Source organism: Sphingobacterium siyangense, assembly GCF_023277505.1.
Classification (GTDB): Bacteria; Bacteroidota; Bacteroidia; order Sphingobacteriales; family Sphingobacteriaceae; genus Sphingobacterium; species Sphingobacterium siyangense.
Map to the genome: position 1 here is coordinate 1,095,575 of NZ_CP080574.1, position 57,671 is coordinate 1,153,245.

33 protein-coding genes (2 of these 33 running past the window's edge) are annotated in these 57,671 nt (G+C 39.6%); 2 read left to right on the forward strand and 31 right to left on the reverse strand.

Annotated elements, in window-relative coordinates; translation table 11 throughout:
• The 9 genes from rpiB to K2F45_RS04570 form a co-directional block, all read right to left on the reverse strand.
• Positions 1-332, reverse strand: the 5' portion of a protein-coding gene (gene rpiB / locus K2F45_RS04530) for a ribose 5-phosphate isomerase B (protein WP_075991142.1). The gene continues 115 nt to the left of window position 1, outside the view; the window shows 332 of its 447 coding nt (coding positions 1-332); its start codon is at positions 330-332; its stop codon lies beyond the left edge, outside the window.
• A gap of 13 nt (positions 333-345) precedes the next feature.
• A complete protein-coding gene (gene tatC, locus K2F45_RS04535; protein ID WP_088160308.1) occupies positions 346-1,206 on the reverse strand; it encodes a twin-arginine translocase subunit TatC in 861 nt (286 codons plus the stop codon).
• A 76-nt stretch (positions 1,207-1,282) separates the two neighbouring features.
• Positions 1,283-2,638, reverse strand: a complete 1,356-nt coding sequence (accC, locus tag K2F45_RS04540) for an acetyl-CoA carboxylase biotin carboxylase subunit (protein WP_075991144.1) — start codon at positions 2,636-2,638, stop codon at positions 1,283-1,285.
• Between the two features lie 73 nt (positions 2,639-2,711).
• Positions 2,712-3,191 (reverse strand): acetyl-CoA carboxylase biotin carboxyl carrier protein, encoded by a 480-nt coding sequence (gene accB / locus K2F45_RS04545; RefSeq protein WP_075991145.1) that lies wholly within the window; start codon positions 3,189-3,191, stop codon positions 2,712-2,714.
• Positions 3,192-3,265: 74 nt separating this feature from the next.
• On the reverse strand, positions 3,266-4,255 hold the full coding sequence (locus tag K2F45_RS04550; protein WP_046672271.1) for a beta-ketoacyl-ACP synthase III: 990 nt from the start codon (positions 4,253-4,255) through the stop codon (positions 3,266-3,268).
• Positions 4,256-4,262: 7 nt separating this feature from the next.
• On the reverse strand, positions 4,263-5,201 hold the full coding sequence (gene plsX / locus K2F45_RS04555; protein ID WP_075991146.1) for a phosphate acyltransferase PlsX: 939 nt from the start codon (positions 5,199-5,201) through the stop codon (positions 4,263-4,265).
• Between the two features lie 106 nt (positions 5,202-5,307).
• Positions 5,308-5,499, reverse strand: coding sequence for a 50S ribosomal protein L32 (gene rpmF, locus K2F45_RS04560; RefSeq protein ID WP_046672269.1), 192 nt, complete (start codon positions 5,497-5,499; stop codon positions 5,308-5,310).
• 14 nt (positions 5,500-5,513) lie between these two features.
• Positions 5,514-6,050, reverse strand: a complete 537-nt coding sequence (locus K2F45_RS04565; protein ID WP_046672268.1) for a YceD family protein — start codon at positions 6,048-6,050, stop codon at positions 5,514-5,516.
• Positions 6,051-6,152: 102 nt separating this feature from the next.
• The gene (locus K2F45_RS04570; RefSeq protein ID WP_075991147.1) at positions 6,153-6,803 is read right to left on the reverse strand and encodes an epoxyqueuosine reductase QueH; all 651 of its coding nucleotides are present in this window, start codon (positions 6,801-6,803) and stop codon (positions 6,153-6,155) included.
• Between the two features lie 179 nt (positions 6,804-6,982).
• On the opposite strand from K2F45_RS04570, the gene K2F45_RS04575 reads away from it, so the two are divergent.
• Positions 6,983-8,152 (forward strand): hypothetical protein, encoded by a 1,170-nt coding sequence (locus tag K2F45_RS04575; protein ID WP_075991148.1) that lies wholly within the window; start codon positions 6,983-6,985, stop codon positions 8,150-8,152.
• An 8-nt stretch (positions 8,153-8,160) separates the two neighbouring features.
• Here the strand turns inward: K2F45_RS04575 and K2F45_RS04580 are convergent, their stop codons facing one another.
• The 6 genes from K2F45_RS04580 to K2F45_RS04605 form a co-directional block, all read right to left on the reverse strand.
• On the reverse strand, positions 8,161-9,012 hold the full coding sequence (locus K2F45_RS04580) for a transglutaminase-like domain-containing protein (RefSeq protein WP_312352434.1): 852 nt from the start codon (positions 9,010-9,012) through the stop codon (positions 8,161-8,163).
• Between the two features lie 97 nt (positions 9,013-9,109).
• Positions 9,110-9,769, reverse strand: a complete 660-nt coding sequence (locus tag K2F45_RS04585; protein WP_046672265.1) for an ABC transporter ATP-binding protein — start codon at positions 9,767-9,769, stop codon at positions 9,110-9,112.
• A gap of 101 nt (positions 9,770-9,870) precedes the next feature.
• Positions 9,871-12,264, reverse strand: a complete 2,394-nt coding sequence (locus K2F45_RS04590) for an ABC transporter permease (protein WP_075991149.1) — start codon at positions 12,262-12,264, stop codon at positions 9,871-9,873.
• Between the two features lie 252 nt (positions 12,265-12,516).
• Positions 12,517-14,964, reverse strand: a complete 2,448-nt coding sequence (locus K2F45_RS04595) for an ABC transporter permease (RefSeq protein ID WP_075991150.1) — start codon at positions 14,962-14,964, stop codon at positions 12,517-12,519.
• A 26-nt stretch (positions 14,965-14,990) separates the two neighbouring features.
• Positions 14,991-17,432 carry an ABC transporter permease gene (locus K2F45_RS04600; protein ID WP_075991151.1) on the reverse strand — a complete coding sequence of 814 codons (2,442 nt, stop codon included), beginning with the start codon at positions 17,430-17,432 and terminating at the stop codon, positions 14,991-14,993.
• A 204-nt stretch (positions 17,433-17,636) separates the two neighbouring features.
• Positions 17,637-17,861, reverse strand: coding sequence for a helix-turn-helix domain-containing protein (locus K2F45_RS04605; RefSeq protein ID WP_070566237.1), 225 nt, complete (start codon positions 17,859-17,861; stop codon positions 17,637-17,639).
• A 196-nt stretch (positions 17,862-18,057) separates the two neighbouring features.
• Here K2F45_RS04605 and K2F45_RS04610 point away from each other — a divergent pair, with 196 nt between their 5' ends.
• Positions 18,058-18,681 (forward strand): hypothetical protein, encoded by a 624-nt coding sequence (locus K2F45_RS04610; protein ID WP_157625898.1) that lies wholly within the window; start codon positions 18,058-18,060, stop codon positions 18,679-18,681.
• Between the two features lie 143 nt (positions 18,682-18,824).
• Here K2F45_RS04610 and K2F45_RS04615 read toward each other — a convergent pair whose 3' ends face one another.
• The 16 genes from K2F45_RS04615 to K2F45_RS04690 form a co-directional block, all read right to left on the reverse strand.
• Positions 18,825-21,221: an ABC transporter permease gene (locus K2F45_RS04615; RefSeq protein WP_248933033.1), complete on the reverse strand. Its 2,397-nt coding sequence runs from the start codon at positions 21,219-21,221 to the stop codon at positions 18,825-18,827.
• 27 nt (positions 21,222-21,248) lie between these two features.
• Positions 21,249-23,654, reverse strand: coding sequence for an ABC transporter permease (locus K2F45_RS04620; protein WP_075991154.1), 2,406 nt, complete (start codon positions 23,652-23,654; stop codon positions 21,249-21,251).
• Positions 23,655-23,900: 246 nt separating this feature from the next.
• Complete coding sequence (locus K2F45_RS04625) at positions 23,901-26,225, reverse strand: ABC transporter permease (RefSeq protein WP_172840647.1); 2,325 nt, start codon at positions 26,223-26,225, stop codon at positions 23,901-23,903.
• Between the two features lie 97 nt (positions 26,226-26,322).
• Positions 26,323-28,728, reverse strand: coding sequence for an ABC transporter permease (locus tag K2F45_RS04630; protein WP_248933034.1), 2,406 nt, complete (start codon positions 28,726-28,728; stop codon positions 26,323-26,325).
• A gap of 33 nt (positions 28,729-28,761) precedes the next feature.
• The gene (locus K2F45_RS04635; RefSeq protein ID WP_075991156.1) at positions 28,762-31,152 is read right to left on the reverse strand and encodes an ABC transporter permease; all 2,391 of its coding nucleotides are present in this window, start codon (positions 31,150-31,152) and stop codon (positions 28,762-28,764) included.
• 51 nt (positions 31,153-31,203) lie between these two features.
• A complete protein-coding gene (locus tag K2F45_RS04640; protein ID WP_075991157.1) occupies positions 31,204-33,597 on the reverse strand; it encodes an ABC transporter permease in 2,394 nt (797 codons plus the stop codon).
• Between the two features lie 39 nt (positions 33,598-33,636).
• Entirely contained in the window at positions 33,637-36,021 is a 2,385-nt protein-coding gene (locus K2F45_RS04645) for an ABC transporter permease (protein ID WP_248933036.1), read from the reverse strand.
• Positions 36,022-36,111: 90 nt separating this feature from the next.
• Positions 36,112-38,472 carry an ABC transporter permease gene (locus tag K2F45_RS04650; protein WP_075991159.1) on the reverse strand — a complete coding sequence of 787 codons (2,361 nt, stop codon included), beginning with the start codon at positions 38,470-38,472 and terminating at the stop codon, positions 36,112-36,114.
• Positions 38,473-38,572: 100 nt separating this feature from the next.
• Positions 38,573-40,963, reverse strand: coding sequence for an ABC transporter permease (locus tag K2F45_RS04655; protein ID WP_075991160.1), 2,391 nt, complete (start codon positions 40,961-40,963; stop codon positions 38,573-38,575).
• Between the two features lie 215 nt (positions 40,964-41,178).
• Positions 41,179-43,542, reverse strand: coding sequence for an FtsX-like permease family protein (locus K2F45_RS04660; RefSeq protein ID WP_248933037.1), 2,364 nt, complete (start codon positions 43,540-43,542; stop codon positions 41,179-41,181).
• A 32-nt stretch (positions 43,543-43,574) separates the two neighbouring features.
• The gene (locus K2F45_RS04665; RefSeq protein ID WP_075991162.1) at positions 43,575-45,956 is read right to left on the reverse strand and encodes an ABC transporter permease; all 2,382 of its coding nucleotides are present in this window, start codon (positions 45,954-45,956) and stop codon (positions 43,575-43,577) included.
• Positions 45,957-46,025: 69 nt separating this feature from the next.
• Entirely contained in the window at positions 46,026-48,434 is a 2,409-nt protein-coding gene (locus K2F45_RS04670) for an ABC transporter permease (protein WP_075991163.1), read from the reverse strand.
• A 47-nt stretch (positions 48,435-48,481) separates the two neighbouring features.
• The gene (locus K2F45_RS04675) at positions 48,482-50,953 is read right to left on the reverse strand and encodes an ABC transporter permease (RefSeq protein ID WP_075991164.1); all 2,472 of its coding nucleotides are present in this window, start codon (positions 50,951-50,953) and stop codon (positions 48,482-48,484) included.
• A gap of 34 nt (positions 50,954-50,987) precedes the next feature.
• Positions 50,988-53,408 (reverse strand): ABC transporter permease, encoded by a 2,421-nt coding sequence (locus K2F45_RS04680; RefSeq protein WP_075991165.1) that lies wholly within the window; start codon positions 53,406-53,408, stop codon positions 50,988-50,990.
• A 62-nt stretch (positions 53,409-53,470) separates the two neighbouring features.
• Positions 53,471-55,846: an ABC transporter permease gene (locus tag K2F45_RS04685; RefSeq protein ID WP_075991166.1), complete on the reverse strand. Its 2,376-nt coding sequence runs from the start codon at positions 55,844-55,846 to the stop codon at positions 53,471-53,473.
• Between the two features lie 133 nt (positions 55,847-55,979).
• Positions 55,980-57,671, reverse strand: the 3' portion of a protein-coding gene (locus K2F45_RS04690) for an ABC transporter permease (RefSeq protein ID WP_083663489.1). Its footprint extends 714 nt past the window's final position; only the last 1,692 of its 2,406 coding nucleotides appear in the window; its start codon lies off the right edge, out of view; it ends in the stop codon at positions 55,980-55,982.

Genomic DNA, 57,671 nt, shown 5'->3' on the forward strand with positions numbered 1-57,671 from the left:
GGTATACATACGACGTTCGCATCATTATGCTGACGGGCTAAAGCCGAAATTTCCTCCAGCCAACAGATAGCAGCACGAATATTTTGGTGTTTATTCGCTGTGATAGCAACACCATTTGCACTTCCACAAATCAAGACTCCGGCATCAGCTTCTTTATTTTCTACTGCTGATGCAACTGGGTGTGCGAAATCTGGATAATCAACTGAATCTGGAGAGTTTGTTCCAAAGTCTGTTACTTCATAACCCAGTTCATTCAAAAAGCTTACCAAAGCTGTTTTGTATTCAAAACCAGCATGGTCACTTCCAATCGCAATTTTCTTTACGCTGCTCATTTTTATTGTTATTTTATTTTTCTTGTGCTAATTTTTTTCTTTTGACATCCGCAGAAACCATAATACTGATCTCATATAATAAGAACATTGGTGCTGCAACGGTCAACATGGTGATCACATCTGCAGAAGGTGTAATGATCGCTGCTATCACTAAAATAATTACAGTTGCATAACGACGGCTGGCTCGCATAAATTCAGGGGTCATAATGCCTATTTTCGAGAGAATAAACACCAGTATCGGCAGTAGGAAAACAATTCCACAGCCCAATGTTAATGTTGCTATCGTAGAAAGGTAGTTATCGATGGTAATCTGGTTGACGATTTCATCACTTAGGGATACATTTGCCAGAAAGTTGATGGATAAGGGTACAACGATGTAGTATCCGAAGAGTGCTCCTAAAATAAACAATAAAGAAGAGTAAAAAACAAAACCACGTGCAGACCGTCTTTCCACATCGGTCAATGCTGGTTTTACAAATAACCAGATTTCAAAAAGAAGGTAAGGGAAGCCCATCATCAAAGCCATCAATAAACAGGAGTTTATCTGAAGCATAAATTGACCTGCTAGTTCGGTATTGATGATATTAAAAGGAATTTTCTTGACACAGAAGTCCGCTAAATTGAAAGCATCTGCGGCTTTACACATCATGCGATAGGTCCAAAAATTTAAATTCTTTGGCCCCATGATGATATCGTTGAATACGAAATCGTAAAATGTAAAGGCAATACCTGCAAAGATACAGATCGCAATTGCTGAACGGACCAAATGCCATCTCAAAACCTCAAGGTGGTCAAAAAAAGACATTTCTGCTTCTATATTCTTCCCTTTATCTTTAATAGCTTGTATTAGATCTTTCGAATTAGGTGTACTCATAAAAATTGTTTGGAAACAAAAATACCATTCTTATTGTAAAGAATGGTATTTTTTATGTATGTAAAGATAATTTTATTTAATCTTCTGCTGGATATTCCGTTAGGTCGAAAGTTTCCATAAACTTTGTCGTGAAATTGCCGGCTCTAAAGTTAGGGTCGCGCATCAATCTCAAATGTAAAGGAATGGTTGTTTTGATCCCTTCAATGACGAATTCGCTTAACGCACGTTCCATGGTACAGATTGCTTCCTCACGTGTTTGTGCAACAGTGATCAATTTAGCAATCATAGAATCATAGTTCGGCGGAATGGAATAACCAGAGTAAACGTGTGTATCTACACGTACACCATGTCCACCTGGTGAGTGGAAGTTGGTGATTTTACCTGGTGAAGGGCGGAAATTGTTAAAAGGGTCCTCCGCATTGATACGACATTCAATTGCATGCATTCCTGGTTCATAGTTTTTACCAGAGATCGGAATTCCTGCGGCCACTTTTATCTGTTCTTTGATCAAGTCAAAGTTGATTACCTCTTCCGTTACAGGGTGTTCTACTTGGATACGAGTGTTCATTTCCATAAAGTAGAAGTTGCGGTGTTTGTCAACCAAGAATTCGATTGTACCAGCACCTTCATAGTTTACAGCTTTAGCACCTTTGACAGCAGCCTCTCCCATTTCAGCTCTCAATTCGGGAGTCATAAAAGGTGATGGAGATTCTTCGATCAATTTTTGGTGACGACGTTGTATCGAACAGTCACGTTCAGATAGGTGACATACTGTACCGAACTGATCGCCCACAATTTGGAATTCGATGTGACGCGGTTCTTCTACATATTTTTCAAGGTAGATGCCATCGTTACCGAAAGCCGCAGCAGATTCAACACGTGCAGAATCCCAAGCTGGTTCGAACTCTTCATCTTTCCAAATGATACGCATACCACGACCACCACCACCGGCAGTTGCTTTGATGATTACTGGGTAGCCGATTTCATTCGCTAATATAATACCTTCTTTTACGTTTGAGATCAAACCATCCGATCCTGGAACGGTTGGAACACCAGCTTTTTTCATGGTATCCTTAGCACGGGATTTATCACCCATTTTTTCGATCTGTTCTGCAGTAGCACCAATAAATTTGATGCCATATTCTGCACAGATTGCTGAAAAGCGTGCGTTTTCCGATAAGAAACCGTATCCTGGATGAATCGCATCTGCATTTGTCAATTCAGCTGCAGAAATAATATTTGGAATGTTTAAGTAAGAGTCTCTACTCGGTGGAGGACCAATACAAACTGCTTCATCCGCAAATCTTACGTGTAAGCTGTCTCTATCAGCAGTCGAATATACTGCAACACTTTTAATACCCATTTCACGACAGGTACGGATAATGCGCAGGGCAATCTCGCCTCTATTTGCAATTAATATTTTTTTGAACATTGTCTTGAATTATGAAGTTTGCAAAAAATGTAGCCCTTTGGAGGCTACATATATTCATTTACGTAATTGTAAATTACTTAGGCTCAACTAAGAATAATGGTTGGTCGAACTCAACAGGTTGAGCGTCTTCTACCAAAATCTTAACGATTTTACCTGAAACTTCAGATTCAATTTCGTTGAATAATTTCATAGCTTCAACGATACATAATACAGAACCGGTATTGATATCATCACCGATATTAACGAAAGATGGTTTACCTGGTCCAGCCGAACGGTAGAATGTACCGATCATTGGTGATTTGATTGTTATCAAGTTTGCGTCAGCGTTTACCGCTGGTGCTGCAGGGCTAGCCACAGGAGCTGGCGCCGCTGCTTGTGCAACTTGAGGAGCAGCAATTGGAGCAACAGCAGGAACAGTAGCTGTCACGTACGTAGGCTCTTGATTTGTCTTTATTGTAATTTTAAAATCTTGCTCTTCAATTGAGACTTCATTCACACCTGATTTTGAAACGAATTTAATCAAGTCCTGAATTTGTTTGATATCCATACCCATAGTATTCTAGGTTTTGTTTGTTTCTAAAAAATTCTAACTGTCAAAAGTAATAAATTATACCATAAAATGGACAATTAATACGCCCATTTTAAATAGATGGATCCCCAAGTGAAACCACCGCCGAAAGCTGCAAGGATAAGATTATCTCCTTTTTTCAATTGAGATTCCCATTCCCATAGGCATAAAGGAATAGTACCACTGGTGGTATTTCCATATTTTTGAATGTTCACCATCACTTTTTCTTCCGGAAGACCCACACGTTCTGCAGTTGCATCAATAATACGTTTGTTGGCCTGATGAGGTACCAACCAAGCAATATCTTCTGACTTTAAGTTATTTTTGACCATAACTTCATGTGCTACATCAGCCATATTGGTTACTGCAAATTTAAACACCGTACGACCTTCTTGGTAAGCATAATGTAATCCTGCATCTACAGTTGCATGCGACGCCGGATTCAGTGAACCTCCACCTTTGATATTCAAAAACTGTCCTCCGGAACCATCGGTTTTTAAAATAGCATCCTGTATACCCATTCCTTCTTCATTTGGCTCCAACAATACACAACCACAGCCATCACCAAATAGGATACAGGTATTACGGTCTTGATAATTTATTACTGAAGACATTTTATCTGCACCGATAACAAGGACTTTTTTATGTGTACCAGCAGTGATAAATTGTGTTCCTGTATTCAGACCGAACAAGAAACCTGAACAAGCAGCCTGAAGATCAAATCCCCATGCATTTGTAGCTCCGATTTTATCGGCCAGAATATTTGCAGTCGCAGGGAACAGCATATCTGGTGTGCTTGTGCAAAAGATAATAAGGTCAATATCTGTAGCAGCTATACCTCTTTTTTTCAATAAACCTTGAACTGCAGGTACAGCAAGATCTGAAGTAGCAAGCCCTTCACCTTTTAAGATGCGACGCTCTTTGATTCCCGTTCTGGAAACAATCCATTCGTCGTTGGTGTCGACCATTGTTTCCAATTCTTTGTTAGTAAGGATATAATCCGGAACGTAACCATTTACAGCCGTGATTGCGGCGTGAATCTTTGACATAAATATTCTAATTGAAAATAGATCTGATGCTGTCAATGAACTTAGACTCGATCATATCTCTTGAAAATAAAACCATATTTTTAATGGCCTCAGGTGTCGAAATACCATGGCCAATAATGACAGGAGCATTAACTCCCAAGATGGGGCTTCCGCCGTACTGCTCGTAGTTGAATCGGTCGAAGAAATCATCTTTAAAACCTTTTTTCAACGTCACTACATAAAATGATTCTGCGAGTTTCAAGACGACGTTGCCTGTAAATCCATCACAGACGTAAACGTCGGCATGGTCACTGAACAGGTCACGGCCTTCTGCATTTCCGATAAAGTTAATCTTGTCGTTGGCTTTAAGTAGGGGGTAGGTAGAGGTTGTTAGGATGTTTCCTTTTTCTTCTTCTTCTCCGATATTCAATAATCCAACTTTAGGATTGGATACATTAAACACATGTTCGGCAAAGACACTTCCCAAGATTGCAAATTGGTTCAACATCTCTGGTTTACAGTCCGCATTAGCGCCGACGTCCAATAAGATTCCGAAGCCTGATTTTAATTTGGGAACAATGGATGCTATTGCAGGACGTAATACGCCTGGGATAGCTTTAACGCTGAACATTGAGCCCACAAGCATGGCGCCAGTATTACCAGCAGAAGCGAATGAGTCAATTTCTTTGTTTTTTAAATATTCAAATCCCTTCGCAATACTTGAGTTGGGTTTTTGAGTTATTGCTTTGGTAGGATGTTCACCCATTGCAATGACTTCTGGAGCCTCTACATATTCAAAGTCAGATGAATTTCCTCCGGCTTGATTGATTAATTGTTTAGTCTCTTCAGTGTTACCAAAAAGGACTATTTTTTGGTCTCCAGTAAGCTGTTTTTGTGCTTCAATAGCACCTGTTATCGTTGCTTTAGGAGCATAATCTCCTCCTAAAATATCTAAACCAATCTTCATCCGTTATTATTTAGTAAATCAATAATACGCAAAAAACATCCCAAAGTAAAGCAAATTTCTAAAATAGTGCTTGTCTGGGATGTTTTGGTGTTATGAAAGGTTTACCTTAGACAACAGCTGTATTTTCAATGATCAATTTACCGTTGTAGTACAAGTTTCCGTCTACAGTATACGCACGGTGAGGTAAATGAACTGCGCCAGTTTCTTTACATACTGTCAAGCTTGGAGCTTCAGCTTTATAATGTGTTCTTCTTTTGTCTCTTCTTGATTTAGAAGTTTTACGTTTTGGATGTGCCATCTCGTATTTTTGTTTTAGTTATTTTTAATATTTCTCAATGCTTCCCAACGTGGGTCGATAATTTCTTCTTCTTTTTGTTCTTCTGAATCAGGCTCGCTTGTAAATAACGCGAGCATCTCAGGATCACATTGTATACCTTGTCCCTGCTCTTCACATTTTACGATATAGGGAACAGCTAAATTAATGTATTCGTATAATAACTCAGCTATATCCAACTCATGGTCGCTTTTGGATAAGATCAACACCTCTTCGGTATTATCTGTCCAATCTTCATCCGTGAATTTGACTAATATTCGTTCTTGAATTGAAATCGGTGACATAAACTCTTTTAAGCAGGTATCACAAGTCAATTGAATTTCGCCTTGGATATCAAAATGCAAAATCAATAGATTTTCTTGTTTTTGCAATTCAACTTCTGCTTTCAGATTGCCATCTTTTACAATCGAATGTTCGTAACAGTCAAAGAACTTTTTATTAATGTCAAACTCAAAATTGTGCTTTCCAGCGTTGAGCCCCGAAAAGGGAATTCTGTATTGTTTTAGATGTTTCACAATCTTGCATTTGAGCCTGCAAAGGTATGTATAAAATCATTAGGATAGAAATATTTTTTTAAATATTCCGAAGCAAAGCTTTATATACACCAGTAACAGGGCTTATTCATAATAATTTTTGCCTAACTCTATCTTTTCGCGCCCATTTGCCATACGCCATTTGTTGGTGTCACGTAGCGAATAAGCACAGCCGCAATATTCCTGCATATAGAACTTCTCCTTTTTGGAGACTTCAAGCATACGGGCAGAACCACCTTTCTTGCGCCAGTTGAATGTCCAATACTCCATCCCTTCATGGCGGGAGGCCGCACGTAAACCACAGTCATTGATTTGCTCCATGTTTTTCCAACGGGAAATACCCAGCGAACTTGAAATCACATCAAAGCCATTCGCAGCTGCATACTCAGCCGTTTTTTCAAAACGCATATCAAAACACATGGTGCAGCGAATGCCTCTTTCAGGCTCTTGCTCCATCCCTTTGGCCAAATCGAACCAATGATCAACATCGTAATCCGCATCAATAAAAGGGATATTATGTTTTTCCGCAAATCGGATGTTCTCGTCTTTGCGTAAATCATATTCTTTGCGGGGATGAATATTGGGATTGTAAAAATAGATTGTAAAATCGATATCCGAAGCAATGAGTGCTTCCATCACTTCTCCAGAACAAGGAGCACAGCAGGAGTGTAAAAGTAATTTTTTGCCCTCTCCCGGTAATGCCAACCTCTCCCTTACAAATTCTTTATTTTCCATAATCGTATGTGCTAACAAAAAACAAGGACAATTTTAATCAAAAAGTAGCGAATTGACAAATATTTCCGTTTTACTTATACGAGTTTGCCCTTAAAAGAATCATATAAATTCGTTTATATGCTGCATATATTAGTAGATTTGTATGTTTAACGCAATACACTATTTTTAATAAAAAATATATGAAATTTTCGTTTCGATCCTGTATTATCCTATTCTTTGTTAGTGTAATAGGTTTTACATCATGCAAGAAACTGGATGATGAACCTGTAAGAACGGGTGCTACTTTGATCTCCAGATTGTATGTTTCTTTCTCGGATTACGACCAGAACAATTCCGCGCTTAAAAACATGATGATTATCGATCCGGCTGATACAACCAACTTGGATAATATCTATCAATATCTTTCTCCGGCAAAAGGTGGTGGCCCAATTCTTTTTGATGCAGCAGCCCGGGCTATCTTTCAGGCAAGTGTTACAGCACAAGATACTTTTCTTCAAGTGATTCCATTTGCCAATGAGATCTATGGAATTCCTGGTAATGCAGGTGCTATTGGATATACTGGTTTTACAAATGTAAGGGGTTTGGCTTATTATACTTATGCCCAACAAAATGGTACTTCTGGATCTGTTACAACACCATTTCTTTTGGCTGTTACAAATCGCGGAGCAGGTAACTCCATGTTATATGCTATAAGTACACCAAGTGGAAAAGTAGGATCAAAAGGCGGAGCACCGATCATTGACAAACAGATTAACCTGGGGACCATTGTTCCGAGTTCACTGACCTTATTGAACAGCATCACGAGTGATAGTAATGAGAAATTGGTGCTGGTTGGTTTTAATAATGAAGGAACAGAAAATAAAAGTGGTTTTGCGGTATATTCACAACTCAAACAAGAACTCATCGACCGTGCTCGCGATACCATTGTAGCTTCCACTAGATTTACGCCAATGATGAAAGTATATATCAATGGTAAAACGGGATTAGGCTCGGTATCCTACGCTCCCAAAAAGAACTTGTTGGCGGTAACTTCCGGTAGTGAAGTACTATTTTTCAAAGATCCAAATACCTTATTTAGCGGCACCACGGATAAAATGAACGTGGAACCGGATTATGTTGTCGGTGGGGCTAATACAGGCTTAGTAAAACCTTGGGGTGTAGCGATTGATGACCGTACGGACCAAGGAAAATTCTTTTATGTTTCTGATCTAACGAATCGTACAATTTCGCGTTTTCCATTGGTTGGCTTAAGTGAAGGCAATGTAAAACCCGATATTGCGGCGAAAACCTATGGCTCCATGACGCCTAATTATATCTTTTTAGATGCTCGTGAAGCTAATGTTTTCTAACATGCAGTTTAAGCAAGCAACTGGAAAAGCTCTTTGATTTCCTGTTGCTTGTTTGAACTTTCATGTTCCTCGTAGGCAGACATTAGGTTTCGCAAAGCTCGTTTAATGATAGTCACATTGTCGCAAGGATAGGTAAATTCTCTATCTGGATTGAGGTTCAGTTGCTTCAAAAATGAATTTACATCGCTTTTTTGCATAACCTGACCACGATTAAAGGCATTGATGTAAAACAGCACATTTTCATTCCCTTCTTCATCCGAATCCATATACGCCAATACAAAATGCTTTGGTAAATTGATACCGTAGATTGGAATGTCCAATTTTTGTGCAATGATACTATAAATGCAGGATAGGGTTAAGGGATTCCCCTGTTTGGTATCGAGTACTTGACCAATATAGGAATTCTGTGGGTGATGATAGTCCTTTGTATTTCCTGTTAGGCCGAAAGAGCCAAAAAGAACATGATTCATTAGGTTCACTTTTTCCAGTGGGCTCATGTCGTAATGCAAACCGCGCCATACCTCAGTTTTGAGATCTTCTATCGCCAAAATAATCTTGTGGTCTTCATAAGAAGGATATTGATAATTATTGAGGATAATTAATCCTTCCAGTAGATTGAATGAGTTACTCAGGTTCCAGATCTGTAACTCGTTTTTGGTCTGATCAAATTGAATTTCATGAATGATATTCTCTAAACGTCCCTGTATTCTGGGATCGAAGCTTGATTCCCAAAATTTTTCCAAATAGGGTACAATCTCAGGACCTTGGCTTTTTAACTGGTGTTCCACTTCCTGAATAATCTGTTGGTCGGTGTCGTCCAACAGGGATATTAGCGATTTCAACTCTCTCTCATTCATCATAACGAAGTTAAAGAATTGATTCGAAATATGAGCTAAAAAAATCCCTACCGTAATTGATGTACTGCGTAGGGATTATCCAGGTTAAATTGGCATACAATTATTTGAGCTGACCATCCAGCATATTGACAACTCTTTTACCGTATTCGGCATTCTTTTCAGAATGGGTTACTTGTATGATCGTAACACCATCATCGTTGAGCTGTTTGAATAGATCCATGATTTCTTCGCCTTGTTTGGAATTTAAATTACCCGTAGGCTCATCGGCTAACAATAACTTGGGCGATCCCGCTAATGCACGCGCTATACCTACAATCTGTTGTTGGCCACCGGATAGTTGGGCTGGGAAGAGATCCTTCTTACCAACAATACCAAAGCGATCGAGCATATCGGCAACAATAGCTTTTCTTTCTTTGCTCGAAATGTCCTTATAGATCAAAGGTGTTTCAATATTTTCATATACAGTCAATTCATCCAGGAGATGGTAAGCTTGAAATACATAGCCGATGTGGGATTGGTATAGTTGCGTTCTTTTTTTCGCTTTCATTTCCAACACATTCTCGCCCATAAAGATATATTCACCTTCATCAGGCTCGTCGAGCATACCGATAATATTTAATAAAGTCGATTTTCCGGACCCTGAAGGTCCCATGATGGAGATAAAATCACCTTCAGCGATATCGAGACTTACATCTTTAAGGACGAATGAGCGTGTACCACCTACATTATACCACTTGAATAAATTTTTTAATTGTATCATTTTTTAGTATTGAGATCTTAGATATTCGTATTTATATTTTTACCGGTAACCATAATTATTGTTCGACTCTGGGTTAAGGCCATCACTGCTCATATTATCTTTTATTCATCGCGCAGACTATCTATTGGATTGGTTTTTGCGACTTTGAGAGATTGGAAACTGATGGAAACCAATATGAGGATAAATATGCAAAATATTGGAATCAAAAACGACCACCAGGAAAGCTGAATGTGATAGGCGAAATTAGAAAGCCATTTATTCATGAGCATATAGGCTAGTGGAAGGGCTATGCCAATACCGATCAAAAAGAGTTTGAAAAATGGTTTGTTCAATTGAACAAAGAGCAATTGTACCGATGCTCCCAGTACTTTTCTGATGCTCATTTCCTTTTTTCGTAATGCCGCCTGATATGCCGCCATACTGAACAGCCCTAAGGCCGCGATGATCACAGAGAGGCTAGTGAAACTATTAAAAGCCGTCTGCAATTCTTGCTGTTTTTTGTGCTGTAAAGCATATTGCTCATCCATAAAGGAATAATCAAGGGGGAGGTCTTTTGCGGTTGGGTTTTTCGCCCACTCTGCTTTGACTGTTTGAATTGCCTGATCGACCATGCCTTGTTTTGTTTTGACCATAAGTGTCGTCTGAAAACGCATAGTGCCACATTCATTTTTAAATGAATAGATGGTCGGTTGAACTACATTCTCAAAGCCATAAGCTTTACTGTCTTTGACTAAACCGACAATTTCAAAGTCTACATCACAGCCCTTAATTTTTGCACCCATAGGGTTTGAAAGTCCTAAATTTTTGGCTGCAGATTCGTTTATAATAGCATAATGGGCTAAGGAATCGCGAAGCAATTGGTCCAATGAAATATTGGTATTCCCCTGTGTACTGGAGATGTTTAACGTCTTGAAGTATCCAGGATCAATGCCGACATGTGCAAATGAAATGTTTTTTTGGGCATAGGAAAAATCCATTTTGGGAGGCTGCTCACCTTCTCCCGGAATATTGGTCGCCGATGCGGTAGATGCAATACTCGGATCATTTTCTAATCGCCTCTTTAATTGTTCGTAGTTGTTTTTATTGTAATACATACCTACTCCCTTGAAATTGATAACCTGCGCTGGCTCAAACCCTTTATCTGCCTGCTGCATGTACTGAAGTTGGCCCCGGATGATTAACATACCCGAGATAAACAAAATCGCCATGCTGATTTGAAAGGTTAATAAGGCATTGCGGAAAGTTCCTTTTTTGAGTACTGATGTTAGTCCGCCTTTAAGGAGATTAACGGATTTGAAGCCAGAGAGTACGATAGCTGGGTATATTGCCGATAGAATTGTTGTCAATAGTACGGCAATAGCAAGTTGGGCGATTGTCTCCGAGCTCAAAATATACCCCTTAAGATCATCGTTGAACCATTTTTGTAGAATATTTCCTGTGAGAGCCAAAGTGACGAAACTTAAGATTGCAGCACTGAAAGTCAGGATAAATACTTCCAGTACCAATTGCCTGACGATAGCCCAGCGTGAGCTGCCTAATATTTTTTTAAGCGCGAGTTCCTTAATGCGTTGATCCGCCTGTGCCATAATCAAATTGGCAAAATTGGCAGCGGCAAGTAAGAGGATCAAAACGGAGAGAATACCAATAATCCACGTAATGATATAAGCTGTGTCAGTACCTGTTTTTGGCCTTAGATGAAGATTGGCTAATGGATCCAAATAGATTTTTCCCTTGGCATAACTAGAAGAACGTATTTTATCTTTTGGTGCAATTTCTTTCTGGTAAAGCGCATTGATGCGATTAGTCAACTTTGGGATATCCGTACCGGGACGAACCTGAATATAAGTTTGATACAAAAAAGGATTATTATCGGCGAAGAGATCCTGCGGTTCGCGGATAAAAAGGAGATCGTAATCAATGATGGACAGACTCTGTTTTTTGATCGTACCATAAATCGTCTCCTGCATACCTAGAGCAAGGCTTTGAGTTGGAACCGAATGGGGACTGTCAAAATTTAGATCTTCTTTTTTAAACAGTTGTTCGGCAATAGGACTTTTGACCAAGGTCGCTTCCTTTTGGTCTTTGTTTTTATAGAGCGGTCCAGTCGCATTTTTTACCTGAAAAATTTGCGCAGCAGAAGAATCAATTAATGCCGCGTTTTTGATAAGGACTGTTTTTTCACCAAAAAGGGGGTAACTACCGTAGTTATAGACTATTTTTCTTCCTGCATATACAATATCAGGTAAACTCTGTTTTAGCAATGGAGCCAGTGAAGGTGAAGTTTCGTCCGTAAATGCACCTTCCGATTCAAGGCCAATTTGGTAGATATCCTTAAAATGTGGGTTCCATTTATCGTAACTCGTTTCGCGATTAATATATTGATAGGAAAGGATAAAACCCGTAAAACCCAGGGTCAGACCAACAATATTTAAGAAAGTAAAACCTTTATTTTTTAAAAGTTTGCGCCAAGCTAGTTTGAAATCATTTTTTGCCATTTTTTGGAGGATATTATGTTTAAACTAATGCGAACCAATTCACTCAATTAAAATTACAATCCCCTTGCCATTGTTGTAATTGTTTTGTTATAAGTGTTTTATGTTGTTTTTTTTGTTTTCGGATGTCCGATTTCGAACAGTTTACGTCCAGAATCGAACATCCATCTCCTAAGCCCTTGGTTCATTGCCCACAACGCAATAGGAAAGGCAATTACCAAGGCAACAAACACCAAATTTTAAGATTTTCTGACTTTATTCATCCCTTAAACTTTCGACTGGATTGGCACGGACGACTTTCCATGTTTGATAAGTAATGGTTCCGAAAGCAACCAGGATTGCACTGAGACCCGCTAGAATAAAGTAGAACCAATTGATTTCTATTCGATAGTTGAAATCTCTCAACCATTGATTCATTGCCCACCACGCAACAGGTGTAGCAATGATCAAAGCTACAAACACCAATTTTATAAAATCTCCGGAGAGTAATTTGAGTAATCGGATGGAACTTGCGCCGAGAACCTTGCGGACACCGATTTCCTTGGTTCGTTGCTGGGTCACGTAGGTTGCCAGTCCGAAAAGTCCCAGAGCGGCAACAAAAATGGCTACAAAAGCAAAGCAACTGAAGATATTTTTTGTCCGTTGGACATCTTGATATAGATCTGCGAAGCCGGCATCGAGAAAATTGTAATCGATTTTTTGATTTGGTGAAAACTTGTTCCAAACGGTATTAATGTCGGCCAATGTTTTGGACATTTCTGTAGATTTAGTCTTGATGGAAAGCATGGAGGGGCTGTTGGCGAGAGTCATACAAACGGGATAGTAGCCCTCATCTTTCATCGATTCAAAGATAAAATCGTCGACGACGCCGATAATGGTCCAGGTCATGCCATTGGTAATTTGTACGCCAATTGGATTTCCTTTGATGCCTAGATCAGCAAGCATTCTTTTGTTAACAATAGCACCAGAACTATCCGATGCGATATGTGGATCAAAGTTTCGGCCGGCTATAAGTTTTAGTCCAAATGTAGTGAGGTAGCTTTCGTCGATATTCCAGAATTGCCCGCCTTCTCCCAATTCAAGATCTTCTTTTCCTTTGGCCCAAAAAAGATTCCCATTTCTTTTTGCACCATCCAATTGGACCGGTAAGTAGTCGCCGATGGAGACATCACTTACTGTTGGAATGGCTTTCAATTCATTTTTTAATTCTTTTGCCTGGGAGGCAATACCCGTTATACCGCGGAGTACGATTACCTGATCCTTATCGAAGCCAATGTCTTTATTGAGCATAAAACTGATTTGCTGATTCGCAATAAGTGCACTGATCATCAATATAATAGATGTTGCAAACTGGAAAATAACCAGTCCATTGCGTAACAACGAAGATTTAGGATTGGTGACCGATTTGCTTTTTAATGCGTTGATAGGTTGAAAACCTGATAAATAGAGCGCTGGGTATAAACCGGCCAGAATGCCGATGAACAACATGCTCAAGATCAGCGAAGGCACAAAGTACCACACTGTCCACGGTATAAACAGCGCTTTGTTGGCTAGATTGTTAAATACAGGTAATAACAGGAAGGCTAATAATAACCCTATAAGGAGTGAAATAAGACTGTAACATATCGCTTCGGTCATAAATTGGAAAATCAGTGTCCGTCGATTTGATCCAATGGTTTTTCGAATTCCGATTTCTTTGGCTCGCGTTGCTGCATTCGCCGTTGATAAGTTGATGAAGTTAATACAGGCAATCAATAATATAAAAAATGCAATTCCCGCAAATACCCAGACCATCTTAATGTCGCCTTGATATTGTGTTGCCATTCCATATTCCGAAATATTCTTCGAGTGCAGGTGCATATCAAGGGCGTTTTGAAGCAATACGGTTGATTGCATCATTTCGGGCGATATTTTCATTCCATTTTTTTTGTTGAGCAAAATATAATGGTCCTGAATATAGTTTTTTGAAATGCTGCGCTGTGCATTGGCAATATCTGCATTCTCCTTCAGTTTTACATAGGTAATGTAATTCGTCGCGCCCCAATTGTTTTGCTCACCCGGGTAAAAAGGTTCGCCTGCAAGGGAAATAAAATAATCATAGCCATAGAGACTGGAATTGCTCGGGACATCATCGATCACAGCCGTTATGTTGTATAAGACATTTTTATTATTGTTCAGATAGATCGTTTGTCCTACGGCATTTCCTTTGAAATATTTCTGAGCCCTACTTTTGGTAATGACTATCGCATTGGGTTTGTCCAGCGCATGTGATAACTGTCCTTGTACGACCGGAAGCGGAAATATTTCCAAAATGGACTGATCAACATATACAAAACCTTTATCAAGGTAGTTCTCCGCACGGCCATTTACAGTAAACAGATTGCTTCCGGCACCAAATAAGGTATTGGGTAAAACGCGACCGGCTAATTCAACACTTGGGATTTCCTCTTGCAAGGTTTTAGCTGCTGGGGCAGGAAAGGCAAAGGTTTGCCTCACTTTATCACCATCGGGTGCTGAAACGATAAGACGGAAAACACGGTTCATGTTGGGATACATTTTATCATAACTGGTTTCATGTCGAATGTACAGCATAATAAGAATGCAAATCGCAATGCTAAAAGCGAATCCGCCGATCTTGATGATCGAGTACAGTTTGTTGTTGACCATATTTCGCCAAGCGATCTTTAAATTATTTACTATCATAATAAAAGTCTTTTACGGTTTTGTATTTATTCATCGCGCAGGCTATCCACAGGATTGGCGCGAATGGCTTTCCAAGTCTGATAGCTGATTGTGCCTAAAGCAATTAAAATGGCACTCATTCCTGCAAGAATGAAGTAGAGCCAATTTATTTCGATCCGATAGTTAAAATCTGTAAGCCATTGGTTCATTGCCCACCACGCAACTGGTGTAGCAATGACCAAGGCTACAAACACCAATTTTATAAAATCTCCAGACAATAATCGGAGTAATCTAATCGCATTGGCTCCAAGGACCTTACGTACGCCAATTTCTTTGGTCCGTTGCTGTGTCACATAAGTTGCGAGACCGAAAAGCCCGAGTGCAGCAACAAAAATGGCAACAAGAGCGAAACAAGTGAATATATTCTTGGTCCGTTCCACGTCTTGATAAAGAGCCTCAAAACCTTCGTCCAAGAAGCTGTAGTTAATTTGTTGATTTGGGGCAAATTTGTCCCATACTCCTGTGATATCAGCGAGCGTCTCTTTGAGATGTTGCGGTTTTACCTTAATAGAGAGGAGGGAAGGATTGCCTTGTAATGTCATACAAAGTCCTGCATACCCCTTATCCTTTAGCGACTCAAAAATAAAATCATCTACTACGCCAATGACGGTCCATGTATTGCCATTGGTGATTTTTGCACCAATGGGATTCTTTAAGTGAAGTTCGTCGGCCAATTTCTGATTGATAATAGCCGAACTGCTATCGGTGGCTCTGGTGGGATCAAAATTTCGTCCTTTATTTAAATGAAGACCGAATGTGCTCAGGTAATCCTGATCGATTTCCCAAAATTGGCCCTGTGTAGCCATATCAAGATCTTTTCTGCCATCGACCCAGAACGGATTACCATTTCGTTTGGCTCCATCGATGGGTACTGGAAGAAAATCACCCATGGAAACTGAGGCAACATTGGGGAGGCTCTTTAGTTCATTTTTTAAACTTGGAAGCTGTTTCGATAATGTTCCAATACCGCGAAGCACAACGACTTGTTCCTTGTCAAATCCCAGATCTTTGTCCAATATGTAGTTTATCTGTTTATTGGTTACCAATGCTCCAACGATAAGGATAATTGAGGTCGCGAATTGAAAGACAACCAAACTATTCCTAAACAGCGAAGATTTAGCGCCAATGACATTGTTTTTCAGTGCGGTAATTGGTTTAAATTTGGATAGGTACAATGCTGGGTAGATTCCGGCAAGACCACCGATCACCAATATGGCCACCAAAAGAGAAGGAAAGAAGTACGCTGCTATCCAAGGAATGGTCAAGGATTTGTTGGCTAGATGGTTGAATACGGGTAGTAGTAGCCAGCTTAGAAAGAGCCCAATAATCAGTGACAATACACTATAACAAATTGCTTCAACAAGAAATTGTCCAACAAGCAGCTTCCTGGAGGAGCCAATAGTCTTACGGATACCAATTTCTTTTGCTCTCGTTGCTGCATTTGCTGTCGATAAGTTGATGAAGTTAATACAGGCAATGAACAAAATAAATAAAGCTATTGTTGCGAAGGTCCAAACCATGCGAATATCGCCTCTGTTCAATGTACTAACTTTATCGTCGCTTATATCCACAGATTTTAAATGCATGTCGAGTGCATTCTGTAAAGTTATTTTTGCCTGCTTGAAAAGCGGATTAAGTTTCCGTCCTGATTTTAGATATTCAGGGAGATAATGTATCTCTAAGTAATTCTTTGAAATTTCTTTTTCTGCCAGTGCAACATTTACGTTGGGTTTTAATTTGACATAAACAGTATAATTGTTATTGAGCCAAGCAGTCTGTTCGCCTTGATAAAAAGGTTCTCCAGCGAGCGACATAAAAAAACTATAACCGGCAAGGGTCGAATTGTTGGGCACATCTTCAATGACCCCAGTGATGGTATAGGCCTTCGATTTATTGTTGTTGAGATAAATCGTTTGTCCAATTGGATCATTTTTAAAGTATTTTTCGGCCTTGCTTCTGGTAATAACCAATGTGTTGGGCTTATCGAGTGCATGGGACAGCTGGCCCGAAACCATTGGCATAGGAAACATGTCGAGAATGGACTGGTCGACATAGACAAATCCGTCATCGTAATGGCTATCCGGGCTGTTATTTAATGACAATTGGTTGCTGCCCGCACCGAATAACGGATTAGGTAGGATGCGCCCCGTTTGCTCAATGGAGGGTATTTCTGCTTTTAGGGTTGGCGCTACCGGTGCAGAAAGTGAAACCCAGCGCTCGGTTTTATTCTCTATGGGTAACTGAACAACCAAGCGGTAAATTCTATCCATAGCCGGATAAAACTTATTATAGCTCGTCTCATGTTTTAGATATAAAACAATAAGAATACAGATCGCAATACTAAAGGCAAAGCCACCAATCTTGATGAATGAATATAGCTTGTTTTTCGCCATGTTCCGCCAAGCTATTTTGAGATTATTTCCTATCATAGCAGAAATTTTTAAGGTCTGAATGACTGGTAGTTATAATCAAAACAGACTTTTAAGCTGAAATCAATTGCATTGCCACTTTGTTAATGTGTTGATAACTAGTTTGTTGTTTTAAATTTGAAAAGCTCGTCTGTACGATATCGAACAGTTGGGCGTTCAGTATCGCACAGACGTTCTAGGCGCTGACGGTAAATAGAGAATTGCTTACTCTTCAATCTCTTTCAGCTGGAGATGATCACATAGTTCGAACATCATTTTAGCTGGATCTGTATCAATAGCCAATGCGATCAGGTACATTTCATCCAAACGCAATTTAGCCGTTTCGGTCATCGTTAACTCATTAATTCTTGCCTTACTTAAACCTGTTTTGCGCGCAATTCGCGATTTATTAACGGATTTCTTCTCTAAAAATTCACCTAGCTTTGTCATAGTTATGATTTAGTATGCTCTTGTTTTGTATAGATAAATATACAAAATGTTATTTTTATTTATACAAATGTTTTTATTTTTGGAATATTTTCTATTCTTTTGTATTGAAAATCTATATCATTTAAATATGTCAATGATGAAAACAGCGAAATTTCAAAAAACAAAAGTATATAGGAGGAGATGCGGAGAGTTAGACATGCAAATATATTATCGTATGCTGCTACAACGTATTTCGCGGCACCTGTCACCCGAAGAAGTTTCTTTTTTAATGGGAAAGTCATTCGATTTTATAAATAAAGTTGAGACATTCAAAAGGAAAAGAACTTTTGTTCATGATTTGGTTGTCATGCAGCTTGTACTAGAAATAAAGAGTATGAATGAATTGATGCCTTACGGAATTGATTTGTCGTCACAGAAGTATACATATGAATTGCATGTAACTAAATTGGGTGACCGCGTTATTTATGAACTGTATAAAGTTGATGTAGAGCAAGATCAAAAAGTAATCGAATTTAAGCTAATCGATATTCGACATGATCTCGACCCGTATGAAATTTCGACAATAGAAGAAGTAAAAAAGATAAGTACTCTCTTGGATGAGAATATTGATATCGGATATTTTAATGTGGAAAAGAGACCTGATGAAATACACAACTTATGCTGTGCTAAACTAGAAAGGTATATACATCCTAAAAACCTGATTAAGGTGCTAGATAATTTCCTTAATCGGTCTGATGAACGCAAAATTATTCGGAAAGTATCTAAATACGGATTCTGTTATATTTTAGCTGCTCCCACGGATTCGACAGAAAAGAAATAAGCAATTTTTAGCTGTCCAACACGAACAGCTAAAAATTGCTTCAAAGATCCTAAGCCGTAGGTACACCAATTATAAACTTCCATTCCCAATAGGTTAATAATAAATACACTTTTTAGCTTAGATAACCTACGGCTTATTTTTTCTTATTCATCCCGTAAACTATTGACAGGGTTAATACGGGCTGTCTGGAATATGCGGGTGGCGATAATCGCTAAAGTTGTCAAACCAATACACAACCCTGTGAAAATAAATAGAACGATCGGTACATCTATATGATAGAAGAAATTTTCTAGCCATTTATGCATAAACCACCATGCTATAGGGAAAGCTATTAGAATCGCTATTAGGAGGAGTAAGATAAAGGATTTGGAAATCATATATGTGATCGTATTTACGGAAGCCCCAAGTACTTTACGGATACCAATTTCTTTTACTCTTCGTTCTAGCGTATAAATAGCAATAGCTACGATCCCTAAGATGGCAATCAGCATACTGGAACCGGTAAAAAGTGCTAATTGCTGGTATTGTTTTTTTTCTTTGTTATATTGATTCTGTACTTGATCTTCCTGCCAGTTGATCTGCGCTATCCGGTTTGGAAAAAATTTGTTCCATGTCTTGTTTACCAGTGCTAAAGCTTCCTTTTTCTTGCCTTCCTCTACTCGAATGAGCATACAGCCACCTTCCCATTCAGTTTCTGCCTTAATTGCAAAGGGACCGATCGGAAACTTTAAACTTGCTCCGTTAAATTCTTTAAATATACCCACTGGTGTATTTTTTAGGAGCTCTAAACTTTTATTGAGTTTAAAAGGGAGCCGTTGGGCTGTTCCTTCGGAAACGAGCATGTTTGTAAATACTGGTTGCCCATTGTGTACCGAATCCGTAAATGATCTGTCCAGTGCATAGTCCGCACTCAAAGGACGTCCGTCAATGAGTTTTATACCCATTGTTTTGATGTAATCATAATCTGCATAAACAAATACAATAGGCAGTTCTTTGTTCGGGTCGTGAGGGTCTTTTACTATTTTAAAATCTGCACTCCCGCTAAAGGGAGTCCAGCTTGTGAGGCTAACCGATGCGATGTATGAATTTTTTAATAGCTCCTGTTTGAAAGCCTGATCCTTTCCTTCCCAAGAGGTATAGTTGATGGCTAAAAGATTTTTGGGTTCGTAGCTAAGATCTTTGCTATACAAATAATGCAGTTGTGCCCGCATTGACATCATGCAGATCGCTACGACGATGGAGATAGCAAATTGGAAGACAACCAGTATTTTGGTAAATGCCATATTTAAGGGAAGTCTGAAGAAAGAAAGTTGCTTCCGAAGTTCAAGCGTTGGCTGTGTTTTCGATAGAGACAACGCAGTCGGTAAACTGCACAGCCAGCCTAGAATTATCCAGGTGGTTAGTAGTCCAGCAAACATGAATAAAGAATGCTGGTAGCTCATTGTCAGTGGATGCTCTAAATAGTTTTCAAATGCAGGACTGACAAGAATATAACCGAAAAATGCGATCAGAAAAGAGCTGGCAAAGAGTATTGTACTTTCTATGCCCATTTGTAAGATTAGATTTTTTCGGCTTGCTCCCAATACCTTACGGATACCTATCTGTTGTGTGCGTTTTAAGGCATGCGCAAAGCTTAGGTTAATGTAATTAATACTGACCAATATAAGAATAAGTGTCGCTATTCCCACCAGTAGATAAATATCTTGCATGGGATTCTCCCATCCTGTAATACTTTGTAGGTGTATATCTTTGATGGGTTCAATAAAAAGATTAAAACTTTTCGCCCAGTCATTCAGTTTTTGTCCATTGTACCATTTGTTTATTTTGGTCGAAAAGTGGTTAATATCAGTTGTGCTTTTGAGCAATAGAATTTGTGTTTGCAATGAGCCGGCCTCTGTCGGATTGAATTCATTTACCTTAGGCATCAGCACGAGCGCTTCTGCCTGAAAGGATGAATTATGAGGAATATCCTCAATAATAGCATTGACATAATAAGCCTCTGGTTCCCCTTCTTGCGGTTTATTGTAGAATGTGCTGCCGAGTACATCTTTTCCGCTGAAGTATTTTTGTACAGCAGAGGCTGTCAATGTGATGTTTTTTGCACCTGCAATAATTTGTTTTGGATTGCCTGCAATTATTTTTGTATCAAAAAGATTGAAAAAACCACTGTCAATTACTAAGGTACTGATTTCAGCTAGTTGTTTTGACAGACCGTCGATTGTTAATTTCTGTGAACTACTGTTGATCGTGGTATAACCTAAAATTTCAGGAAAATTAGTTTTCAAGACCTTTGAGAGACCTTCAGGAGCTCCTGAAATATTGGTTTTGACACCTTCCTGTGTTTCTTTGGGTACCACCCTCATTCGGTAAAGCTCATTGGAGTTGCCCCATTGTCTGTCGTAGGAAAGCTCATCAATGACAAGTGAACTAATTAACATAAATACCAGTAACGCGATGGTTAAGCCGATGAGATTTGATAGCGAATAGATCCGATTGTGCATCAATGTTCGCCAAGCGGTTTTAAGGTGATTCTTTATCATACTGTTTATGTGGATTGGTTTCTTAGATTATTCATCTCTTAATTTTTCAACTGGATTAAACCGAGTTGATCGAAATACAATAATACCAACCAATAAACTCAGCAAACCAATCAACGTGCCCAATGGTAACAAGTAGGTAAATGCATTGATTTCTACTCGGATAATGTAATTTTGTAGCCAGTATTGCATCAATAGATAGCTCAGTGGAACTGTCGTAAATGCAGCAAATAGGAAGATTCCGTAGTACTCTTTTGAAAAGAGTAACATCAAATGTGCTAGTGAAGCCCCAAGTACTTTACGAATGCCAACTTCTTTATTGCGCAGATGGATGGAAAGCGATATTAATCCGGTAAGTCCCAATGCCACGATCAGTAGCGAAACAACCGTAGCAATCTGGGAAGCGCGATGCAGCTGCAACTCAGTTTCATATAAACTTTTGATACGTTCATCCATAAACTTATACTCGAACGGTGCATCAGGTAGCAACGTTTTCCACTTTTTTTCCAGTTGTTGTACTGCATTGGAAAGAGAGCCTTTTTGTAAGCGAATACTGAGGTATCGGTATTGAAGGCTCTCATGTACATCTATCCAGATAATAGGCGGGGATGCCTGATGAAGTGTGTTGGCTACAAAATTTTCAGCAACGCCCACAATAGTCATTTTGTAACTAGGATCATTGATTGCTATTTGCTGACCAATCGCCTGCTCGGCATTTTTAAAGCCAAAATCATCCATAGCCTTTCTGTTGATGACGACTGGTCTATTATCCGCATGAGTAGCATAGTTTTTAGGAAGAAAAGTTCCCGCAATTAGCGGTATCTCATAGGTTCCCAAAAAGTGACTATCACTTGTAATCCGTTGTACCTGGATTTCTTTGTTTTCAACCGTACCAAATGCAGATTGCATATTGAATCCCAGTAATCCAGGTGTTTCATAAGATAAGCTTACAGATTTTACTTCTGGTTGCTGGCTGAGTTCATGTTGTAAAGTCTCCATTTTGCGAACACCATTTTCGGACCAATCTCTAGGTACTTGAACGGTTAATAAGTAGTCCTTGTTGTAACCTAGATTGCTATGGAGAAATAGGTCCACCTGTTTGGAAATAATTAGTGTGCAGGCCAGCAGCAGCAAGGCTACCCCAAATTGAAAAAACAAAAGAATTTTTCGTACCAGCTGTTTGCCGCCCAAGGTCGAAAACTGATTTTTGACTGCCGGAAGTACCGCTATATTGGAAAGCTTGATTGCTGGATATAGACCCGCCAGTAAACCAATTAATAATGTCATTATACCCAGTAGACCAAAAAAATAAATCGGCAATTCCATTAACGTAGGGAGCTTGCGCATCAAGATATGTTCGAAGATTGGGCTTGTCACGATATAGATTGGCAGACTGATTAATGTTGCTATGGCCACGATCAGGATATATTCGGTCATCAGTTGTCTAATAAGCTGCACCCGAGACGATCCCATCATCTTGCGAACACCCATTTCCTTTAATCGCGTAATATGCTGAGCGATACTAAAATTAATAAAATTTATAATGGCCATGGTCAAGATAAAAATAGCCGTCAAGATCAATGTCTGTATCATTTTGCGAACAGCCCCCTGGTTGTCGTCCAAATAATAGGTTTTCAATGGTTTTAAACTAGGGCTATATTGGCTGGAAAATTCCTTATCTGTATTTTTGCCTACCAGCGTCTCTATGGCAGCATCTACTTGTTCCGAGCTGACACCTGGCTTCAATTCAATATAGCCGGCAATATATGGATTATTCCAATTGTCTATAGATCGGCCAAAGAATTGCTCGTTGATGATCGGTAAAAATATGTCTGCATGCATATTCTTTGTGAGATCCATAATGGCATTTTGGACATCGGATTTGATGATTGCTGTAATTTCAAAATCGTGTTTTTCACCCTTGAAATTTTTTATTTGTAGCGATTTTCCAAGTACATCCGCATGGCCGAAATATTTTATGGCTGCTTTGTCACTGATGACAACTGAGAAAGGATTATTCAGGGCAGTATTGGCGTTACCCGCTAGAATATGGAATCCGAACATCGTCAATAGACTAGGATCTCCGAGAGACATCCCTTCTTCATGGATTGTTGCTCCGTTTGCTACGATACCTGTCAATCCATCAATCCGATAATAATTAGAGACGAGATTAGGATACTCCTCATATAAGGCTTTGGGGAGCGCCCCTAACGTGGTTAAGTTAATACCAAATCCTTCTTTCTTATACTTGCTTTGCAACAAAAATTGCCGATCAATATTTTTGATATTGCTATTCACTTGGTGTACATCCCATACATAGGCGCCAACAAGTAGTAGAAAAGTAATACCGCAGGTCAATCCAATTAGATTGATCAGATTTTGCACTTTTTTCTTTCCGATATTTCGCCAAGCAATTTTGAAGTTTGTAAAGTTCATTGTCTTATACTAAGAATTTATTCCGTTCATGAAGCTGTTTGTATAATGGGGCCTCGACATAGAAAACTAAAAATACAAATGTTTGGCCAAGTCTGTATGTTGTTGATAGTTAGTTTTTTTATTGCTGATGTGCTGCTGAATGCTGTTCGATATCGGACAGTTTGCCGTTCAATATTGTACAGCATTCAATCTCCAGCTCGGCGGATGCCTGTAGCTGGAGATCCTCTTCCATGCCGAAGCAGTCAATCATTCGTTCCGTAAACTATGGACCGGATTTGCTATTGCAGCCTTGATGGATTGCAGTGCAATGACCAATAACGTCAAGATTAATCCAGTGCAGAAAGCAAGGAAAAAGATCCACCAGCTAATTTCTATTCGGAATGGGAAATTAGTTAACCAGTGCTCCATGAGATAATATGCTACAGGAGTGGCAATGGTGAAGGCAATAGCCATCCACTTGAAAAAGTCCTGAGATAGCAAAATGACAATACCTGAAACGGAAGCGCCAAGTACTTTTCGTATGCCAATTTCTTTTGTGCGTTTGAGGATATTGATGGACAGCAAACCTAAAAAACCAAGTGAGCTGATACATAGCGATACAATAGCCGCAATCCAGATAAGTTTTTCAACCAACGCTTCTTTTTTATAAAGGTTAGCAATTTGCTGATCGTAAAACTTATATTGGAAAACTTCATCAGGATACCAGTTTTTCCATTGTAGCGCTAGCGTTTTCAATAATATATCTTGCTTATGTCCCTTAAACTTAACGGCCAGGTTCTTTAATCGGCTTTCATTGTAGCCAATTACGGTAGGGGATATAGGCTCGTTGAGCGAATTGGTGCTAAAATCTGCAACCACACCTACAATTTTTCCGATGTGCTCTTCATTGAGCCCGCCAGCATTCAAATTTCGACCAAGGATATCATTGGGGTTTTTAAATCCCAATGTAGTAGCCATCTGCCGATTGACTAAAAACTCTGGATTTTGTGGATTGTCATCAAAATTCCGTCCGGCCAATAATTTGATATGAAAGGTCCTGATATAGGTTGAATCGCCGATTGCATACTTAGCAGGCCATTTTTCCCATTCTGATCTGTTATCAAATTGAAAAGTTCCACCCCATACTTTTTCGTGTGATGGCGGATTGTCGCAGAAAGTAAATGATTGCACTTCCGTTCGATCACGAAGGAAATGTACAATTTTCTCTTTTGATTTCAGCATGTTATTCGTCATGGGAAAGAGAACCACTTGTTCACGATTAAAGCCAATATCGGTCTGCTTGAGATGGTTTACCTGTAAGACAATAACGAACGTGGCAATCAGAAGAATCATGGCGATTACATTCTGTACGACAATAAAAGATTTTCTGGTTAAGCTCCATGGGCCTATGGTCAACTTTTTTAAGGCTTGCTGGATTTTCATTCGATTTACAAAGATCAGCGGGTAAACAGAGGTGACTAGTGCGGTAGCGGCCCAAAGTATTCCAATTGTACCCAAAAATGAATACAGGTTGATAATTTGCACGGGCTCATCTTCAAATAGGTATTGATTGGCCCAGGAGATGGAAAGACCCAATAGTACTAACGCAAATAAGACTGAGCACGCTGTCAACAGCAAGGTTTCGATCAGAAACTGGTAATACAGTTGCTGCTTGGAACTCCCTAGTATTTTTCTGACCCCCATTTCTACGCTCCGGTTCATTTGTTGGGCAAATACGATATTACTATAGTTGATAAATGCCATAACACCAATGCCCACGGCGATAACAACTAAGATGTTCAATAAGGTTCGTTGGGTCCCTTTGCCATAATCCGCGTCAAAATGAAAATGGGGTAGTGGCAGTAGCTTATAATGAAAGTATTGAAGTACATCCTTGTCCCAATATTTCGTGATTAGCTTTTGTATACTTTTCTCCACAGCAGCCTGATCGGATGTATGTTTTAGTCTTAGTATGATGTTGTTACTTGAATTAGTATAGCCCCAATTGAGAAAGAATCCATCATCTTTGGGAATCTGCCATAAATTTGTCAGTGAATTTAACGATATATAGATATCCGAACGAAAATCGGAATTTTTCTTGCTGTCATCGATGATACCGATGACTTTTATGGGGAATTTGCCATCTACTAAAATTATTTTTCCAATAGGGTTTTCATCTTTAAAATAAATTTTTGAAATACTTTTAGTCAAGGCTACCGTATTGGGTTGATCCAGTTCCTCCGGTTTGCCTTGTATCCAAGGGAAATTTAATATGTTGAAATAGCTGGAGGAAGTAAATGACGCTTTGCCTGCTGTCTGATATAATTGATCCTCTATACGTAGCGTAAGATTTTTATTATCGATATATAATGCTGTTTTTTCTACTTGAGGAATTTCACGAGATATGGCGTCATACATGGCATAAGCGCCCCCTTTGCTGTGTTCTATCTTGTCCAATTTTAAATCTTGTACGACTAAAAAGGTTCGATCTTTATCGACGTGAAACTGATCAAAGCTCAATTGGAAACTATTGTAGATGTAGATAAACAAACTACAGGCCATGGCTAACCCTAGCCCGAAAATCGTCAGCATTGTATAGTAGCCGTGTTTAAATAATTGTCTTAAAGCTGATTTAAAATATAGCTGAATCATTGTTTGAGGTTATTGTATCGATAATTATAAACGTTTTTTATTCATCACGTAGACTGTCAACAGGCTTTGTTAGGGCCGCTCGTATCGCTTGTGAACTTACAGTAATTAAAGCAATAAAAACGGCTAGTGCTCCTGCTAGTACAAACATCCACCATTGCATCTCAATACGGTACGCAAAATTCTCTAACCATTTGTGCATCATCCACCAAGCTAGGGGAGAAGAAATGATAATGGCTATTAGCACGAGTTTGACGAACTCCGAGGAAAGCATACGCGTGATGTCGGGAACTGTAGCTCCAACAACTTTTCGGATCCCTATTTCTTTTCTGCGTTGATTGGCGGTGAAAATAGCCAAGCCGAATAAACCAAGGCAGGCCACAAAAATAGTCAGTCCCGCAAAGATGCTCAGTAATTTACCCGTTTTCACTTCTGCTTGGTAGGTCTGTGCGTATCGGTCATCCAGAAAGGAATAGCTGAATGGAATGTCTGTTGGAAAGGATCGATAGAGAGAGGCTAATTTTTGAATGAGCTTCTCCATATCGGCTGTTTGGGTTTTGAGAATCAAACTCCCGGCTTGATCGCTAAGAACCATCACAAGCGGGGAGATCTGCTCATGTAAAGAGCGAAAATGGAAATCCTTAACGACACCAATAACACGATAGCTTTTGTTGTCTTTATTGGTCAATATTTTACCAAGGCTATGATTGTTCCAACCTAGATCTTTTGCCGCGGTTTCATTGATGATGACAGAAAGGCTGTCATTACCAAATGTTTTTGCGAAATTTCGTCCTTCTTTAAGCTGCATCCCCATAACCGGAATATATTCTTCATCTATATCGTAACGAATCGTTTTGACCCATTGATCAGTATTGCCATCTGGATAGATGAAAAAATTGTTGTTGTTACTTTCTCCGGCAGGGAGATAGGACGAATGAGAGACATGCTTGATTCTGCTATCTTGCATCAATAAATTATAATATGTCTTTTCGTTTTTCCCCAAAGGCCAGCTCGGTATAATAAGGACATTATCCTTGTTGTATCCAAGTTTAATATGACGCATATAATCCAGCTGCTGAACAACCACCACGGTTCCAAAGATAAGTCCGACGGAAATGATGAATTGAAATACAACAAGCCCACTGCGCAAATTAAGGCCTTTAGTCGAACGACTTATTTTTCCTTTTAATACACGGAGCGGATTAAATGAGGATAAATATAACGCGGGATAGCTGCTGGAAAATAGACCGACGACTAAACCAAAAGTCAGCAGGAAGGGGATAATTTTAAAAGCGTCAAGTTTTTGGATTTCAATCTCTTTTCCTGAAATCTGATTAAATAGAGGAAGGGCAAGTAAAACAATTCCCAAAGCTATTCCCAAGGAAATATAAGTCAGGAGGACGCCCTCCAGCATAAATTGTCGCATCAGGTTTTGTTTGTCAGCACCCAATACTTTTCGTACACCTACTTCTTTACACCGCCTAAAGCCACTGGCTGTAGATAAATTCATGAAATTAATTGTAGCAATCAATAGCATAAAGAGTGCAATAGCACTAAAAATATAAGCGTAACGTATATCCCCCGAAGCGCTGAGGTCGTAGTTGAAATTCGAATATAGATGGATATCTGTGAGCGGCTGTAGGTAAAGACCAATCTTATTTCCCGTTTTCTTGTATTCTTGGTAACTCATGCCAAAACCTGCCATAAATTGTGTGGCAACATGTTTGTCGAATAGCGTGGCTAAGTTTTTTTCGAGCTTTTCACGTGATGCATTTTTCGAAAGCAGCGCATAAGTATAATATTCGGAGGTCATCCACGAATCTGATCGTGAATCTTCCAGTGCATCCAAAGAGGTAAATACATCAAAATGAAAATGGGAGTTTTGAGGGACATCTTTGATTACGCCAGTGATTTTGAGGATATTTGGACTGTCTTTGATGATGAGGTCTCGACCGACAACATCGTTTGTGCCGAAGTATTTTAAGGCGGTGGATTCTGAAATCACTGCAGAATTTGGGGAAGAAATAGCTGTAGACAAATTCCCTTTAATAAAAGGGAGCGTGAAAATTTTGAAGAAAGAAGCATCCACGAAAGCCATTTTTTCTTCGTGAAATACTTTATTATTGACGACAAATAGGGGGGATCCACCGATTCGTAGTCGTGCAGTTTCTTCAACTTCGGGCAGCTCTGACTTCATAGTCGAAGCTACTGGTGGCATCACATGTGCCTCATTGATCGTTCCGCCCTTTACTGTTCCTCTGAAAACAACACGTACAATACGGTCTGCATGCTCGTTGTAACGATCAAAACTAAATTCATCGGTCACATATAAGCTGATCAGCAGGCAGGTTGCAATTCCCATGGCCAACCCAACGATGTTGATAAACGAAGTGGAGAAATTGCGGGTTAAATTTCTCCATGCTATTTTTAAATTATTCTTGATCATATTGAGGCCCCCTCTATTACTATAAATGAATATTTACTCGTTTCGTAAGCTATCTACTGGATTGTTTAGTGCGGCACGTATTGTTTGGAAATTGACAGTAATGATGCTGATTAAAAAGATGGCAAGCGCGGCAAGGATAAAGAACCACCATTGTACGCCCACATTGTACGCATAATCTTCGAGCCATTTTTTTGAAAAATACCCCGCTATTGGACTGGCAATAAAAATAGCCAAGGTGGATAAGATGAGATAATCTTTTGAAAAGAGACGTGATATGTCGAGCACTGTTGCACCTAGGACTTTGCGTATGCCAATCTCTTTAGTACGCTGTTCGAGATTTTGCATAATCAATCCTGTGATTCCTAAGGCGGAGATCAACAATGTCAATGCACTGAATAGGATAAACAATTGCACTTGCTTGCTCTCTTTTTCATATTGTTTTGCAATCAAATCATCTATCCAATGGAAGGAAACGTGTTTATCAGGATAGGTATTTTGTATAATTTGAGATACCGATCGAAAGATTTGTTGTTCTTGTCCTTTCCCTACTTTTATCAGCATATTGCCGCTTCCGTTAAAATCTTTTGCCAAAATTACTGTTGGTACTATTTTGCTACGAAAAGACTCACTATGGAAATCTTTAATGATTCCGACGGGGATAATTTGAAGGTCTTTATACAGGATACCGAGTTTGTCTATCCCAAGCTTTTTTGCCGTACTTTCGGTCACAAGGGCATTATTGATACCTTCGTCTTCTCCCAGATCCATTTCAACATGCGTATAATCTTCAGGAGTCAATAATCGACCTTTAACCAACTGGATTCCCAAAGTTTTGGACAAATCGACATCGCCACCGATGAAACTGACTTGGATATTTTTCCCTGGATCGTCCTTGTCAACGATTGTCTTGGCAAGGTAGCCTGACCCGATTGTCGGCGTCCAGGCAGCGACGCTGACCGATTCAACCCCGGTAAGTTGACCAATGCGATCTTTTATATTTGTATTTTGTGTACCCTTGTTGAAATAATCAATGTTTAGCACATTTTTGACTTCCATTCCCAAGGGAGCTGCTTGCATATAGCTGAGTTGGGACTTGATTGTTATAAGGCCAATGATGACGATAATGGCAATGCTGAACTGTGTTGTGATAAGCATTTTTTTGATAAAGACTTCTGCATGGGGAATTTTTGATAGCTTATTTTTTAAGGCATCTGAACTCTTAATACCGGAGATCAGCCATGCTGGATAAAAACCAATTAGCAGGCCAAGGGCAATTGCAGTCATGATAAATGCCAATAGCAACGGGAGCTGTATGGATTTAATATAAGCGAGATCATAGCCTATAAAGTGCTCCAGTTGGGACAATCCAAGTCTAAAGAGTACCAAACTGCATAATGCAGAAATAAAAAACAGTAGGATTGTTTCTATCAGCATTCGTCTGATCATCTGGGATCGGCTGGCCCCCAATACTTTATGTATATGAAGTGCTCTTAATTTTTTAACTGTTCTTACAGCGTAAATATTAATAAAATTGATGCAGGAAATAATAAAGACCAAAACGGCAACACCCACAAATATGTTTGTTGTTTTTTGGTTGCCGCTGATATCTGCACTGCCTAATGGCTCCATATATATATCCTGAATAGGCTGTAGGCGAAAGGAAGTCACATGTTTTGTGTTAGGACTGAGGTACCCTTTATACCAATGATTTAGTTTCTGCTCGAGATCTATTCTTGGTGTCCCGGGTTTTAGCTGTACAAATTGTTCGGTGTAGTAGCCTGAGCCATCTTTGCTTAATTCCATCGATATTTTGGGAACTAAAGCAATGGCGGAAGCTCTGAGCGTTGAATTATAGGGAAGATTATCCATAACACCCGTAATGATATAATCGGATGGCTTATCGGTATAGGGGTCGGCACTTTGGATGACTTTGCCGATGACATTTTCGTTCTTAAAGTACTTTTCTTTGAATTCTTTGCCGATGAGCAAGTTTGTTTTTCCTTGGACCAGCTGTTTGGGATTGCCTTCGAGAACCTTGATGCTCAACATATCCAAGATATTTATTTCCGACTCCAAAACTTGTATGCCTATGGACTGTGCTGAGCTTGCATGCGGTTTTAAATAATATTTTCTGGATTCTATCCGAGCCTCATTTTGAATCTCCGGAAATACTTGTTTGAGTTCCGTACTTAAATTAACGAATGTTCTGGACATTTGGCGTTCAAGGCCAGCCGTTGAATCTATGGTCACAATCCGAAAGAGATGATCCGCATTTCTCCAGCTTTTGTCATACGAATTTTCTTCAATGACAAGAGCAAATACGAGAAGGCACAAGGAAAAACCAATACTTAAGCCCAAGATATTGATCCAGGTATATTGTCGGTTGCTAATGAGGCTGCGAAAAGTAAGTTTGAATGAATTCATGCCTTTCTTTATGGTTTAAAACTATACGAAACAATGTTGTTAAACTTTGGGCTACTCATCGCGTAAACTGTCAACAGGGTTGCCTAATGCAGCCTTAATTGCTTGATAGCTTATCGTGGCCATACTGATCAGAATAGCCAATAGTCCAGCAATGACAAAATAATACCACTGTATCTCAATTCGATAACTGTAATCTTGTAACCATTTATCCATGGCCCACCAAGCGATAGGTGTGGCGATAAAAATTGCGACCACAACAAGCTTAATAAAATCGATCGAAAGCAAAGAGGTTACTTGGGTGACACTTGCTCCAAGAACTTTGCGGACAGCAATTTCTTTCATGCGCGTTTCGGCCATATAGGCGATTAATGCCAGTAAACCCAGACAGGAAATAAAGATCGTCAATCCAGCAAAGATCATGGCCAGTGTACCTATAGCTTTTGTCTCCTTAAATTTTTCTTCGTAGGTCTTGTCAATGAATTGATATTCAAAAGGGTAGTCTGGGTTGAACTTTTTAAAGATTGACTCAATCGTTTTTAAGTTGTCTGCGATGTCATTGTTTGGATTTAAACGATAATGGATCGTTGTAAACCAGGCTTGTGGTCCTAATATCACCATAGGTTTATTGTCTCCAAATGGCGATCCCATAATGAAATCTTTGACCACTCCAACTACGGTCCATTTTGTTCCATCGCCATCCACAATGCTATTGACCGGGTTTTTGAGGTGCAAACTTTTTACTGCGGATTCATTTAAAATCAAGGCAGTACTGTCTGTAGCAAATTTATAGATATCGATGTCGCGGCCTTGGATCAATGTCAAACCAAGGTTCTTTACAGCATCGGCATCGGTACTAAAACGGTTATAGGAAATGCGTTTGTCCTGTTCCGTTGGTGTGCCGGAGGTAAATCCCCAGCCATTGCTATAGAAATCGGTTACCGGCGACATGTTTTTCGAAACAGAAACAACTGCGTTGCTGGCTAACAATTCATTTCTAAGAATTTTGTAATTCTTCTCGAGGTCACCTTGGATACTGCTATAAAGTAGCCCATTTTCATTGTAACCTCGGTCGCGCTGTTTGGTATGTTGGATTTGTTTCGCGACAATGACTGTTGCGATAATCAATATAATAGCGAGACTAAATTGAATGACGACTAAGAGCGAGCGAATACTAAGGCCTCTTGTTTTAGAAACAAATTTCCCTTTCAAGGTCTTGATAGGCTGAAATGAAGAAAGGAAAAAGGCCGGGTAGGTACCCGCTAACACACCCGTAAATAAGGCAAAACCAATTAAAAAAAGCCAGGTTGGTAAGTTTAATAACGATAGGCTAAGCTGTTTTCCCACAAGCTCGTTAAAAAATGGCAGGACCATAAAAACAAGTATAGTTGCGAGTACCATGCCGATCAGGCTAATTAATATGCTTTCAACCAGGAACTGCGCCATTAGGCTTGTCTTATTTGCCCCAATTACTTTGCGGACACCAACTTCTTTTGCACGGCGTTCGGAACGTGCCGTACTCAAATTCATAAAATTGATGCTTGCCACCAATAAAATAAATACACCAATCCAAGCAAATAGCTTGACGATATCGATACGTCCGGAAGTATAATTTCCTCCTTTTCCGCTATTGTAAAGGAAAGAATCTGGATAGGGGAAGGCAAAAATCTCACCCGTATTTCTTGCAGAAGTATAACCGGCAGCTTTATTACTCGTATTGATATGATCTCTCAGATAGGTTCTGATTTTGTCGTTAAATGCGTTGACTGAAGCACCTTCTTTTAACAGGACATAAGTAGTTATTGAATTATTGCTCCAGTTATCGTCTACGTAACCGATTATTTTTGCATATTCAAATGGGAGGAGGATGTCAAATTTGAAACTTGAATTACTCGGAAGATCTTTAAGTATAGCTTGCACGGTGACTTGATTAACCGAGTCTATCCGAACTGATTTTCCAATGGGATCTTCATTTCCAAACAGCGCTTTTGCGTAACTTTCCGTAAGCACAAGACCTTTGGGATGATCAAATCTCACATTCTGTTCTCCTTTCACAAAAGGCAAAGAAAACATTTTGAAAAAATCAGGATCGATGAAAACAGTATTTGCGATCAGTTTCTTTTCATTGAAAGTTGTTAAAAATTGCGATCCCTCATTATATCTGGTAAAAGCTTCGATATCTGGAAAATCTGCAGCCAATGAGGGCGCTAGTATTTTAGGTGTATAGGCCCAGGCTGATTTTTCGCCTTGAAATTCGTCACGATTACTCAATACGTGCAGGCGATCACCCTTCTCATGAAAGCGGTCCATGGTTAACATGTTCTGCAACCAAAGTGCTATAAGTAATGCTCCGGCCATACCGATCGCCAATCCGATGATGTTAATCAGGGAGAAGGATTTGTTTTTCACCAGGTTGCGCCACGCGATTTTGATATAGTTCCTTATCATAATTATATTAGCTGTTATCTATGATAGTTATAAGATTCTTTATTCGTCCCGTAGACTTTTGACAGGATTGGCTCTTGCTGCTTTAACAGCCATTGTACTGACTGTAAGTAAAGCAATCATTATCGCTAATGAGCCCGCCAATGCAAATATCCACCACTGTATATCTACGCGATGTACGTAGTCTGCCAGCCATTGATTCATAATCCACCAAGCGATAGGAGAGGCGACGAGCAGTGCAATACCTATCAGTATAATAAAGCCTCGGGACAATAATGTAATAATTCCGAATACAGAGGCGCCAAGTACTTTTCGGATACCGATTTCTTTTTGTTTCTGGATCGTTGCAAAAGAGACTAGTCCCAATAAACCCATAGATGCTATCAGGATTGCGAGTCCTGAAAATAAACCTGTCAGCGTCATTGTGCGTTTTTGACCGGCAAATTTTAAAGCATAATCGTCATCAATAAAACGAATATCTATGGGATAATCTGGATTATACTTTTTGATCAGGGATTGGATACCTTCTATATTCGCCAATAGGCCTTTAGCAGTATTTAACCGGATATGAAAATAATCGGCATAACCCATAGGGCCTTGGATCATCATAGGTTCGATATCTTGATAAGGAGATTGCAGCACAAAATCTTCGATAACCCCTACTACATGATAGGTACGTTGGTATGCCGTACCTTTGGATACCGTAACTGGTGTGCCGATGGGATTGGACAATCGCATCTTAGCAACAGCAGCCTGGTTCAGTAGCAACGCATTGGAATCAGAGGGGTGTGTATAAATATCGATATCCCGTCCTTGTACTAATTTGATCCCCATTGTCTTGATGAAATCACAGTCTGTCGCCATATTGTTGAATACGACGTCATAGTCTTCTGGCCGGTCATTGGGCCAGGAGTATCCCCAGCTATTACTTCCCGAACGACTGATGCGCCCCCAGGATTTGGTCATACTACTGGCAATATTTTGTTGGAATACTTCATTCCTTAAAGCCTCATAGTTTTTATTTAAATTTCCCTGAAGTGGTACATATATCAAGTTGTTACGGTCGTATCCGCTATCTCGATGCTCCCCAAAGCGTATCTGTTGACCGATTATAAATGTACATATACCTAGACCTATCGATATAGTGAACTGCAAAGTAACGAGTATTTTTCTGGGTTGAAGGCCTGATTTAGATGGTAAGACATTTCCTTTTAAGGTTTTTACTGGATCAAAAGCCGATAATACAAAAGCAGGATACAATCCCGCGCAGAGCGAACAAAAGAAGATAATGGCGAGGAATAGGCAGGAGAAAAACAGCGGATGATCCATGATTACAAGATGTCCGCTGATAAGCTTATTGAAAGACGGAAGCGCCAAGAGAATAAATAATAGCGCCAAGACTCCGGCCAGAAAGGTTAAAATAAACGATTCTAATAGAAATTGTTGAATGAGCGATTTTCTAGGCGCACCCACTACTTTACGTAAGCCTATTTCCTTGGCACGTCTTTCGGCTCCTGCGGTGCTTAAGTTTATAAAGTTGATACAAGCTATTAGGAGGATAAATATTCCGATCAGTCCAAATAACTGTAGCGTGGTAATATTACCTGCGACCATTTGTCCGTTGACCGATTTATTGTAAAGATGCCAACGGCTAGCTGGATAGAGATATATGGTCGCTTTTGTGGTCCTGTTGGTGTGTTTGGAAACCATGTTTTCGATGTTCCTGTTGACAGCGTCCACTGTTGCCCTTTCTTTTAGAAGAGCGTAAGTTTCATGGTTATAGGCTGTCCACGAATCACTAAAAGTCATGCCTGTTTTGGCCCGGTAATCCAATGAACAGAGGAAGTCATTTCCGTAGAATTTGGAGTTGGAGGGAATATCCTCAATAATTGCTTCGACAGTTAAGGAAACAGTGGTATCCATTTCGACTCGGCGTCCAATGACATCAAGCTTACCGAATAATTTTTTTGCAGTAGATGCAGTTAGCACCAAAGCATCCGGACGGGACAAGGGAGAATCTGAGTTTCCGGCTAGAATTTTGAAATCAAAAAGTTTTAAAAAAGCAGAATCTACAGCGACACCTGAGGCACTTAAGCTTGGTTCGGCATCATGATGGATACGATGGTCAATCTTCCACGTGCGCACCACCTGTTCTATCTCAGGGTGTTCCTGCTTTAAGAACGGGCCTAGTACATGTGGTGTATTTCCCCAGGTATGGTGACTGCCATCAAATACATCGCTTGTATAGACTTGATATAGGCGGTCTGTGTTGGTGTAAAAGCGGTCAAATCTTATTTCTGAGTTGATCCAAAGGGCGATTATCAACGAAATCCCCATACCTAAAGCTAAGCCCAGAATATTGATAAAGGAATATCCTTTGTTCTTCCATAAGTGACGCCACGCGATTTTGATATAGTTCCTTATCATGGTTTTAATTTTTCGTTTTGCAGCGCTTTGTTCGATTGAAGCGAACCAACTGTCGCTCTATTTTTTGCTTTACGTACTTAATTTTTGCGCTTATTCGTCTCTCAATGTCTTTACGGGATTACTATTGGCAGCTTTTATGGCTTGTGTACTTACTGTAAAGAAAGCTACGAATAAGGCGGAAATTCCTGCTAGTGCAAAAAACCACCATTGTATTTCAATCCGATAAGAAAAGTCCTGTAGCCATTTGTTCATTGCCCACCAAGCTATTGGCGAAGCAATTAGAATGGAAATAATGACAAGCTTAACAAAATCTTTCGATAACATTGCGGTAATTCCAGTTACCGAAGCGCCGAGTACCTTACGAATGCCAATTTCTTTGGTCTTTAATTCAGCAATATAAGAAGCAAGACCAAATAGCCCCAGGCAAGAGATGAAAATAGCCAATCCTGAAAAAATGAATGCGAGTTGAGCTGTCTGTTGCTGATCTTTGAATTTAGCTGCAAATTTCTGATCCACAAACTGGTACTCGAAGGGGTAGGCCGGATTGAACTTTTTAATAATTTCCTCAATTTGCTTTAGGTTCATTTCCATCGCTCTGTTTGGACTGGTGCGTATAACCATATTCAACATCCAATTTTTTGAAGGATAAATCAGTAAGGGGGTTATTGGACTATAAGGTGACCCCGTAATATAATCATTGATTACACCAACGATAGTATAAGTTTTATCGCCCCATTTGAGATAGCTTCCTATTGGATTTTCCAGTTTCATTTCTTTGACAGCAGCTTCATTAACTAGTACAGAAGCACTATCTCCCGGTAGCCTGCCATAATCGATGTCTCGACCAGCAATGAGCTTTAATCCAAGAGTTTTAACAAGGTCACTTTCAGTGCGTCCAAGTTCAAAACCCATTTTCTTTGCTTGTTCTGGGTTAGCTCCAGGCCATAGGAAACTACCTCCGGAACTGGCTCCATTTTTAGTAATTGACCAGCCCGTACGAGTAACAGCTTCGGCAATGTTAGCAGTGATCAGCTCCGACTTAATAGCCTCATAATTCTTTTCCATACCGCCTTCAATGGGTACTTCGATAAGTTGTGAATTTTCATAGCCTATTTCACGCTGGCTGGCATATTCTATTTGCTTGCGTACGATAATGGTTGCTATAATCAGTATAATAGCAATACCAAATTGAAATACAACCAGTAATTCTCGAAAATTCAGGGAAAACTTGTTTGTCCGTCCAAATATTTTGAGCGATTTTATCGGTTTAAAAGAAGAGAGCACGAAAGCAGGGTATAGTCCTGCAAGTATCCCTGTAAGGAAAATAAAACCAATCAGGGAAAACCAGATCGATGAATCTGAAAATGAAAAGATTAATGCTTTATCTAAAACCTGGTTAAATAGTGGAAGAGTCAGTATTGTCAATACGATAGCACATGTACCTGAAATAAAGGTTAACAATAAAGATTCGGAAAGAAATTGTATGATTAAATGGAAGCGTTGGGCTCCTACAACTTTTCTTACTGCAACTTCTTTTGCTCTTTTTTGGCTGCGGGCTGTACTGAGGTTGATAAAATTGATACAGGCGATCAATAATATTAATAAACCTATTCCCGCCACCAATTTAACTTGATCTATTTTTCCGCCAACAGCAATACCCTGCTCAAATTTTGAATACAGATGCATTTTGGACATTGGATAGAGGAACATGGAGCCTTTTATTTCATGGTTTGTTTTTTTGTTGATTATATTATTTAGCTTTTTATTAAAAAGATCAACATCGGTTCCTTCTTTTAGCTTGATATAAGTATAGAAAGTGTTTGAACCCCAGCCAGATGAATAGGTTTCGGCTTTTTCTAAAGGTATCAGATAGGTAAAGTCGAAACTTGTGTTACTGGGGAGATCCTGCATAATTGCCGATACCCTATACAGTTCTTTATTGTCGAGAAGAATCGTTTTATCTATTGGATCAGTTTTGCCAAATATGTTGTTAGCAAGACTTTCCGTCAGGACGATATCTTTTGTATCTTTTAGAGCCTTCTTGCTATTCCCTTTAAGAAGTTTGAAATCAAATAATTCAATAAATGCTGGATCGACTTCATTTCCCTTGGATTTAATCTTCTTATCGCCAAAAGACATCAGGGCGGTACTGCTCCAATACATCCGCGCAGCGCGTTCAACCTCGGGGTAATCTGCTAGCAGAGCCTGACATGCCGGTGCCGAAGTGATATCGTTTACGTAGATTTTTTGCTGATCTTCATATTTGTTCCAAAGTTTATATATGCTTTCCTTATTGCTGTAAAAATTGTCGAATTGCAATTGATTTTTTATCCATATACCGATGATCAGTACTGCTGCCAATCCGATAGAGAGTCCAATAATATTAATCGCAGAGTACCCCTTGCTTTTCCATAGGTTCCGCCATGCTATTTTGATGTAATTTTTAAGCATATCTGTCGTATTAGGTATCGATAAATAGAAAAAACTTGAATTTTAAAGGTCCAGCTTGTTATTTATCAGGTGTCTTTATTTTTATTAGCTACTAAAACAATTACTCATCTCTTAAACTATCAACCGGGTTTAGAATCGCAGCCTTTATGGTTTGAAAACTAATGGTGATAAATGATACCAATAATGCACTTATCGCCGCCACAATAAATACCCACCAGTCTAGCGTGATGTGGTAAGCAAAATTCTCTACCCATCGGTGCATGGCATACCAGCCTAAGGGTACACTGATCAATACAGCACACAGGACCAGGGCCATAAAGTCAACACTCAATATGTTGACAATCTTGATCGTTGAAGCACCTAATACTTTACGGATACCAATCTCTTTAAAGCGTTGTTGCACAGCATACGCTGATAGTGCAAATAGTCCCATACAGGCGATAGCAATTGTAATGATGGAAAATAACTGCATTACCCGTGTTGTTTGCTGATCTTTGAGATATAACTTGTTATAATCATCATTGAGAAAGTGATATTCAAAACTGTTTTTTGAATCAATATCTTTTATAACAGCTTTGATCTGCGCAAGAACATCTTTTACCGGCGACGTCGGATTGAGTCGAATGAAAATATTGCCGAAATAATCATATTCTGGAAAAAGTACAATTGGTTTGACTTCGTTGTGTAATGATGCAAAGTTAAAACTCGCCACAACTTGTTTGATACTGCCCTTACGTCCGTTCAAATTGATTTTCTTTCCAATAGCCTGTTCAGGAGTAAAACCCATGGCGGATGCCGCAAGTGTATTCACTACAAACCCATATTCTGGTGAAATAGTGTCTTGCGCGCGCAAAATGTCCGCATCTGACAACGGTGCGCCGGCGACAGATGGAATATGAAAAACGGATACGAAATCTTTTTCAATCGGAATTGCAGTGACATCCATATCAAAATCATTGGGTTGGCCTTCGACCTCCCTAATGCTGTAGCCTCCTTGGATATTGACAGGATTGTCATACGAAGCAGTAACGCCCTGGACACTATTGAGCTGCATTAGCTTTTCTTTTAATAGCTGCCTTTCTTTATCTTGCCATCCTCGGCCATCAATGACCAGCATATCAGAGCGATCCAATCCAGTGTTTTTAGACTGGATAAAATCCATCTGTCTACCCGCAAATAAGGTGCAGATAATAAAAAATATAGAGATACTGAATTGAAAAGTAACGAGCACCTTGCTTAATGATATACCATGTCGTTTTTCAGTTAGTTTCCGCTTAAAAATGGAAATAGGTTTTGAACTAGCAATTGAATAGGCAGGCCAGCCACCCGACAGAAGCGTCAACAAGGCTATGAAAACAAGTAAAATCGTATAAAACCGAGGGTCTGTCCATACGGTTAATTTCATTTCGGTACCCATAAATGAACTGAATACGGGTAACAAAAGTACTGTAGTCAGAAGACTAAAAGCAACGGCTAGAAAAACCATGAGGCTACATTCAAAAAAGAACTGAAAGAATATCGTTTTCTTTGCTGCACCCAGAACTTTCTTGACACCGATTTCTTTCTTGCGTTCAAGCGCATGCGCTAATACCAAATTTGTAAAATTGATGCAGGTTAAAATAATAAGCGCAGCACCTAACGCCAGTAAAATATAGATATAAGTAATGTTTCCTGTACCTGCTGCTTTGGAGTGAAGATGGATATCGGTCAGCTTTTCTAGGATAAATCGAAATTGATAGCCCTGTTTTGTTGCTTCGGCGAATTTTGATTTTGTCATTTGGTCCAATTTCTGTTGGATCGAACCGAACTGATCTTTGTTTTTGAGGAGCGCTATAGTTATATCATTTGCAGATGACCAAGCCATTTCTTTGTAGCGTTCTAATCCTTTATTGGAAAGGAGTGCAGAGAAGTTCAACTGTGTATTTGTGGGCAGGTCTGCAATGATACCTGTGATTTTCCAGTTGACTTTGTCAATGGATAGTGTCTGACCGATGGCCGACTGATTGGGGAAATATTTCGCCGCGAGCTTTTTTGTTAAGACAATCTGATTTGGTTCTGCTAAGGCTGATCGTGAATCACCTTCGAGAAAGGTATAACCTAAAGTTTTAAAAACATTTTGGTCAGCATAAAGTAGGCCTTTTTCAGTTATTAGTGCCTCTTTGGATTCTATTTTACCGCCTTTGGAATAGCTGTAGAATCTGGTTGCCTGTTCTACATCCGGAAATTCAGCTTGTAAAGCAGGAGCTAAACCTGTTGGTGTTACCGCAGAATTTACTTCTTCCGTGCTATTGGGTGCTTTATAAGTGAGGCTAATATAAGCTAGACGGTCTGCATTGGGAAGGAAACGCTCATAACTGGATTCATGATAGATGTACGCTGCCAACAATAGAAAACATGTTATTCCGATGCTGAGGCCAAACATATTTAAAAGAGAAAAACCTTTGTTTTTTCTGATATTCCGCCAAGCAATTTTAAAATAGTTCTTTAACATGGTTATGAGCATTTAGACTGTTAATTAGGCTATATTCTTGTCACTTAGCTCGCTTTAGTAGAAGGCTCCGTTATTCGAAAAATAGCAAAGCCAAGTAGTTCAATTCGTTTGCCATAAATATAATGTATTGATTTTTAAGTTTTTGGTGTGTTTTTATGGTGGTTTTAAATGTTCGGAAACGGACAGTATAGTGTCCGTCCCCGAACAAATTGGTCTTATTCGCTTCTTAAGGTTTTTACAGGATTTGCTAATGTTGCTTTAATCGCTTGGTAACTAACGGTTAATAAGGTGATGATTAGCGCGGTTAAGCCTGTGATAGCAAAGACCGTCCATGTAATTGATATGCGGTAGACATAGTCTTCGAGCCATGATTCCATGAGGAGATAGGCTAAAGGGGCTGCGACTAAAAAGCCAATGCCTGTGAGCCAAATGTATTCTGTGGAAAGTAGCCGCCACAAGCCAAGTTCTGACGCACCCAATACTTTACGAATGCCGATTTCTTTTTCTCGTTGCTCCGTAAGAAAGGAAACCAGCGCGTAGAGACCAAGACATGAAATGAGTATGGCCAACCCTGTAAATAAACTGGTCAAGCTCTTGATCATTTCCATCTGTTGAAACTCTTTGGCATATTCCTGATCCGTAAATGTATAATCAAAAATAAGATCAGGGTCTATGCGATTGAACGCTGTGGAAATCGCTTTTAGGTTTTGTTTGAGGTCTTGATTTTCATCCAGTTGAAGCGTTATTTTATTCTTTGGTAAAAATTTTAGAAAATAAGCCGTCGGTGTAATGGATTTGAAAGGAGATTCGGAAAGCGTATTTTGAATAATACCCAAGATGTGGTAATTGATACCGGCACGTGAAAGCTGTTTGCTGTTTAGATCGGTAACCCCCATAAATTTGGCCGCCGCTTCGTTCAGAATAACAGCAGTTGAATCTGTTTTGAAATCTTTTGAGAAATTGCGTCCTTTTATAAAATTCCACTGTACAGTATTCGCGAAGTTTTCATCTACGGTGAAGATCCCCATGATCGCACCGTCTTTGGAATCATTACCTTGCCAATTAAAGCCACCACCTGTTAAGGATAGGTGGTTCACAAAGTTGGAAGAAAGGGCGGCATCTGCCACAAGGCGCTGACCGATCAGCTCTTTTCGAAGTACATCAAAGTTTTTGACGATAGTTGAATTGGATGAAGTAATGTTTATCAAATTTGAACTTTTATAACCTATTGGACGATCCTTTGTGTAATGCAGTTGCTGAATCACCAGATAAGTGGATATCATCAGAAAAATAGAAATAGCAAATTGCACGATGACCATTGCCTTTCTACTTCTTGATCCGCCTTTTCGGCTGTTGATTTTACCTTTAAGGGCAAGAATAGGATTAAATGCCGATAAAAATAACGCCGGGTACATGCCTGCTAAAAGACCTATAACGCCTATTCCTACTAAGGAGTAGCCATAGAAACGAATATCGGTAAAAGGGATATGCAGTGTCGTATGTGTAATCGTTTTGACCCAAGGCAAAAGCAATGTCGCGAATAGAACAGCTAACAAAAATGCGCAGGCTACTGCGAGGATGGATTCCACAAGAAAGCCAGCAATAAGCTGCCGGCGATTGACGCCAACAGATTTTAAAACCCCGATTTCTTTTCCTCTTTTTAAGCTTCTCGCCGTACTCAGGTTAATAAAATTGATACTGGCCAATAAAATGATGAATACGCTTATCCAAACAAACATCCATACATATTGAATCTGTCCGCCTACGTTCTTTCCATTCTTGAACGAATCATATAAATGCCATTTGGACATCGGATGTAACAGGATCTCAGGTTTTATATCCGTCAGTTTTTTGTTGATGATATTGGTTAGTTTATTTTCCAAAGCGGGAACAAAGGCATCATTGTCGATTTTGGCGAAAGTGCTGAAATAGCAGCTGGACCAGCTTTCTTCAATACCTTGGTCTTTTGCAAGATAATCGACAAAGGGCAATACATAATCTAAGCCATAAAAAGTGTTGTTGTCAGGAATATCTTTATAAACACCTTGAACAGTATACTGTTCTTTGCCATTCAATTGAATTGTTTTCCCGATGATCTCTACCTTATCGAACAGTCGTTTTGCTAAGGATTCTGAAATTATGATGGTCGATGGATTGCTCGGTGTGGTACTATTTCCTTGTACAGATTCGAGAGAAAATAATTCGGCAAATTTTCCCATGGCGTAAAACCCCGGTGCATTAAGCTTCTTATCACCTACCTTAAGATTATTGCTTTCCATATTCGTGATCAGTGCTGCATCTTGCATTTCATTTTTGAAATCAGACGCGATCGTTTTGACCAAAGGAATAGGGGTGGAGCGATCAGTAGATTTCTCATCATTGAAAGTCCCGGTCATCATGACCTGATAAATATGTTGATAATTGCTGTAATGCTTATCAAAAGAAAATTGTTTCAGTACCCATAATGTACTTATCAGGGCAACAGTAAACCCCAATGCTAATCCCAAAATATTTATTGTTGTGTTTAAGGGACTGCGCTTCAAATTTCTCAGCGCTGTTTTTAGGAATAATCGAATCATTTTATGCTGTTGTTTTGGTTCTCAAATATAAACTATTCATCGTGCAAACTTTTTACAGGATTGGCGTATGCCGCTTTGATGGACTGGAAACTCACCGTAAATAATGCAATAGCAATGGTTATCCCCGCCGCATATAGAAATATGGTAAATGGGAGAGTCGTTCTGAAAGCAAAACCATCGAGCCAATTTGTGCTGAAATATACAGCGATTGGTACTGCGATGACATTGGCTAAAATGACTAAGAGTAAAAATTCCTTGTTTAATAATTGTATAATACCGAATACCGTTGCGCCAAGGACCTTTCTGATACCAATTTCTTTGGTCCTAACCTGTGCGGTGTAGGTGCATAGTCCTAAGAGTCCTAAGCAGGAGATGACGATGGCAATCAGGGCAAAAAAATTGAATAAGGAGCCTTGTTTCTGCTCATTCGTATATTGCTTTTGATAGCTTTCGTCCAGGAAGCTGTAATTCATCGGCATATCATCATAATAACTTTTCCAGATCTGTTGCAAGGAGTTTAATGCGGATTTTGTACCAGAAGTTGTTGTTTTAAGGTATAGCTGCCAGCAATCTTTTGGGCTATATTGAAAGACCATAGGCTCAATCTTTTGTCTGGCGCTCGCATAATTAAAGTCTTTTACAACCCCAATAATAGTTCCCGGAACTGTTCGAATGCGTAAACGTACGCCAATCGGATCTTTTAAACCCATTTCCCGCGCTGCCGATTCATTGATAATGAAATGGGTTGAATCGGCTATGGAGCCTGTGAAATTACGACCTTGCGTAAGTTTTATCTTAAAAAAGTCGAGCGCCGATTGATCGGAATATGTCATATTGAACCAAAGATTGGATTTGCTTGGCTTTCCTTCCCAATCGTTGTCCCCAGTTGAAGCACCACCATAAACCATGTCGCGGCCAAGACGAATAACATCATCAATATCCTTATTTTTTAGAAGTTCGGTTTTGACAGCATCAAAATGTTTGGACATTTTTGGCGCCATAGTAACGGAAATAATATGATCCTTTTCGTAGCCTAAATTTTGATGTTTTATAAAATCCAATTGACGGCCAATAACAATTGTTAAGGTGATAAGAATTATAGAAACAGTGAATTGCAGGACAACCAGTATTTTTCGTGCACTGGAATTTTTTATGGTAAATCGACCCTTCAATACCTTAATTGGATCAAACTTCGATAAAAGCAGGGCAGGGTATACACTAGTAAGTACTAGTGTTCCCAAAAGCATAATCAGTACGCTTATCCATAACGTAGGATTAAAGAGCTGTAGCGAAATCTGCTTCCCTGAGAAATTATTAAATAGGGGGAGACCAATAAATACGAAGGCAAGTGCCAATGTTGATGCAATGACAAATAGTATGGTTGTTTCCAATATAAATTGGAAAAAAAGTTCCTTTCTACCTGCGCCGATAACTTTACGTATCCCCACTTCTTTGGCGCGCGACAACGACCGTGCAGTAGAAAGATTGATATAGTTAATACTTGCTATTACAAGAATCATAATCGCTACACCTATAAAAACTCGAACATTGTCAATTCCTGCATCACCCCCATCCATTTGGTAGAGATGCACCTTTGCGAGTGCTTGTGTAACGTAGGGGACAGGGGCATCCTCAGGTTTGTTCCTTTCGTGTATCGCCTGAAGCTTTTTTGAAACTGTAGCAAGATTTGCATCAGGCCTCAGCAGCAGATAGGTTTCGAATGAAAAATTGGACCAATCTTCATCCATGGAAGATAGAAAGGTCTTATTATCATAGGTCGTTTTATTTTTGATGTAGGCTTGCTCATTAAATCTCGAAATGGGAAGCAGAACCTGAAATTGAAAAGTAGAGTTTTCAGGATAATCAGCAATGACACCTGATACAACACAAAGGTCCTCGATACCTAATGTTACGGTTTTTCCAATTGGATTTTCATCACCGAAATACCGACGTGCCGTGCGCTGGGTGATTACAATGGAATTGTTGTCAGGGAAGGGTTGTTTTGAATTTCCCTGTAGTAGCGGAAAATCGAAAACCGTAAAATAACTGGGGTCTACAAACGCAAAATTCTTTTCGTTAAATCTCTTCTCTTTATGTTTAAGTGCAGCATCTCCAATTTTGAAAATACGTACTGCATCTTGGACTTCAGGAATTTCCTTTTTTGCAAAATTTCCTACGGGAGCAATGATGGATCCAAAGATTCGTTTTGATATCCCCGTTCCCCCTTCTATTCCAATTTTGTAAATGGAGCGCTGATGTTTATGGAATCGGTCAAAGGACAGCTCATCTTGTATCCATAGCAATAGGAATATCCCCACAACCATTCCTGCTGTTAATCCTAAAATATTAATGGCACTGTAGAATTTATTAGAAAAAATACTTCGCCATGCGGTTTTGATGAAGTTCTTTATCATTGTTATGGGGGTTTAAGTTCTTAATACATGTTATGAATACACATAAGCCTATCTCTTTTACTCGCTGATTTACTCATCCCTTAGACTATTGATCGGGTTTGCTTTTGCTGCAAAGACACTTTTGGTTGATAGTACAAGACTTGCAAAGGCAATCAACCCTACGGCTGACAGCCCAAAAATCCAGGGACTTATTGTGGTTCGGTAAACAAAGTCGTTCAGCCAGCTATGCATAAAATAATAAGCAATTGGAAAAGCTACCAGACAGGCTATTGCAACCAGTGATAGCAAATTCCGAAGCAGTAAAAATGTGATCTGGAAAACAGAAGCCCCCAATACTTTGCGAATTCCAATTTCCTTTGTGCGCTGATTTGCCGTAAATATGGCAAGTCCAAATAAGCCTAATCCAGCAATTAGCACAGAGAGTCCTACTGCCCAAGAAAGGAGCTTAGACAGCTGCTTCTCTTGCGTATAGAAGTTCTGGATGACCTCATCTACAAACCGTAGGTCCAATTCATCATCAGGGAACACCGATTTGTAGCTTGATGTTATTTTATCAATGGCGTTTTTCCAGTTTTCAGGATGCGATTGATCCAAGGCAATATGGAGTACATATCCTTCTTTACTGCCTGTATAAAGAACTGGTTTAACCCCTTGTCGCGCTGAAGACAAATCAAAATCCTCCATTACACCAACGATGATGTTCTGTCCATTTTCGAAGGTTTTACCAATGGCATCCTGCGGGTTTTTGATATGCAGTAGTTCAAGTCCTTTTCTATTGATCAACATTTCACTTGTTGAATCCAATAAACGGATATTTCTTCCCGCTAAAAGCGGAATCTGATAGACATCTAAATAGTTTTCATCACCCGATCGGCTATCAAAAGTCAAGGATTCCTTATTTGGCGATTGATCGTAAGCGATTGCGGTAGTCATCCAGCCATTCATTGCAGGAGCGATATTCCCAAAACTTATGGCCTTGATATCTTTTAGCTTTTTGAGTTCATTTTTAAGAACTACACCTTTTGCCGAATTTTGGAAAGCTCCAGGAATATAGAGATTGACAATAGCATCTTTCTGGAAGCCCATATCTTTATGAGTAACATAATTTATTTGGCGAACGACGATAAGCACGCAGATCAGGAAAGCCTGGGCCATGACAAACTGGAAGATGGTCAGTGCTTTGCGTATCCATGCACTTCGGGAAAGATTCGTGTTCTTTCCGAGCTGGTTTTTGAGCGCTAGCACCGGAGCATATCCTGTCAGTACCCAGGCAGGGTAAAATCCGGCTAGTAAGGTTACTAAGATCAATTGTCCAAATAGAAAGAAAACAATAACGCTTTTGTCCAGGCCTTCCATGCTTAGGTTTTTCGGAATAAATCCTTCAAAGACATGTAAGAACAATGGCAATAATAAGACCGCAAGTACTGTTGCGGTCAAAGTTATCAGAAAAGTTTCGATCAAAAACTGTTTGATCAATGTAGTTTTAGAACTACCCAACGTCTTACGAATACCCACTTCTTTGGCTCTTTCGATGGATTGCGCCGTGGATAGGTTGATAAAATTTACGGCCCCCAGGGCTAAGAGGAAAACTGCAAGTAAAATAAGGTTGCGTAGTGCTTCCGGATGGGTGGCGTCATAATTAAATCTTGTATCAAAATGTACATCCGCCAATGCTTGTAATTCAAGCTTATCGTTAATTTTCTCCCCTTCTTTGTATTTATATTTTTTAAGGAGATTCGCGATATTACGCGCTATTAAAAGAGGGTTACTTTGCGCTTTTGTTTTGATGAGCACCTGATGTGAATCCGATATGCTGTTCCAAGCTTCCCACGTATACATGTTTTTTAGATTGTTATCCTGAGGGATCGTCGACTCAGCGATGAAGCTTTCAAAATTGAAATCCGAATTATGCTGCGGATTTTCAATTACACCAGCGACCTGAAGTGGGATACTATCTGCATAGATGATGGTTTTGCCAATCACATTTGCAGGCAGTTCTTTTCCATAAAATTTTTCTAATGTTTTCTCTGTAAGGATAATATTTCCGGATGAATTCAAAGCTTTAGCGCTTCCAGCCAACAATTTTGAAGGGAAAATATCGAAATATTGGCTGTTCGTGAATACCATCTTCTGTTCTTTCGGGAAAGTCTGGAATTTGTCTGTTGCCAGAGAAACTTTTAGCTTTTGGACATGGCTTCGATAAATCGGGACTACAGCCTCCAAGTTGGGTAACTCTGCTTGCATGGTGCGTACCAACGGTACGTAGACGCCGGCATTTTTGAACTCTCCGTTATTGACAACACGATAGACCTGTTGTTGATTGGGAACATGTTTGTCAAAACTGTAGTCGTATTGGATCATCAGGAAAATAACCAGCGTCGCGGTAATACCAATCGCGAGACTCGTGATATTGATGAACGTGATCAACTTATGTTTTTTAAAAAAACGATAGGCTGTTTTAAGTGAATTTACAATCATTGTTATTTCGTTTTTTGTTAATCCTCCAATTTGATATACTCGTGTTGCTATTCGTCCCGTAAGCTATTGACAGGATTTTGGATAGCCGCCTTGATCGATTGAAAACTAATGGTCAGTACAGCCGCAAATAATGCAAGCCCAGCGCCTAAAATAAAAGGAGTTGCCGTAAGATCGATGCGGTAGTAAAAATCTTCCAGCCACTTGCTACACGTCCACCAGGTCAATGGTGCGGCAATTAGGATACTGATTAAAATGAGCTGTACGAAGTTCTTAGCCAATAAATGAAAGATACTTGGAATACTTGCACCCAAAACTTTACGGATACCGATCTCTTTGCTGCGTTGGAAAGCCGCAAGGGTAATCAGCCCAAAGAGACCCAAACAACCGATTAAAACAGCAACAATTGTACTCACGTTAATTAATTTGGCCAGATTTTGCTCTTTTTGATAAAGAGAAGCGATCGTTTCATCGTAGAATTTTATTTCTATCGGGAGTTCCGGAAAAAACTGTGTATATACTTTATTGATCGCTTGGATACTGGTTTTCCATTCTTTGCTGTTTCCCGATAGTTTTATATTGAAGGTATAAGCACCGCGACTAAAACTGCGCAAAGCCAAAGGTGTGATCTCTTTATAGAATTCCTGGGCATGAAAATCTTTAATAACGCCAACGATCGGGAAGGTACTGTCCTCTTGACCAATTGACTTCCCGATGGCATCTTGAGGGGAATTGAAACCGAATGCCTTGACAGCAGATTCATTGATGATATAGGCATTGACAGTATCTGATTGTGGTAGGTTATTTCCCGCGATTAGCTTCATGTCATATACAGCTATATAATTCGGATCTGCATTTTTAAAGAAAATATCGGATGAAATTTTCTCTTTTAAGGTAGGGTCTTGTCGATGAAACCAAGAGGAGGAGTAATTGTTTGTCAAAGGCTTGCTGCCAATTGAGGCTGCCGAAACACCTTTTATTTTTTGGATCTCATGTAGGAGTGTTTGTTTCTTACTTTGATCCAGTTTTTCCTCATAAAATTTGTTGATGAGCTTGGAAGGTAGATCGAAAGTAACAACAGCATCTTTGTCGAATCCCATATCTTTGTTGAGGGTATAGGAGAGTTGCTGGCCGACAATGAGTGCTGAAACCGTAAAGAATTGAGCAATAAAGAACTGGAATACAATCAACGTTTTCCGAAGGTTGATTTGTGTTTTTCCGATTTGGAACTGCTTGCCGGCACGAAATAAGTTGACAGGCTGTACCTTTTTAATTAACCAAGAAGGATATGCCGAGGAAATTAAAGTCGTTACGGTCAGTAAAATTGCGATAAACAGCATTGATGTCGTCGAATTGGTAAAATCCTTTACTTTTTCCGGAATCATTTCCTGGAAATATAAAAACGCTAGTTTGGTCAGAAAGATGGAGATAACAAGTGCAATGGCAATTGTAAATAAAGATTCAAAAATAATTTGGCTAACCAATTTTCCCTGGCTACTTCCCAATGTTTTACGGACACCGATATCTTTACTCCGTGCTGGAATTTGTGCCGTACTAAGATTGATATAGTTGATACAGGCCAAAAGCATCAGAAAAGTAGCTACGGCAATTAACCCATAAATAACGGTTTTACTTGTTCTTTCGGCGTACCATTCTTTTATATGGACTGCAAAATGGGAATCTTTTAGGGGCATGACAACAACCTTACGGTTGTTGTCAAACTTCGATTTTCTTTCCTGGCTGAATTCCTGCCATTTTTTTTGTCCGATTTTATTGATAGCAGCCTGGATTGGAAGGTCTTTTACACCATCTTTTAATCGGATATAGAGTCTGTCGGAACCATTGGTATTCGTCCAGACATTGAGTGGATAAACTTCCTCTTTAAGCAGTACGAACTCTGTACCATTGAACTCTGTATTGAAGCCGAGGTCGTCAACAATTCCGGCGATCGTTTTGGGGATACTGTCGTTGTAAAAGATGGTTTTGCCAATTAAGCCCTGTACAGCCTGGTTTGGGAAATAAATGGCAGCCCTTTTTTTTGTCAGTACAATGTCGTTGGCAGTTGAAAATGCTTTCTCAGGTGAACCTGCTAACCATTTGTAGCCAACGAGCTTGAAGTAGTCGCTGGTGGTCTCCGTCACATTGCCTTCAGCCTCATCAAAGTCCTCGACAAGTTTTTGATTTTTTTGTCCCTTGTTGATTGTGACAGATTCCATTTGATAATTTCTGAATGCTGGAGCGACCAGTTCCACGCCCGGAATTTCTTTTCGAATGGCCTGATAAAACGGCTTGGCCAATCCCCCATTGTAATTATCCTTGCCATCATTTTTAAACTGAGAAATGATCCGATAGGTTCGATCAAGCTGAGGAACTCCAGTTTCAAAACTATACTCATAATTGACAATCTTAAATATGACCCAACATGACGTAATGCCGATGGCTAGTCCAATAATATTTAATAGGGAGAATAGTTTATTCTTCCAAAGTTGTCGAATTGCCGATTTTAATAGGAGGTTGTTCATAGCTGGAGTATCGTGATGGGATTAAATTATATTGTTATTCGTCTCTTAAACTATCTACAGGATTTGCCTTGGCAGCCTTGAGTGTTTGAAAACTCACCGTTACTAATGCGATAATGATTGTAGCAAAACCAGCAAAGACAAACATCCACCATTGTGGTTCAATGTGATACGCAAAGTTGTCAAGCCATTTTTTCATCGCCATCCAAGATAGTGGTGTCGCGATGAGAAGCGCTACAGCCAATAACTTGATGAAGTCGGAAGAGAGCAGGAGGATTAAATTATAGATGGATGCACCGAGAACTTTCCGTACGCCGATTTCTTTGGTCCGCTGTTGGGCTGTATACGTAACAAGTCCCAATAAACCTAAACAGGCAATAAAAAGTGCCAGGCCGGAGAAGGCTGTAAAAAGTCTTCTAAAATTAAAATCCGCTTCATATTGTCGATTGAAATTGTCGTCAAGAAAGCTATATAAAAATGGACGGTTTGGTACAAGTTCATTCCACAGCTTGCCGATTCTGGCAACGGTCTCAGGCTGGTTTACATGTTGGATATTTAAGGTTAAATAGCGGCTGCTGCTTGGTTCAAGTCGCAAAGCTAAAGGCTCAATCTTACGGTGTAAAGAAAGGTAATTGAAATCTTTCACCACACCGATAACCGTTCCTTCTCTTCCCCATTGACGAAATTGTTTGCCAATAATATCTTGTGGATTTGAATAGCCCCATTGTTTTGCGGCAGATTCATTGATAACAAGTGAATGGGCCGTATCTGCTGGGAAATCTCTGGAATAGGCACGCCCTGCGGCCATTTGCAGACCAATATTAGGAATAAAGTCAACATCGACTTCATATAAGAAAGGAGCAAATTGACTCATTGTTCCGTTTGCTGACATGATTTCTGTTCCTGCATTTGGAAAAAATGTTCCCGGTACCGTACGTGATGCCGTGACAGACAAAACATCTTTATCTTTTGCTAGTGTAGATTTTATCGCTTCAAGGTTATTGTTTACCTTATCATCGAAATTATAATCTATCACAAGCCGTTGATCTTTTTGAAATCCAAGATCTCGGTGCTGTAATTGATCTAGTTGAGAAAAGACGACGACTGTACCTGCAATGAGCGCAATAGAAAGGCAAAATTGGAAAACAACTAATACGCGTCGTAATAATGTACCCCCTTTGCCGTTGCTATAACTTCCTTTAAGTACTGCAATCGGTTTGAAATTTGCTAGAATCAACGCGGGATAGCTGGCAGCAAGAAGTCCTGTAAAAATGGTAGTGAATAGGAATATTGCCCAGGTCGTCCCATTTTTCAGGGATGAATAATTGAGGTGTTTGCCCGAGAATGCTTCCAAAAAAGGGAGAAAGGCCATAACGAGCAGTATCGCCAAAATACTACTGACGAATACAAGAACCAATGATTCAGACATAAACTGAAAGATCAGATTGCTTTTGCTTGCTCCTATGGTTTTTCGTACGCCGACTTCCTTTGCTCTTTCCATTGACCTTGATGTAGCCAGATTCATAAAGTTCACACAGGCGATCAGTAAGATGAATCCGCCAATAATGCTGAATATGTATAAATTCTGATAGCTTCCATTGGTACCGGGTTGACGATCCGCAGACGAGTGCATGTAAGCTTGCAGAAGTGGCTCGATATGGAAATTGTATTTTGCATTTGGGTTTTCATTTGTTGGGAGATGCCGCTTGAGAAACTCCGGTATTTTCTGGTCGAACTTTACAGGATCAAAGTCTTTTGAAGCGAGAAAGTACGTGTAGAAGTCTACATAATCCCAGCCTTCTTTATTAAATACGTCTGGCCGTGCTTTTCGGAATGTACTCATCGAGAGCAATGCGTCGAACGTAAAATGTGAATTAGGGGGGACATCGGCCATTACTGCCGTTACAGTATATAGACCTGCGTCAGCACGACCAGCAGCTAAACCTCCCTCAAGCGTCTTGCCAATGGGATTTTGATCTCCGAAATATTTCTTAGCGGTACTTTCTGTTAATACGACAGAATAGGCGTTCTTTAAGGCTGTATGCGGATCGCCGGCCAAAACCTTCCAACTGAAGACATCAAATGCAGTAGAGTCCATGAAAAATACATTTTCCTCCTGGAATCTTTTATCGCCTTGTTTGAGCAGGATAGATGTTTGCCCTGAAAATTGAACGACCTTTTCGATTTCAGGGAAATCTGCTTTGATGGCTTCACCGATTGGACCATTGCCCCAGATTTGATGCTGCTCTGTGCTGCTTACATCTTTATAGTCATGGACGATGCGGTAAATTCGATCTTTATTCACATGATATTTGTCGTATGACAATTCATTTTGTACATAAATTGCTATCAATAGACAACAGGCTAATCCTATTGCCAAGCCAATTATGTTTATGGTTGAATACCCTTTATTTTTGGAGATATTGCGCCAGGCTATTTTTATATAGTTCTTGATCATCGCTTTATTCTTTAGTTTTAGTGTATCAATATGTTTAATCCACTTTTACTGTATTTTTCTTATTATTCGTCTCTTAAACTATCTACGGGATTGGATAAAGCTGCCCGAACAGCCTGATAGCTGACGGTGAAAATGGCGATCAGCAAGGCCAAGATACCACCGAAGACAAATGTTTGCACCTCTAGATCTGTTTTATAGGCAAAATTGCTTAACCATTGTTTCATCAGGTAAACTGCAATAGGGCAGGCAATCAGAATGGAAATGGAGACGAGTATCACGAAATTTTTCCCCAATAGCCGGACGACTCCAAAGGTGCTAGCGCCAAGAACTTTACGGATGCCAATTTCCTTTACACGCATTTGCGCTTCGTGAGTTGCCAACGCAAACAGACCTAAAGCAGATATAAAAATGGCGATGCCAGCGAAAATATTGAACAACAAACCTGTGCGCTGCTCGGATTTATATAGACTATCAAATTGCTGATCAATGAAAGTATATTTGAAAGGGGCGTCTGATGGATAGCGGTTATAGATCTTTTCTAAAACTTTAATGGCCTCAGGGGCTTTTGTCGTACTCGTTTTAACATAAAGTGTGCCCGATCCCCAGCGCGTCCAGAAGACCATTGGGCCTATTTTATCTTTGATGGATTTGAAGTGGAAGTCTTTCACAACACCGATAATTTGTCCAGGGAAATCGTGGAAACTCATATTGGATCCCACGTACGGCGGTTTTAATCCCATCTGTTTCGCCAAAGTCTCGTTGATGATATAGCCGGACGAATCAACCGGCATTCCGCTAAAGTTTTTTCCTTCCAGGAATTGCATGTTCATCAAAGGAATAAAATCCTTATCGATGGTCGCTTGAGCAACAATGAGTTTGTTGTCTTTGGACTTGCCGGGCCAATCGATATCGCCCGTGGCATTTCCAAAATCGGTCATGTTGTATAAACTTGATAGGGAAACCCCTTGTATCGCCTCATTGCTTTTTAGTTCAGCACGTATCGCGTCCATATGTTTGTAAGCCTCCTCAGGAAGACCAAGTGTTAATACATGATCTCTATCATACCCCAAATTGATCTTTTGGATAAAGTCCAATTGCTTTTTAATAATCAGCGTACATACAATTAGCGTTACGGAGAGTGTAAACTGGAAAACCACCAATATTTTACGCATGGTATTCGAGGAAACACCTTTTATTGATTTTCCTTTTAACGAATGAATGGGATTGAACGAGGAAAGCTGTATCGCAGGATATATACTGGACAGTCCCAATGTGCCTATAATTGCTGCCCCAATATACAGCCATATCGTCGTGTTATGGAAAGATAGACTGATTGATTTTTGTGCGATCTGATTATATCCGGTATGAAGGATCACGATAAGGATGAAAGCGATCAGTAGTGAACAAAGAAATACAACAACAGTTTCGGTGATAAATTGTAGGAATAAATGGAGACGGTTGGCGCCGATTATTTTACGGATACCAACATCTTTCGCCCGATCCAATGCTCTTGCAGTACTTAGATTGACATAATTTACCGCACCGATCACCAGGAGCAATATCGCAATGATCCCAAAAATCTGAACCATGCGAAGTGTCGATTTATTTCCGTCAGGAGCGATTAAATGCATGGTTTTGAGTGGATCTAAAACAAATATAGTCGAGTTTTCACCGTCGCGGGCTTTGGTATAAGTGTCTGTGACCGATTTTCCGATAAGTGCTGCAGAAGCATGAGGTTTGACTTTAATATACGTTGAAAAACTATAGTTGCCCATATCTTCATCTATTGTTTTCCATTTACCGTTACCGCCCCAGTTTGTAAACCGCTGTGCATGATACCCCAGTGGGATAACGACATCGAATTGCATCGAGGAGTTTTGTGGAATATCGTTTAGGATACCTGCTACGGTGAAGAGATCTTTCTGATAACGGAAAGTTTTTCCAATGGCTTTTTGCGTACTAAAAAGTTTTTCAGCAGTTGATGGGGTGATAAGTGCCTGTTTATAATTTTCCTGAAAACCTGCAAGCGAGCCCTCTTTCAAGGGGAAATGAAACATCTTGAAAAAATTACCATCGACATAATAGATGTTCATATCAGTTACCGGACGTTTCAGTTTGTCATTGACCAACGTGGTATTGTAATCCTGTGAAACACGCGTTGCGTAATCTACCTCTGGTACATTTTGGGCATAGTTTCCTATAGGCCCGGGGGATGTCCCCCATATCGAACCGTTGTGCTCGGGATCCAAATGAGAATTGACTTTGTAGATCTGTTCAAAGTCTGGGTGGAATTTATCAAAGCTCTTTTCGTCCTGTACCCAGAAAATAATTAATATGGAGGCAGTAAGGCTGACCGACAGACCTAATATATTGATCGCGGTATAGAATTTTCTTTTCCTTAATTCTCTAATTGCGGTTATTAAATAGTTCTTTATCATGGTGATAGGCTTTCTTTGATTAATTTTGTTTTTTTGTCACTCCTTGTGGCGCTTTATTCAAAACAAGGATTGTGATGGGATCATGACTGATTCCCATCATTCTCCTTGATCACTATTGAGCTTCTTTACTATTTTATTCATCTCTTAAACTATTTACTGGGTTTGCACGCGCTGCTTTTATGGATTGGTAGCTCATCGTAAAAAATGCAATAAGTAGGGTTGCGGCTGCCGGAATGATAAACATCCACCAGGATAGATCTATTTTATAAGCAAAATCATTCAACCATTTGTGCATCGCCCACCAAGCAATTGGGGTAGCGATCAAAATAGAAATGAGTATAAGTTTGATATAATCTTTTGATAATAATCCAATAATCCCCAGTACCGTACTTCCCAACACTTTTCGAATACCAATTTCTTTTGTACGCTGTACCGTCGTGATGGTAACCAGGCCGATCAATCCCAGGCAGCTGATGAGAATTGTCGTCGATGTAAATAGATTGATGATCTTCGAGAATTTTAGATCACTGCTATAAAGTTCTTTGATTTGCTGATCATAGAAATCATATTTGAATGGCGCTTTTGGATAATATTTTTGCCATTCTTTTTCAATCTGTTTTAATGTTTCGGGCCAGGTAGCTGAATTATTATTGAGTTTGACACTTAGTCTGTTTAATTCCCATTTTTTAATGGAACTCAGCATAACGACAGGCTGAATGGCTGCATGGAGATTTTTTGTGTGAAAATTGTCGGTTACCCCCACAATCTGACGCTGTTTGTCGGTATACGTAACAAAGCTCCCTACAGCATTTTCAGCAGATTTAAAACCTAATTTTTGAACGCTGGCTAAGTTTAACACGATGCCTGTGCTGGTATCGGCCAATTGCAGCGGGCGGCCAGCAAGCATTTTAAAATTATAGAGCTTAAAGTTATCTTGGTCGACAAATTTCATTTGTACATCGGCTTGTACCTGTCCCGTATCACTTTTGGCAAACAAGGCATTTCCCCAATGGTCGTTACTCATGGGCAGATGCCCCAAGGAAGCCTGCTCTACACCTGCGATGTGCTTAATCGCTTGTTTGAAAACAAAAGGATCAACATTACTGTCCTGATAGCTTTTACTCGGGAAACGTAGGGTAATGATCGCATCCTTATCGAAGCCGTAGTTATTCTGTAGTGCATGTTTCAATTGTAGACCAATGATGCAAGTTGAAATAACAAATAGCTGGGCAATCAAAAATTGAAAAACAATGAGCATTTTTCGAAAAGAAAGATTGCCAAATTTGAGCGTTTGCGCATTCGAGATTTTAATGACTTCAACAATCTTGACTTTGTTTGTCAATAAAATCGGATAACCTGAGGAAATTAAGGTAATCGTAATTGTAAGTGTTGCTAAAAATAGCGATACACCCCAGGGATCTGGATATAGCTTGAGCTGATCGGGAATATATGCTGCTAAAACTGTTTGAATGAGAATAAGTAAAGGCCAAGATAAAAGCACCGAAAAAGCCGTAATGCAGAATGTTTCTAGCAGAAAGGACTTTGTAATTCTTTTCTGGCTTTCTCCCAATGTCTTTCTGATACCAATTTCCTTGGCGCGTTGTGGAATTTGGGCTGTAGCGAGATTGATGTAATTGACACAGGCGAGTAAGAGCAAAAATATACCTATGCCGATAAGACCGTACATTATTTTCTGATCAACATTATTTTGCGCGTAAGAAGTAAAATGTAAGTCTTTTAAAGGAACTGTATTTACATGCATTTTAAATCCAAACTTGTCAAATTCAGCATGTGTCATCTCATACGCCTTTTTGTCGGCTGTCTT

Excerpts from the sequence above, each read along its gene's own strand:
- tatC (WP_088160308.1), bottom strand. The coding sequence starts at position 1,206 with ATGAGTACACCTAATTCGAAAGATCTAATACAAGCTATTAAAGATAAA.
- accC (WP_075991144.1), bottom strand. The coding sequence starts at position 2,638 with ATGTTCAAAAAAATATTAATTGCAAATAGAGGCGAGATTGCCCTGCGC.
- accB (WP_075991145.1), bottom strand. The coding sequence starts at position 3,191 with ATGGGTATGGATATCAAACAAATTCAGGACTTGATTAAATTCGTTTCA.
- K2F45_RS04550 (WP_046672271.1), bottom strand. The coding sequence starts at position 4,255 with ATGTCAAAGATTCACGCCGCAATCACGGCTGTAAATGGTTACGTTCCG.
- plsX (WP_075991146.1), bottom strand. The coding sequence starts at position 5,201 with ATGAAGATTGGTTTAGATATTTTAGGAGGAGATTATGCTCCTAAAGCA.
- rpmF (WP_046672269.1), bottom strand. The coding sequence starts at position 5,499 with ATGGCACATCCAAAACGTAAAACTTCTAAATCAAGAAGAGACAAAAGA.
- K2F45_RS04570 (WP_075991147.1), bottom strand. The coding sequence starts at position 6,803 with ATGGAAAATAAAGAATTTGTAAGGGAGAGGTTGGCATTACCGGGAGAG.
- K2F45_RS04575 (WP_075991148.1), top strand. The coding sequence starts at position 6,983 with ATGAAATTTTCGTTTCGATCCTGTATTATCCTATTCTTTGTTAGTGTA.
- K2F45_RS04580 (WP_312352434.1), bottom strand. The coding sequence starts at position 9,012 with ATGATGAATGAGAGAGAGTTGAAATCGCTAATATCCCTGTTGGACGAC.
- K2F45_RS04585 (WP_046672265.1), bottom strand. The coding sequence starts at position 9,769 with ATGATACAATTAAAAAATTTATTCAAGTGGTATAATGTAGGTGGTACA.
- K2F45_RS04590 (WP_075991149.1), bottom strand. The coding sequence starts at position 12,264 with ATGGCAAAAAATGATTTCAAACTAGCTTGGCGCAAACTTTTAAAAAAT.
- K2F45_RS04595 (WP_075991150.1), bottom strand. The coding sequence starts at position 14,964 with ATGATAGTAAATAATTTAAAGATCGCTTGGCGAAATATGGTCAACAAC.
- K2F45_RS04600 (WP_075991151.1), bottom strand. The coding sequence starts at position 17,432 with ATGATAGGAAATAATCTCAAAATAGCTTGGCGGAACATGGCGAAAAAC.
- K2F45_RS04605 (WP_070566237.1), bottom strand. The coding sequence starts at position 17,861 with ATGACAAAGCTAGGTGAATTTTTAGAGAAGAAATCCGTTAATAAATCG.
- K2F45_RS04610 (WP_157625898.1), top strand. The coding sequence starts at position 18,058 with ATGCAAATATATTATCGTATGCTGCTACAACGTATTTCGCGGCACCTG.
- K2F45_RS04615 (WP_248933033.1), bottom strand. The coding sequence starts at position 21,221 with ATGATAAAGAATCACCTTAAAACCGCTTGGCGAACATTGATGCACAAT.
- K2F45_RS04620 (WP_075991154.1), bottom strand. The coding sequence starts at position 23,654 with ATGAACTTTACAAACTTCAAAATTGCTTGGCGAAATATCGGAAAGAAA.
- K2F45_RS04625 (WP_172840647.1), bottom strand. The coding sequence starts at position 26,225 with ATGCTGACGATTTTCGGGCTAGGGTTAGCCATGGCCTGTAGTTTGTTT.
- K2F45_RS04630 (WP_248933034.1), bottom strand. The coding sequence starts at position 28,728 with ATGATCAAGAATAATTTAAAAATAGCATGGAGAAATTTAACCCGCAAT.
- K2F45_RS04635 (WP_075991156.1), bottom strand. The coding sequence starts at position 31,152 with ATGAATTCATTCAAACTTACTTTTCGCAGCCTCATTAGCAACCGACAA.
- K2F45_RS04640 (WP_075991157.1), bottom strand. The coding sequence starts at position 33,597 with ATGATAAGGAACTATATCAAAATCGCGTGGCGCAACCTGGTGAAAAAC.
- K2F45_RS04645 (WP_248933036.1), bottom strand. The coding sequence starts at position 36,021 with ATGATAAGGAACTATATCAAAATCGCGTGGCGTCACTTATGGAAGAAC.
- K2F45_RS04650 (WP_075991159.1), bottom strand. The coding sequence starts at position 38,472 with ATGCTTAAAAATTACATCAAAATAGCATGGCGGAACCTATGGAAAAGC.
- K2F45_RS04655 (WP_075991160.1), bottom strand. The coding sequence starts at position 40,963 with ATGTTAAAGAACTATTTTAAAATTGCTTGGCGGAATATCAGAAAAAAC.
- K2F45_RS04660 (WP_248933037.1), bottom strand. The coding sequence starts at position 43,542 with ATGATTCGATTATTCCTAAAAACAGCGCTGAGAAATTTGAAGCGCAGT.
- K2F45_RS04665 (WP_075991162.1), bottom strand. The coding sequence starts at position 45,956 with ATGATAAAGAACTTCATCAAAACCGCATGGCGAAGTATTTTTTCTAAT.
- K2F45_RS04670 (WP_075991163.1), bottom strand. The coding sequence starts at position 48,434 with ATGATTGTAAATTCACTTAAAACAGCCTATCGTTTTTTTAAAAAACAT.
- K2F45_RS04675 (WP_075991164.1), bottom strand. The coding sequence starts at position 50,953 with ATGAACAACCTCCTATTAAAATCGGCAATTCGACAACTTTGGAAGAAT.
- K2F45_RS04680 (WP_075991165.1), bottom strand. The coding sequence starts at position 53,408 with ATGATCAAGAACTATATAAAAATAGCCTGGCGCAATATCTCCAAAAAT.
- K2F45_RS04685 (WP_075991166.1), bottom strand. The coding sequence starts at position 55,846 with ATGATAAAGAACTATTTAATAACCGCAATTAGAGAATTAAGGAAAAGA.